Origin of the sequence: Providencia alcalifaciens DSM 30120 (assembly GCF_000173415.1) — a bacterium.
GTDB classification, from domain to species: domain Bacteria; phylum Pseudomonadota; class Gammaproteobacteria; order Enterobacterales; family Enterobacteriaceae; genus Providencia; species Providencia alcalifaciens.
The window spans coordinates 115,344-171,132 of sequence record NZ_ABXW01000046.1 but is presented as its reverse complement, the minus strand read 5'-3'; the positions used below and the strand labels follow the sequence as shown (position 1 = coordinate 171,132).

At 42.6% G+C, this 55,789-nt stretch carries 67 protein-coding genes (2 of these 67 only partly in view); 41 read left to right on the top strand and 26 right to left on the bottom strand.

Going from position 1 to position 55,789, the window contains the following annotated elements; all coding sequences use genetic code 11:
* On the bottom strand, positions 1-243 hold the 5' portion of the coding sequence (gene bepA, locus PROVALCAL_RS08995) for a beta-barrel assembly-enhancing protease (RefSeq protein WP_006661604.1). 1,224 nt of this gene lie to the left of the window's left edge; 243 of the gene's 1,467 nt are visible here — the first part of the coding sequence; it begins with the start codon at positions 241-243; its stop codon lies beyond the left edge, outside the window.
* Between the two features lie 143 nt (positions 244-386).
* Here bepA and PROVALCAL_RS08990 point away from each other — a divergent pair, with 143 nt between their 5' ends.
* Entirely contained in the window at positions 387-1,472 is a 1,086-nt protein-coding gene (locus PROVALCAL_RS08990) for an AI-2E family transporter (RefSeq protein ID WP_006658894.1), read from the top strand.
* 40 nt (positions 1,473-1,512) lie between these two features.
* Here the strand turns inward: PROVALCAL_RS08990 and bcp are convergent, their stop codons facing one another.
* Together bcp and PROVALCAL_RS08980 are read right to left on the bottom strand one after the other, a co-directional pair.
* Positions 1,513-1,983, bottom strand: coding sequence for a thioredoxin-dependent thiol peroxidase (gene bcp, locus PROVALCAL_RS08985; protein WP_006658893.1), 471 nt, complete (start codon positions 1,981-1,983; stop codon positions 1,513-1,515).
* Positions 1,984-1,997: 14 nt separating this feature from the next.
* Entirely contained in the window at positions 1,998-2,555 is a 558-nt protein-coding gene (locus PROVALCAL_RS08980; RefSeq protein WP_006658892.1) for a glycine cleavage system transcriptional repressor, read from the bottom strand.
* A 249-nt stretch (positions 2,556-2,804) separates the two neighbouring features.
* Between PROVALCAL_RS08980 and dapA the strand changes: the two genes are divergently transcribed.
* The 4 genes from dapA to purC all read left to right on the top strand — a co-directional run bounded on the left by dapA (position 2,805) and on the right by purC (position 6,643).
* On the top strand, positions 2,805-3,713 hold the full coding sequence (dapA, locus tag PROVALCAL_RS08975; protein ID WP_006661605.1) for a 4-hydroxy-tetrahydrodipicolinate synthase: 909 nt from the start codon (positions 2,805-2,807) through the stop codon (positions 3,711-3,713).
* A 16-nt stretch (positions 3,714-3,729) separates the two neighbouring features.
* Positions 3,730-4,782 (top strand): outer membrane protein assembly factor BamC, encoded by a 1,053-nt coding sequence (gene bamC, locus PROVALCAL_RS08970; protein WP_006658890.1) that lies wholly within the window; start codon positions 3,730-3,732, stop codon positions 4,780-4,782.
* A 160-nt stretch (positions 4,783-4,942) separates the two neighbouring features.
* Positions 4,943-5,620: a hypothetical protein gene (locus PROVALCAL_RS08965; protein ID WP_006658889.1), complete on the top strand. Its 678-nt coding sequence runs from the start codon at positions 4,943-4,945 to the stop codon at positions 5,618-5,620.
* A gap of 309 nt (positions 5,621-5,929) precedes the next feature.
* A complete protein-coding gene (gene purC / locus PROVALCAL_RS08960) occupies positions 5,930-6,643 on the top strand; it encodes a phosphoribosylaminoimidazolesuccinocarboxamide synthase (protein WP_006658888.1) in 714 nt (237 codons plus the stop codon).
* 68 nt (positions 6,644-6,711) lie between these two features.
* On the opposite strand, the gene PROVALCAL_RS08955 is transcribed toward purC, so the two are convergent.
* The 5 genes from PROVALCAL_RS08955 to PROVALCAL_RS08935 all read right to left on the bottom strand — a co-directional run bounded on the left by PROVALCAL_RS08955 (position 6,712) and on the right by PROVALCAL_RS08935 (position 10,121).
* Positions 6,712-7,518 carry an energy-coupling factor ABC transporter ATP-binding protein gene (locus tag PROVALCAL_RS08955; RefSeq protein ID WP_006658887.1) on the bottom strand — a complete coding sequence of 269 codons (807 nt, stop codon included), beginning with the start codon at positions 7,516-7,518 and terminating at the stop codon, positions 6,712-6,714.
* Positions 7,502-8,347 carry an energy-coupling factor ABC transporter ATP-binding protein gene (locus PROVALCAL_RS08950; protein ID WP_006658886.1) on the bottom strand — a complete coding sequence of 282 codons (846 nt, stop codon included), beginning with the start codon at positions 8,345-8,347 and terminating at the stop codon, positions 7,502-7,504. Before PROVALCAL_RS08950 ends, PROVALCAL_RS08955 begins: the two co-directional genes overlap by 17 nt.
* Positions 8,338-9,042 carry an energy-coupling factor transporter transmembrane component T gene (locus PROVALCAL_RS08945; RefSeq protein WP_039861813.1) on the bottom strand — a complete coding sequence of 235 codons (705 nt, stop codon included), beginning with the start codon at positions 9,040-9,042 and terminating at the stop codon, positions 8,338-8,340. The genes PROVALCAL_RS08950 and PROVALCAL_RS08945 overlap by 10 nt, the downstream gene beginning before the upstream one ends.
* An 8-nt stretch (positions 9,043-9,050) precedes the next feature.
* The gene (locus PROVALCAL_RS08940) at positions 9,051-9,632 is read right to left on the bottom strand and encodes a membrane protein (RefSeq protein WP_036961425.1); all 582 of its coding nucleotides are present in this window, start codon (positions 9,630-9,632) and stop codon (positions 9,051-9,053) included.
* Positions 9,633-9,695: 63 nt separating this feature from the next.
* Positions 9,696-10,121: a PPC domain-containing DNA-binding protein gene (locus PROVALCAL_RS08935; RefSeq protein WP_006658883.1), complete on the bottom strand. Its 426-nt coding sequence runs from the start codon at positions 10,119-10,121 to the stop codon at positions 9,696-9,698.
* Positions 10,122-10,516: 395 nt separating this feature from the next.
* Between PROVALCAL_RS08935 and PROVALCAL_RS08930 the strand changes: the two genes are divergently transcribed.
* Both PROVALCAL_RS08930 and PROVALCAL_RS08925 read left to right on the top strand, forming a co-directional pair.
* On the top strand, positions 10,517-10,969 hold the full coding sequence (locus tag PROVALCAL_RS08930; protein ID WP_006658881.1) for a DUF441 domain-containing protein: 453 nt from the start codon (positions 10,517-10,519) through the stop codon (positions 10,967-10,969).
* Positions 10,970-10,977: 8 nt separating this feature from the next.
* Positions 10,978-13,011: a tRNA(Met) cytidine acetyltransferase TmcA gene (locus PROVALCAL_RS08925; protein WP_006658880.1), complete on the top strand. Its 2,034-nt coding sequence runs from the start codon at positions 10,978-10,980 to the stop codon at positions 13,009-13,011.
* Here PROVALCAL_RS08925 and PROVALCAL_RS08920 read toward each other — a convergent pair.
* Positions 12,992-13,186: a YpfN family protein gene (locus tag PROVALCAL_RS08920; protein WP_006658879.1), complete on the bottom strand. Its 195-nt coding sequence runs from the start codon at positions 13,184-13,186 to the stop codon at positions 12,992-12,994. The two genes, PROVALCAL_RS08925 and PROVALCAL_RS08920, sit on opposite strands and share 20 nt — an antisense overlap.
* A gap of 111 nt (positions 13,187-13,297) precedes the next feature.
* Here PROVALCAL_RS08920 and PROVALCAL_RS08915 point away from each other — a divergent pair, with 111 nt between their 5' ends.
* A complete protein-coding gene (locus PROVALCAL_RS08915; protein WP_006658878.1) occupies positions 13,298-13,696 on the top strand; it encodes a DUF454 family protein in 399 nt (132 codons plus the stop codon).
* Between the two features lie 44 nt (positions 13,697-13,740).
* Here PROVALCAL_RS08915 and PROVALCAL_RS08910 read toward each other — a convergent pair whose 3' ends face one another.
* The 4 genes from PROVALCAL_RS08910 to PROVALCAL_RS08895 form a co-directional block, all read right to left on the bottom strand.
* Entirely contained in the window at positions 13,741-14,409 is a 669-nt protein-coding gene (locus tag PROVALCAL_RS08910; RefSeq protein ID WP_006658877.1) for a M15 family metallopeptidase, read from the bottom strand.
* Positions 14,406-15,536: a succinyl-diaminopimelate desuccinylase gene (dapE, locus tag PROVALCAL_RS08905; RefSeq protein WP_006658876.1), complete on the bottom strand. Its 1,131-nt coding sequence runs from the start codon at positions 15,534-15,536 to the stop codon at positions 14,406-14,408. The genes PROVALCAL_RS08910 and dapE overlap by 4 nt, the downstream gene beginning before the upstream one ends.
* Before the next feature lie 11 nt (positions 15,537-15,547).
* On the bottom strand, positions 15,548-15,889 hold the full coding sequence (locus tag PROVALCAL_RS08900) for an ArsC family reductase (protein WP_006658875.1): 342 nt from the start codon (positions 15,887-15,889) through the stop codon (positions 15,548-15,550).
* A gap of 238 nt (positions 15,890-16,127) precedes the next feature.
* Entirely contained in the window at positions 16,128-16,748 is a 621-nt protein-coding gene (locus tag PROVALCAL_RS08895; protein WP_006658874.1) for a LuxR C-terminal-related transcriptional regulator, read from the bottom strand.
* 449 nt (positions 16,749-17,197) lie between these two features.
* Between PROVALCAL_RS08895 and maeB the strand changes: the two genes are divergently transcribed.
* From maeB to aes, 6 genes are all read left to right on the top strand, one after another.
* The gene (gene maeB / locus PROVALCAL_RS08890) at positions 17,198-19,477 is read left to right on the top strand and encodes an NADP-dependent oxaloacetate-decarboxylating malate dehydrogenase (RefSeq protein WP_006661616.1); all 2,280 of its coding nucleotides are present in this window, start codon (positions 17,198-17,200) and stop codon (positions 19,475-19,477) included.
* Positions 19,478-19,630: 153 nt separating this feature from the next.
* On the top strand, positions 19,631-20,524 hold the full coding sequence (locus tag PROVALCAL_RS08885) for a ChaN family lipoprotein (protein ID WP_006661617.1): 894 nt from the start codon (positions 19,631-19,633) through the stop codon (positions 20,522-20,524).
* 136 nt (positions 20,525-20,660) lie between these two features.
* Complete coding sequence (locus PROVALCAL_RS08880; RefSeq protein ID WP_039861831.1) at positions 20,661-21,464, top strand: energy transducer TonB family protein; 804 nt, start codon at positions 20,661-20,663, stop codon at positions 21,462-21,464.
* 12 nt (positions 21,465-21,476) lie between these two features.
* Entirely contained in the window at positions 21,477-23,609 is a 2,133-nt protein-coding gene (locus PROVALCAL_RS08875) for a S9 family peptidase (protein WP_006658870.1), read from the top strand.
* A 140-nt stretch (positions 23,610-23,749) separates the two neighbouring features.
* On the top strand, positions 23,750-26,011 hold the full coding sequence (locus tag PROVALCAL_RS08870) for a TonB-dependent receptor domain-containing protein (protein WP_006658869.1): 2,262 nt from the start codon (positions 23,750-23,752) through the stop codon (positions 26,009-26,011).
* A gap of 161 nt (positions 26,012-26,172) precedes the next feature.
* Complete coding sequence (gene aes, locus PROVALCAL_RS08865; protein ID WP_006658868.1) at positions 26,173-27,141, top strand: acetyl esterase; 969 nt, start codon at positions 26,173-26,175, stop codon at positions 27,139-27,141.
* Here aes and xseA read toward each other — a convergent pair.
* Positions 27,130-28,497 carry an exodeoxyribonuclease VII large subunit gene (xseA, locus tag PROVALCAL_RS08860; protein WP_006658867.1) on the bottom strand — a complete coding sequence of 456 codons (1,368 nt, stop codon included), beginning with the start codon at positions 28,495-28,497 and terminating at the stop codon, positions 27,130-27,132. The two genes, aes and xseA, sit on opposite strands and share 12 nt — an antisense overlap.
* 170 nt (positions 28,498-28,667) lie before the next feature.
* Between xseA and guaB the strand changes: the two genes are divergently transcribed.
* From guaB to PROVALCAL_RS08845, 3 genes are all read left to right on the top strand, one after another.
* Positions 28,668-30,134 carry an IMP dehydrogenase gene (gene guaB, locus PROVALCAL_RS08855; RefSeq protein WP_006658865.1) on the top strand — a complete coding sequence of 489 codons (1,467 nt, stop codon included), beginning with the start codon at positions 28,668-28,670 and terminating at the stop codon, positions 30,132-30,134.
* 100 nt (positions 30,135-30,234) lie between these two features.
* A complete protein-coding gene (gene guaA, locus PROVALCAL_RS08850; protein ID WP_006658864.1) occupies positions 30,235-31,812 on the top strand; it encodes a glutamine-hydrolyzing GMP synthase in 1,578 nt (525 codons plus the stop codon).
* A 218-nt stretch (positions 31,813-32,030) separates the two neighbouring features.
* A complete protein-coding gene (locus PROVALCAL_RS08845; RefSeq protein WP_039861811.1) occupies positions 32,031-33,236 on the top strand; it encodes a tyrosine-type recombinase/integrase in 1,206 nt (401 codons plus the stop codon).
* Between the two features lie 5 nt (positions 33,237-33,241).
* Here the strand turns inward: PROVALCAL_RS08845 and PROVALCAL_RS08840 are convergent, their stop codons facing one another.
* The 12 genes from PROVALCAL_RS08840 to PROVALCAL_RS08785 all read right to left on the bottom strand — a co-directional run bounded on the left by PROVALCAL_RS08840 (position 33,242) and on the right by PROVALCAL_RS08785 (position 39,798).
* Positions 33,242-33,427 (bottom strand): hypothetical protein, encoded by a 186-nt coding sequence (locus PROVALCAL_RS08840; RefSeq protein WP_006658862.1) that lies wholly within the window; start codon positions 33,425-33,427, stop codon positions 33,242-33,244.
* Positions 33,420-34,073, bottom strand: a complete 654-nt coding sequence (locus PROVALCAL_RS08835) for an MT-A70 family methyltransferase (RefSeq protein WP_006658861.1) — start codon at positions 34,071-34,073, stop codon at positions 33,420-33,422. Before PROVALCAL_RS08835 ends, PROVALCAL_RS08840 begins: the two co-directional genes overlap by 8 nt.
* Positions 34,074-34,255: 182 nt before the next feature.
* Positions 34,256-34,495 carry a hypothetical protein gene (locus tag PROVALCAL_RS08825; protein WP_006658859.1) on the bottom strand — a complete coding sequence of 80 codons (240 nt, stop codon included), beginning with the start codon at positions 34,493-34,495 and terminating at the stop codon, positions 34,256-34,258.
* A gap of 153 nt (positions 34,496-34,648) precedes the next feature.
* Positions 34,649-34,933 carry a hypothetical protein gene (locus PROVALCAL_RS08820; RefSeq protein WP_006658857.1) on the bottom strand — a complete coding sequence of 95 codons (285 nt, stop codon included), beginning with the start codon at positions 34,931-34,933 and terminating at the stop codon, positions 34,649-34,651.
* Complete coding sequence (locus tag PROVALCAL_RS08815; protein ID WP_039861810.1) at positions 34,933-35,220, bottom strand: cyclic-phosphate processing receiver domain-containing protein; 288 nt, start codon at positions 35,218-35,220, stop codon at positions 34,933-34,935. The genes PROVALCAL_RS08820 and PROVALCAL_RS08815 overlap by 1 nt, the downstream gene beginning before the upstream one ends.
* Before the next feature lie 2 nt (positions 35,221-35,222).
* A complete protein-coding gene (locus tag PROVALCAL_RS08810; protein WP_039861809.1) occupies positions 35,223-35,447 on the bottom strand; it encodes a hypothetical protein in 225 nt (74 codons plus the stop codon).
* Positions 35,448-35,487: 40 nt separating this feature from the next.
* Positions 35,488-35,826 carry a hypothetical protein gene (locus PROVALCAL_RS08805; RefSeq protein WP_006658854.1) on the bottom strand — a complete coding sequence of 113 codons (339 nt, stop codon included), beginning with the start codon at positions 35,824-35,826 and terminating at the stop codon, positions 35,488-35,490.
* A 38-nt stretch (positions 35,827-35,864) separates the two neighbouring features.
* Complete coding sequence (locus PROVALCAL_RS08800) at positions 35,865-36,149, bottom strand: hypothetical protein (protein ID WP_006658853.1); 285 nt, start codon at positions 36,147-36,149, stop codon at positions 35,865-35,867.
* A 37-nt stretch (positions 36,150-36,186) separates the two neighbouring features.
* A complete protein-coding gene (locus PROVALCAL_RS08795; RefSeq protein ID WP_039861808.1) occupies positions 36,187-37,248 on the bottom strand; it encodes a RecT family recombinase in 1,062 nt (353 codons plus the stop codon).
* Positions 37,249-37,303: 55 nt separating this feature from the next.
* On the bottom strand, positions 37,304-38,731 hold the full coding sequence (locus PROVALCAL_RS08790; RefSeq protein WP_006658851.1) for a PD-(D/E)XK nuclease-like domain-containing protein: 1,428 nt from the start codon (positions 38,729-38,731) through the stop codon (positions 37,304-37,306).
* Positions 38,709-38,867 carry a hypothetical protein gene (locus PROVALCAL_RS19750; RefSeq protein ID WP_006658850.1) on the bottom strand — a complete coding sequence of 53 codons (159 nt, stop codon included), beginning with the start codon at positions 38,865-38,867 and terminating at the stop codon, positions 38,709-38,711. The genes PROVALCAL_RS08790 and PROVALCAL_RS19750 overlap by 23 nt, the downstream gene beginning before the upstream one ends.
* Before the next feature lie 331 nt (positions 38,868-39,198).
* The gene (locus PROVALCAL_RS08785; RefSeq protein WP_006658849.1) at positions 39,199-39,798 is read right to left on the bottom strand and encodes a helix-turn-helix domain-containing protein; all 600 of its coding nucleotides are present in this window, start codon (positions 39,796-39,798) and stop codon (positions 39,199-39,201) included.
* A gap of 504 nt (positions 39,799-40,302) precedes the next feature.
* Here PROVALCAL_RS08785 and PROVALCAL_RS08775 point away from each other — a divergent pair.
* From PROVALCAL_RS08775 to PROVALCAL_RS08655, 24 genes are all read left to right on the top strand, one after another.
* On the top strand, positions 40,303-40,506 hold the full coding sequence (locus PROVALCAL_RS08775; RefSeq protein WP_006658847.1) for a hypothetical protein: 204 nt from the start codon (positions 40,303-40,305) through the stop codon (positions 40,504-40,506).
* A 21-nt stretch (positions 40,507-40,527) separates the two neighbouring features.
* Positions 40,528-41,481 (top strand): DnaT-like ssDNA-binding domain-containing protein, encoded by a 954-nt coding sequence (locus PROVALCAL_RS08770; RefSeq protein ID WP_006658846.1) that lies wholly within the window; start codon positions 40,528-40,530, stop codon positions 41,479-41,481.
* The gene (locus PROVALCAL_RS08765; protein WP_006658845.1) at positions 41,450-41,923 is read left to right on the top strand and encodes a replication protein P; all 474 of its coding nucleotides are present in this window, start codon (positions 41,450-41,452) and stop codon (positions 41,921-41,923) included. The genes PROVALCAL_RS08770 and PROVALCAL_RS08765 overlap by 32 nt, the downstream gene beginning before the upstream one ends.
* Positions 41,924-42,145: 222 nt before the next feature.
* Positions 42,146-42,565, top strand: a complete 420-nt coding sequence (locus tag PROVALCAL_RS08760) for a hypothetical protein (RefSeq protein ID WP_226890315.1) — start codon at positions 42,146-42,148, stop codon at positions 42,563-42,565.
* Positions 42,562-42,924, top strand: coding sequence for a RusA family crossover junction endodeoxyribonuclease (locus tag PROVALCAL_RS08755; protein WP_006658843.1), 363 nt, complete (start codon positions 42,562-42,564; stop codon positions 42,922-42,924). The genes PROVALCAL_RS08760 and PROVALCAL_RS08755 overlap by 4 nt, the downstream gene beginning before the upstream one ends.
* 132 nt (positions 42,925-43,056) lie before the next feature.
* Positions 43,057-43,263, top strand: a complete 207-nt coding sequence (locus PROVALCAL_RS08750; RefSeq protein WP_006658842.1) for a hypothetical protein — start codon at positions 43,057-43,059, stop codon at positions 43,261-43,263.
* Positions 43,264-43,273: 10 nt separating this feature from the next.
* The gene (locus PROVALCAL_RS08745) at positions 43,274-43,681 is read left to right on the top strand and encodes a DUF7446 family protein (protein ID WP_006658841.1); all 408 of its coding nucleotides are present in this window, start codon (positions 43,274-43,276) and stop codon (positions 43,679-43,681) included.
* Between the two features lie 3 nt (positions 43,682-43,684).
* A complete protein-coding gene (locus PROVALCAL_RS08740; RefSeq protein ID WP_006658840.1) occupies positions 43,685-43,918 on the top strand; it encodes a hypothetical protein in 234 nt (77 codons plus the stop codon).
* A 178-nt stretch (positions 43,919-44,096) separates the two neighbouring features.
* On the top strand, positions 44,097-44,369 hold the full coding sequence (locus tag PROVALCAL_RS08730; protein ID WP_006658838.1) for a hypothetical protein: 273 nt from the start codon (positions 44,097-44,099) through the stop codon (positions 44,367-44,369).
* A 19-nt stretch (positions 44,370-44,388) separates the two neighbouring features.
* Complete coding sequence (locus PROVALCAL_RS08725) at positions 44,389-45,048, top strand: hypothetical protein (RefSeq protein WP_039861807.1); 660 nt, start codon at positions 44,389-44,391, stop codon at positions 45,046-45,048.
* A gap of 72 nt (positions 45,049-45,120) precedes the next feature.
* On the top strand, positions 45,121-45,462 hold the full coding sequence (locus PROVALCAL_RS08720) for a hypothetical protein (protein ID WP_006658836.1): 342 nt from the start codon (positions 45,121-45,123) through the stop codon (positions 45,460-45,462).
* Positions 45,463-45,491: 29 nt separating this feature from the next.
* Complete coding sequence (locus tag PROVALCAL_RS08715) at positions 45,492-46,091, top strand: hypothetical protein (protein ID WP_039861806.1); 600 nt, start codon at positions 45,492-45,494, stop codon at positions 46,089-46,091.
* A gap of 44 nt (positions 46,092-46,135) precedes the next feature.
* Complete coding sequence (locus PROVALCAL_RS08710; RefSeq protein ID WP_226890316.1) at positions 46,136-46,696, top strand: terminase small subunit; 561 nt, start codon at positions 46,136-46,138, stop codon at positions 46,694-46,696.
* Positions 46,693-48,174 (top strand): hypothetical protein, encoded by a 1,482-nt coding sequence (locus tag PROVALCAL_RS08705; RefSeq protein WP_006658833.1) that lies wholly within the window; start codon positions 46,693-46,695, stop codon positions 48,172-48,174. Before PROVALCAL_RS08710 ends, PROVALCAL_RS08705 begins: the two co-directional genes overlap by 4 nt.
* 185 nt (positions 48,175-48,359) lie before the next feature.
* Positions 48,360-48,575 carry a hypothetical protein gene (locus tag PROVALCAL_RS08700; RefSeq protein ID WP_006658832.1) on the top strand — a complete coding sequence of 72 codons (216 nt, stop codon included), beginning with the start codon at positions 48,360-48,362 and terminating at the stop codon, positions 48,573-48,575.
* A 15-nt stretch (positions 48,576-48,590) separates the two neighbouring features.
* On the top strand, positions 48,591-50,243 hold the full coding sequence (locus PROVALCAL_RS08695; protein WP_006658831.1) for a portal protein: 1,653 nt from the start codon (positions 48,591-48,593) through the stop codon (positions 50,241-50,243).
* Complete coding sequence (locus PROVALCAL_RS08690; RefSeq protein WP_006658830.1) at positions 50,240-50,563, top strand: Bbp19 family protein; 324 nt, start codon at positions 50,240-50,242, stop codon at positions 50,561-50,563. The genes PROVALCAL_RS08695 and PROVALCAL_RS08690 overlap by 4 nt, the downstream gene beginning before the upstream one ends.
* Complete coding sequence (locus PROVALCAL_RS08685) at positions 50,560-51,231, top strand: hypothetical protein (RefSeq protein ID WP_006658829.1); 672 nt, start codon at positions 50,560-50,562, stop codon at positions 51,229-51,231. Before PROVALCAL_RS08690 ends, PROVALCAL_RS08685 begins: the two co-directional genes overlap by 4 nt.
* Before the next feature lie 17 nt (positions 51,232-51,248).
* A complete protein-coding gene (locus tag PROVALCAL_RS08680; protein WP_006658828.1) occupies positions 51,249-52,232 on the top strand; it encodes a major capsid protein in 984 nt (327 codons plus the stop codon).
* Positions 52,233-52,289: 57 nt separating this feature from the next.
* On the top strand, positions 52,290-52,721 hold the full coding sequence (locus tag PROVALCAL_RS08675; protein ID WP_006658827.1) for a Bbp16 family capsid cement protein: 432 nt from the start codon (positions 52,290-52,292) through the stop codon (positions 52,719-52,721).
* Positions 52,722-52,729: 8 nt separating this feature from the next.
* Positions 52,730-53,071 (top strand): hypothetical protein, encoded by a 342-nt coding sequence (locus PROVALCAL_RS08670; RefSeq protein WP_006658826.1) that lies wholly within the window; start codon positions 52,730-52,732, stop codon positions 53,069-53,071.
* A gap of 51 nt (positions 53,072-53,122) precedes the next feature.
* Positions 53,123-53,434 carry a capsid staple protein gene (gene gp10 / locus PROVALCAL_RS08665; RefSeq protein WP_039861804.1) on the top strand — a complete coding sequence of 104 codons (312 nt, stop codon included), beginning with the start codon at positions 53,123-53,125 and terminating at the stop codon, positions 53,432-53,434.
* A complete protein-coding gene (locus tag PROVALCAL_RS08660; protein ID WP_006658824.1) occupies positions 53,434-54,039 on the top strand; it encodes a phage connector family protein in 606 nt (201 codons plus the stop codon). The genes gp10 and PROVALCAL_RS08660 overlap by 1 nt, the downstream gene beginning before the upstream one ends.
* Positions 54,039-55,789: the 5' portion of a phage tail protein gene (locus PROVALCAL_RS08655; protein ID WP_006658823.1), read on the top strand. It continues 706 nt past the right edge of the window; 1,751 of the gene's 2,457 nt are visible here — the first part of the coding sequence; it begins with the start codon at positions 54,039-54,041; the stop codon falls past the right edge of the window. Before PROVALCAL_RS08660 ends, PROVALCAL_RS08655 begins: the two co-directional genes overlap by 1 nt.

The window sequence follows — 55,789 nt, the reverse complement described above, 5'->3', positions numbered from 1 at the left end:
CTGTCCTAACTTATTAACATACTGAGTTAATAATGGGTCATAAATCAGAGGGGTACTGGCGCGTATCTGTCGAGTGATAGCATCACCCATAATAATTTCTTGGTTAATGCTGAGTGTTCCACCGGCGGTTGTGCCGATATCTGGCAAGCTGTCCTCGACAGCACTATAAGCAGGTAATACAGCACCGTGGATCAGTGCGGACATCAGTATAGCGAGCAGTGGATATTTCAATTTTTTAGTCATCATGCATATCTTCACTTATTACCTACGGAAAACGCGAATTAATTGGGTGATATGATATCAAAAGCTATCGTAAAATCTGTTATTCGGTATAATTTTCTTTAATTTAGGAACTGTCTTTGTTTTACATTCCCAGGAGCCAATGAATGTTAGAAATGTTTTTACAATGGTACCGTCGGCGCTTTGCTGACCCGCAAGCTGTTGCTTTGTTTAGTTTGCTGGTTATCGGCTTTCTGGTCATCTTTTTCTTCAGCAGTATACTGGCTCCATTGTTAGTCGCAATTGTCTTGGCGTATTTACTTGAATGGCCAACGCATTTACTTCAACGATTAGGGCTTTCCCGCGTATTAGCGGTTAGCATCATTTTGACCTTATTTGCTGGAATAAGTGCCATGGTGATCTTAATTATTGCACCGACGGCATGGCAGCAAGGCATCAACTTAGTGGCGGACTTACCCAACATGGTCAATCGCTTTAGTGAATTCGCCCGTCGATTACCTGAACAATATCCTGCGTTGGTTGATGCTGGCATTATCGATATGATGGCAGATAACGTGCGTAGCCGATTATCCGTTGTTGCGGATTCCGTGGTTAAAGCCTCGGTCGCTTCACTGATTGGTATTTTCACGCTGGCGGTGTATTTGGTTCTAGTGCCATTAATGATGTTTTTCTTATTAAAAGATAAAGAAAAAATCACAAAAAGCTTTTTAAAATTATTGCCTAAAAATCGTTTATTAGTCAGTAAAGTTTGGTTGGAAATGAACCAACAAATTACCAACTATTTGCGCGGAAAAGTCACTGAAATGGTGATTGTTGGCGTGTTTACCTATATTGGATTTGCGTATTTTGATTTGCGCTATTCCGTTCTATTATCTGTATTGGTCGGGGTTTCCGTACTGATCCCTTATATTGGCGCGGTAGTCGCTACGATTCCTGTGGTACTGGTGGCATTATTCCAGTGGGGCATTGGAACCGAATTTTGGTCTCTGTTTATTGTCTATTTGGTGATCCAAGGGTTAGACAGCAATATTGTCGTGCCACTTCTGTACTCTGAAGCGGTGAACTTGCACCCACTCGTCATCATTTTATCGGTGGTTATTTTTGGTGGACTATGGGGATTCTGGGGCGTATTTTTTGCTATCCCACTCGCAACCTTAATTAAAGCGGTAATTAATGCGTGGCCGCAAGATCTGAATGATGCTGAGATGCAAGACAAACGGGAAGAGCAGTAACGAAAAAGGGTTGCTTAATAATAAGCAACCCTTTTAGTAATTAGGTATTAGCGTTGATGTACGCTAATACAATTTCGTGGTGATTACTGGTTTTAAAATTGTCAAAAACATGTTCGATGGTGCCATTTGCATCCACAAGGAAACTAATGCGGTGGATACCATCATAGGTTTTCCCCATAAATTGCTTTTCGCCCCACACACCAAATTGTTCACAAACTTGATGATCTTCATCGGATAACAGTGTGAAGTTTAATAACTCTTTTTCAGCGAAACGAGCCAATTTTTCTGGTTTGTCTGTACTAATACCTAAAACTTCGACACCTTTTGCTTTTAGTGTATCCATCTCATCACGCAGTCCACATGCTTGAACTGTACAGCCTGGTGTCATCGCTTTAGGATAAAAGTAAACTAATACGCGTTGACCCTGGAAATCAGAAAGATTGATGATTTCACCATCTTGGTCAGGAAGGCTAAATTGAGGAGCCTTATCACCGGCTTTCAATGGGTTCATTACATATATCTCCGTTAACTCTGCATTTTGGGATTGTTAACAATACTGATGTTGCCTTTGGCATTTAGCATTGTACATAGTTGTTGAAATTTATTCTTTATAATTATGCCATTATCATTCAATGGGTCATGAGCTGTAATTTGAATTTCCAATTGAGCCGGTTGTGTTTCAGTCGCAGGCTGAGTTTTGGACGTTAATTCCGCAATATTACACTGTTGAGTGGTAAATAAATTGGTAAATTGCTCAATAATCCTCGGGGCATCATCCACGGTGACATTCACTGTGACAGTAGAAGGATAGTACGTTGTTTGTACACTGTGTGTGCGCTTCATGACGATCAGTAAATCCAGCTCAGCCCCTTTAGCGGGTAAAATCGCTTCTAGGAGCGTGATAGCGTTCCAACTGCCGGATAACATCATGATAAACGTAAATTCCTCGCCAAACATGGCGAGTCGACTATCCTCAATATTACAATCACATTCACTGACAAGACGCGTAATTGTATTCACAATGCCCGGACGATCTGTTCCCAGCGCAGTAATAACAAGAAATTGCGGTTCAGTCTTAGGCAAAGTATCTTCCTTATTTTGACTAAATTTAGGTCAATAATATTGACTCATGATGGTGGTAAGGAAACCATAAAATTGTGAATCTGCCAAGTGGGGCGATTCACTCTTGCGACAAATATGGCTGAATTATTACTTCTATTTAAGTTAATGTCGTCGGCATTAACAAAATTCATTAAAATCTTGCGTTTGGGTGGTTTTCTTCTGTGAAATGAAAAAGTAACATGGAAACTCATCTATTTAGGGGGTATGGCGATGGCTAATCAAAACGTAAACTACAAAGACTTTTTACAAGGCAGTATTGTTGCGGTGATCACACCGATGGACTCAGCGGGTAACGTTGATAGAAAAAGCTTAAAACAGCTGGTGGATTACCATGTTGCCAATAAAACCTCTGCGATTGTGTCTGTCGGAACAACTGGGGAATCAGCAACATTAAGCCATAAAGAGCACGTTGATGTAGTGAAAGCGACACTTGAGTTAGCTGATGGTCGAATTCCTATTATTGCGGGAACGGGCGCAAATGCGACCGCAGAAGCGATTTCGCTAACAAATGAGTTTGAAAACAGTGGTGTAGTTGCGTGCCTGACGGTAACACCTTATTATAATAGACCGTCACAAGAAGGGTTATATCAACACTTTAAAGCAATTTCAGAAAACACCAGCTTGCCACAAGTGCTCTATAATGTACCATCACGCACTGGGTGTGATTTATTACCTGAAACTGTGGGGCGCTTAGCGAAATTGGCGAATATTGTGGCAATTAAAGAGGCCACAGGGAACTTAGCACGGGTTCACCAAATCAAAGAGCTGGTTGATGATCACTTTGTTCTGCTTTCCGGCGATGATGCTACCGCGCTTGATTTTATGCAACTCGGTGGAAAGGGCGTTATTTCGGTCACGTCCAACGTCGCGGCTGCGCAGATGGTAAAAATGTGTGACTTAGCGCTTGCGGGCAAATATACTGAGGCCCGTGAATTGAATAAACAGCTGATGGGTCTTCATCATCAGTTATTTGTTGAGCCGAATCCAATCCCTGCGAAATGGGCTTGTCATCGTCTAGGTCTTATTGCGGATGATACTTTACGGTTACCAATGACACCGTTAACAGTATCTGGACAGCAAAAGGTTGAGGATGCCTTGAAACTCGCGGGTTTACTGTAAAATTTAGGGAATTTTAATGGCAACATTATTGCAAAAATCGAAGGTTATGAAGGTTGCTGGCCTGTCACTTGTCGTGTTACTGGCAGCCTGCTCCAGCGATCAGCGCTATAAACGTCAGGTTAGTGGTGATGAGGAATATCTTAATGCTGCGCCATTGAAAGTATTAAATGCGCCACAAGGGATCACATTACCAGCGACTAACGGTGAATATAATATTCCTAAAACGACCTCAACAGGTGCAGTTGGGAAAGCGCTAGATATTCGCCCACCAGTACTGACGATTTCACAATTAGCGGGCTCACGTACTGAAAACAGTGCAAATGCCAGCCGTTTGTTGCTAGATAATACTCCTGAAAATAATGCGTTATGGTCACAAGTGACCATGATTTTAGAACAACGTGGTATTCCTGTTACCACGAAAAATGATGGTTCTCGTTCTATCGAAACGGATTGGGTTAAGTGGGATCGTGCGGATGAGAACGTCCCATTAGAAAGCCGTCATAAAGTCACTGTTCAGCCTGAAAATGGCATGATTGCGTTAACCGTGACTAACTTAGGCTTACGCCAAGGAAATGAAACCGTTACGGATGCTGCTGAAATTCAGCGTTATAACAAGCTGTTATTAAACGATTTAACGGATGCGCTGTACACCTTGCGTGATACATCAAGCAAAAATAGTCTGCAAAGCGCATACGGTATCATTGACGTTCAGTCGGGCAGCGATGATACAGGCTTACCAGTTGTTATCGTTCGTGCACCATATGATGCTGTCTGGGAGCGTTTACCGCACGCGTTAGAAAGCGTGGGCATGAAAGTGGGTGACCGTAGCCGTTCAGCCGGATCTGTCATGGTGACGTACAAAGGTCTAAGCAGTTCTGAATGGCAAGCGCTGGGTATTGACGATCCATCTGTGCCAGAAAATGACTATAAAGTCCAAGTGGGTGACTTGAATAACCGTAGTAGCTTACAGTTTATCAACACTAAAGGCGTACCATTAACTCAGAAACAAAATGATGAAATGGTTGCTGCACTAAAAGCTGCTTTCAGTAAAACACAGATGAAAAAATAAGTTTACATAGATAACTTATTTGTTTTATCAAGTGAAAACGCCGTCCTTTGGGATGGCGTTTTTTTTCAGGTAAAAACGTGATTTCAACGTAATAAAACCGCTTAATAGTCACTCTAACGGTGAATGTATTAGAGGTTATTTTTCGGATATACTTCAGTCAATGAAGGCTAATAATGAGGGAAAAGTCGTGGATAATAACGCATCTAAACCAACGACCAAGAGTGATAGTACTTCGATGCCAAGACAAATATCAGGGGCTGAATTTAATTATAAATTACGCAGTACCGAAAATAACCAGAGCCATACGGAAAGCTTTATTCGAGATGGCGTTGTGGACTTTGATTTACCCGGCTATGTTATTCCTAAGGGATATCGGTTAGTTAAGTCACTCAAAAAAGAACAATATCGATTATTATCGATGGAGGGAATACCAGAAACAGTTTACTTGCTCGAGCTGAGATTCCGCACGGATATTGTCTTTGGTGAAACCACATGCACTCAAATTAAAGTTTGGCGCACTATATCTCATCTACATCGGAATAATATTGGAGATTTATCTCGAATATTTTTCATTCATTTACTCGACAATCATAGCATCATGGTAACAGATGAAGAACATACTCGTGATGGACAGCGCTTCTGGGAAATCATGATTTCTTGGGCATTTTATCAAGGCTATTATATTTATGCTTCCGATGACACGCTTGAAGACCGACCACTAACACAAATCCATACTGAGGCTAAGTTCTTTAGTCAGTGGATTAATCAACTTTGGGGTAGAGATATCGACGTATATACCCACAAACTGATAATTATCAGTAAACATTCATTACTTTAACTACCCACCTACGCATTTATCCACCCTAAAATTCTCGTTGAAACAAATGGACAAAAAATCAGTATTTACGGCTAAGTAATCGTTTGCGTATGCGTGAGAATTTTATTATCATAATTAGCAGTTAATCATAAAATATTGAATATCAGTTAGTTAGCAATATCATGATTATTTTTTGATAACTGACTGAATCAGAGCAGAAAATTAACAATGAACCCGCCATTTTTAGCGGTTTATTCTTCTGTTACTTATCTGAATCTGCTGTGCAGGTTGATTTCTATTGAGTGTATTCACATCCCTGGAGTGTTTAAGATGCAAAAGAAAGCTGAGTTGTATCGTGGCAAGGCAAAAACGGTCTATACCACAGAGGATCCAGATTTACTAATTCTGGAGTTCCGCAATGATACATCAGCACTCGATGGCGAGCGTATCGAACAGTTTGACCGCAAAGGCATGGTCAATAATAAATTTAACCATTTTATTATGACTAAATTGCAAGAAGCCGGTATTCCTACCCAGATGGAAGCCCTGTTATCTGACACCGAAGCGTTGGTTAAAAAACTGGATATGGTGCCGGTTGAATGCGTTATTCGTAACCGTGCGGCAGGATCGCTGGTCAAGCGCCTTGGGGTAGAAGAAGGGATGATTTTAAACCCGCCTCTGTTTGACTTATTCCTGAAAGATGATGCCAAACACGACCCAATGGTGAATGAATCTTACTGCGAAACGTTTGGTTGGGTGAGCAAAGAAAACTTAGCGAAAATGCGCGAACTGAGCTACAAAGCGAACGATGTTTTAAGCCAGATTTTTGCTGATGCAGGTCTTATCTTAGTTGACTTCAAACTGGAATTTGGACTGTTCAACGGTGAAGTGGTTCTGGGTGATGAGTTTTCTCCAGACGGTAGCCGTTTATGGGATAAAGAAACCTTGAACAAAATGGATAAAGACCGTTTCCGTCAAAGTCTTGGTGGTTTGATTGAAGCTTACGAAGAAGTGGCTCGCCGTATTGGAGTTAAGCTTGACTAAGTATTCAACCGTGTATTAAGCGAATAGAGGATAGCCTGCAAATTGCAGGCTATTTTTTTACGTGTACATTATGACTGAATTTGTGCCATAAATTGCTGAACCCAAGAGATGGGATGGTTTTGGGGCGGTATATTTAATTGCTGGCTCAGGGCGTGTAAGGAGGGGGAAGGTAACGCTGAATTAGGTTGTAACTCGTGATGGCGTAATACGGTATCAATCTTGCCATCCGCGACTAAGTGACCCTGAGACAAATGCAAGGCACGTTCAAAGTAGCGCGCAGCAAAATCTAAATCATGGCTGATAGTGACAACGGTGGTGCCAAGCTGCTTTTGAAAATCTAGCCACTGTTCAAAATAGCCGAGCCACTGGGCGTCGAAATCTCGGCTAGGTTCATCTAACAACAATAGTTTAGGTGCGACAGCGGTTAAACACGCAACAGCGACCATTCGTCGTTGGGCTGAATGCAAGTCTAGAGGGTGTTTATCAGCGACATCGGTTAAATGACATAAATCTAAAGCGTGTTCTAACTTTTCCGTGATGTCAGATTGATTGAGTTTTTTACGGCGTAACCCAAACAAAATTTCATCTTTTACGGTGCTGTGAAAAATCTGTTTTTCCGCCTCTTGGAATAAAATTCCAATGTGCTGTGCCCGCTCGATCGCACGTAATGAAGATATGGGGTGTTGATTGAAATTGACCTCCCCATGAAAAGGCGATAACAGTCCTGCCATTAAGCGTAATAACGTGGATTTTCCTGCACCATTGTCACCGACGAGAGCGACCCATTCACCAGCATGGATTGCGAATGACAGCTCGGCAATAGCTGGCGCGGTTTTAGGTGCCCATTGAAAGCTTAAATTATTGATTTGCAGCATAGCAAGCCTCGATGCCTTGAATGAGTTGCTGTTCTTTGCATGGAACTTCCGATTGCCAAATACCATTTTCTATTAATTTACCCAACACTCGCCATGCATCTGGCATATTGATGGTATTTTGCGCGGGTAGAAATACGGAGTTAATATCCCCTTGAGCGGTGATTTTACCTTGCTCAAGTAGTGAGAAATCATCACAAAAATGCAAGGCAGGCAGTAAGTGGCGCTCCAATAGAATGACACTACAACCAGTTTGTTCACTGTAGTTTTTGAGTTGTGTTAATAGTCGATAGGTAGCTGCGGGCGTGAGACGACTAAATGCTTCATCTAATAGCAACAGCTGGGGAGACATAGCGAGGGCACTGGCTAGAACGACGCGTTGAGCTTCGCCTCCAGACAGTGTCGCAGGATGACGATCACGCAAATGCTGGCTGAATGTCAAATCCAAAGCTTGTTCAACGCGGCGAACAATTTCCTCAGGAGACAACCCCAAATTTTCAGGACCAAATGCCACTTCTTGTGCAACAGTAAAAGAGCATCCTGATAGCTGTAATTGAGGTGATTGCTGAACTAACTGGCGATCGACTGATAACTCAACTAATGATTGTTTTCCTAATCGCTGAGAAAGCACTTGCCCATCGCCGATTAATTTGCCAATCAATTGATCAGGAAACCAGCCCGCTAACAGTTGCGCAAATGTGGTTTTTCCGCTGCCATTACCGCCCAGAATACAATGCCAATGTCCTTGAGGTAAGGCTAAGTGAATAGCATCAAGAATAGGCTCTTCACTACCTTGTGGGATAAAGGACAGTTGCTGTAAATCTACCACCATAATGCAAAGGCTCCTTCAATGACGATTAATAGCAACAAAACGAGGCGCCAGATATATTGGCTTCGACTATCCATAGGTTTATGTAAAGTAGTGCGATGACGAGTATAACGAAAACCACGCATATCGAGTGCAGCACTGCGCACAGTCAGTTCGCTGAGTGTCTGGCTAACCAGTGGAAATAAGAGGGTGGGCAATGATGTCATACGTTGCCAAAAGTGACCATCTAATGGGACACCCCGAGCAAGCTGCGCTTCTCGAATGCTCGCAAGTTGTTGGCGAAACTGTTCAGCCAGTAAGAGTGGACCGGCGAGCACATAGGCAAAACTCGCAGGAAGACGGCTTGCAAACAACGCACGAATAAATTGTTCTGTGGAGACATATTGCAACCATAATTGGGATGCACTAATGATGGCTAGCAGGCGTAGCCATAAAGCCATGGCACTTTGTTGCTGAGAGATAAGTGGTGGTGAACCCGTTAATAATTGGCTTAACCAGCCTCCATGAATTAACCAAAGTCCTGCTGCCATCGGCAGCATAACCCATGCGATAAATTTCCAACGGTGATACGACGCGGACCGTAGAATGACGGCGGCAAATGGAGCGAAAGCAACAAAGACCAAGCCCCAGCCGAGTGGTAGCATCAATGTGCTAGCGCTAAACCAGAGCCATAAGGTTAATGAGGTAAAAGGATGCATCCTGACCCCTAGCGTACTTTAGCCATATTTGGGAAAGTGCGCTGAACGCGCTCTGGTAAACGACGAACAAGCATCCAAGCGACAATGGCAGAGATTATCTTATCGGCAATATTGGCACCTAAGACGGTAATGGCGACCGATTCTAATAAGTTTTCACCAACGGCGTGGAAATAGGCGACAAAAAAGTCTGCACCACTACCAGTCGTACCCGCAAATAAGTAAGTGCGGATAGGCACGGCAACAATCATTAGTGCAAAAGTGATGACTACACCCGATAAAATCACACGTGGTAGGGTACGAAAACCACCGGCTCGGGCGAGTAAGCCTGCGCTTAAGCCAATCATCATTGCCACAGGGGCAAATGCCGCGGCGATAGGACCACTTAATAATCCCCACAGTAAGTTCGTTGCTAAACCGCTAAATAAGGCAGCCCAAGGACCCGCGAGAAGTGCGCAGATAATCGTTCCAATAGAATCTAAAAAGATAGGCAGCTTTAACATAGAACTTAGCTGTCCAACGACCATATTGATTGCAATGGAGAAAACAATTAGCGCCAGTGTGCGGCTTGAAATCATTGACGAGTTTGCCATGAAATAAATATCCCTTAGAAGTTGAAAATTAACGCCATAATAAAAATCAAGACAGAATGATAGTTAACGCGAAGTGATGACCAATTCTTCATACCCGGAAAGCGTGCAATGCTCACGGGTAAATGTATTATTTTCTAATTCGCCAATAATTAATTCGAGGGTGGTTCTGACGGTGCAGCCGGGCATCATATGCCCACCACGCATATGTCCATTTTCATCGGAGACTGCAAGATGGAGATGCTCACCTTGTGCATCTAGTGTCCCGATAAGCGATACAATTTCAAATTTACCGGATGTCAGATGAGTATCTTCTTGCCCAGCAAAGCGCAGTGCAACATCGGTTAAACTACCGACACAGCCTGCAATAAATGCAGCTTGTAGCTGGTGGTGCTTTACCTGTTGTTGCAATGTGAGAATAACATCATCCCCTGGGCGTAAGCGTAGAGCGATAAAACGCGCATTTGAGTAAGTTGCTAAAGAATGAGACATAGCAAAGATCCTTGCGAATCATGTTGATAGATTTTGGTAATCTATTATACGAATTGATAAATGGCTGTCTGGGAAAGGCGATTTTTTCTGGGTTTTTTAGTGAAACACACTGTATCTTGAAAAAGATTGATAGAGAAGGTCGGGAAAAACAGAAAAAAATGGAAGTAGAGTCCCAAATATTCTAATTATTTGGCTTAAGCTTTCATCTGGTTTGCAAGGCTAAGCAAAAAACAGTGTTGTTTTTAAGGTAAACTGTTTTTCAGATAAACGATAGAAAATAGTGCTGAGCGATGAAGGAATGTTTGCCTCTTCAGCGCGAGATCAATAACATACATACTTTATGGATGCAGTAAAAGTGGAATACTGCAACGTATTTATTTTACAGGGGAAAATCTATGAGCCAAGTTGATCCAACGCTGATCATTTTGCTGGTACTGGCAGGGCTAGGTATTATCAGTCATAACATGACGGTGACGTTAGCCATGCTGTTTCTGTTGGTTGTACGGATCACGCCACTGAATAATTTCTTTCCTTGGGTAGAAAAATACGGATTAACTATTGGGATTTTAATATTGACTATAGGGGTAATGGCGCCGATTGCCAGTGGGAAGATCTCCGCAAATGATGTATTAGGCTCATTTTTGAATTGGAAATCACTCTTAGCAATAGTGATTGGCGTGTTGGTTTCTTGGTTAGGGAGCCGTGGGGTGGCACTCATGGGAAGCCAACCTTCAACTGTTGCAGGATTATTAGTCGGTACGGTGATTGGTGTGGCACTATTCCGCGGGGTTCCTGTCGGACCGTTGATTGCGGCTGGAATTCTCTCATTATTGGTTGGTAAATCGTAGCGCGACTTATGCAAAAATCATTACAGGCAATTGTTGAACAGCTACAAACTATGGGTTATCGCCGTTTGCTGGTGATATCAGGTGAGAGTGAATGGATCTCGAATGAACTTCAGCAAATTCAAAGTTATTTAGCGGGAGATTGGCTGTGTATTTCATCAGAGTTACCCAATAATATCCTACCGGAAAAAGCGCAATTATTGCTGGGACGTGAATTCACCCATGGCATCTTTGATGCACGTAAAGGACTGCACAGCGAAGCCCTTGCTATCTTAGCGGGAACATTAAAAGCGGGTAGTTTATTGGTGCTCTGTACTCCGCCACAGTCAACGTGGGCAAGTCAAAATGATGCGGATAGTGAGCGTTGGAATGAGCACTTTGGTGAAATCCCTACTCCCAATTTTGTCCGTCATTTACAGCGAACATTTTTGAATTGTCCCGAAGTGTTAGTTGTGGAGCAAAACCAGCCACGTTTCTTGAATTTGCTACCCGATCACCCCAAATGGTTTCCACCTTTAGGTCAACCGACTCAACAGCAACTCAATGCCCTGAAACAATTAATGTCCGCTAATTGCGGTGTTTGGGGATTGATCGCACCTCGAGGAAGAGGAAAATCGACAGTTGCAGGGATGCTGATAAAACAGTGGCAGGGAAAGTGCTGGTGTTGTGCACCGGCGAAAGTTTCCACCCGTGTGGTGGCTGAGTATGCGGAACATGAACTTGAATTTTGGGCACCAGATGCGCTTTTACACTATTGCGAATTTGGTCAAACGATTGATGCAGATTGGTTGATTATTGATGAAGCCGCCGCAATTCCAACGCACATGCTACGAAAAATTATCGCCTACTTTCCGCGGGTTTTAATGACGACGACAGTCGAAGGGTATGAAGGTACTGGGCGTGGATTTGTGATGAAATTTTGCGATAGCCTTGAGAATTTTACTGAGTTATCGCTAACTCAGTCGATTCGATTTGCGCAGGATGATCCGCTCGAAAAAGTGATTAATCAGAGTCTTTTGTTAGGTGAGGTGGAATCCCCTCATGCTATCGATGCACCAGCGATTACACAGTTGTTGAACCAACAACAACTTGCGGATGATCCTAAGTTGCTGAAGGGGTTTTATGGTTTATTAACGGCGGCACATTATCGAACGTCACCACTGGATCTACGACGATTATTGGATGCTCAGCATCAACATTTTGCGATGATAAGCCACGATAATCAGGATGTTATGGGGGCTGTTTGGCTGGTGGATGAAGGAGGGTTAGAGACGCATTTAAGCTGGCAAATTTGGGCTGGATTACGGCGTCCTCGGGGAAATTTAGTGGCGCAATCTCTTGCTGCGCATAGTTATTTTCCTGAGGCATCGAGGTTGCGTTCTCGGCGTGTGATGAGGATTGCAGTGCAGACCCGATATCGCCGCCAAAAAATCGGGCAACGCTTATTAGCATTACAAGTGGAACGCGGTGTTCAGGATGGTTTGGATTTTCTTTCGGTGAGTTTTGGTTTGACGCCTGACTTATTGGCATTTTGGCAATCAGCGGGATTCCATCTTTTACGTATAGGGCGCCATATTGAGGCAAGTAGTGGCTGTTATACTGCAATGGCGATATTGCCGCTATCTACGCAAGCTCGGGCAATCTGCCATCTGGGGCAACATCGCTTACAGCGAGATCTGTTTTGGCGTGATGATCTCGATGAATTTAATCTGAAAAGCACATCTGAGCAGCTACTTGATGCTGGGGATTGGCTAGAATTAGTCGGCTTTAGCCATTATAGCCGCTCGCTTGCGGCGAGTGAGGCGTCACTACAGCGCTTTTTAGCTGTTTTTCAGCAACAACATTCGCATGAAATGGTGAATACTGCTCTTGGATATTACTTCCTGCAAGGGCTATCCATCGAGCAGGCAGCAAAGCGGCTAGGTTTAGCAGGGCGAAAACAGTGGCTAAAACGTGCAAGAATGGAAATTGCCCAATGGTTGAATGATTATTACGCTGAACAGACGCGCGGATTAAAACAGCAAATTAGCGTTTTTTGTCCTTAGGCCAATCGTCGTCTTCATCGTCCCACAGGTGATTATTATCTTGGTGAGGTGGAATTTTAGGTTTGTCGTCTAAATATTTTTTGGGGTCGAGTCGCATCATTTCTTTAACTGAATTCCAAATGACGCCAACCAATAAAAGTAGAATGATCCACCAATAATCGGCTAACCAATGCATATTTGCCTTCTTATATTAATCATAATAATGTGTAGCGCAGCCAACGTTGCTAATTAGCTAGCTTAAGTGGGGTTATTTAACCATGTTTTTTGTTTTAACGGGAGAGCCGGAATGAATATAAAGAAGATCATATTCATTACAGTAGGGTGGATTGCCGTTGGCTTAGCCTTTTTAGGCGCAATTTTACCTGTGATGCCAACAACGTGTTTTTTATTACTGGCAGCATGGTGTTTTTCTCGTTCATCCCCACGTTTTCATAATTGGCTATTGTATCGCTCATGGTTTGGCGGTTATTTACGTCACTGGCAGACTTATCGGGCATTACCTAAAGGTGTAAAACCGAAAGCGATGACGCTCATCGTCCTGACATTTGCATTTTCGATTTGGGTGGTCAGTTATGGGTGGTTAAAAATCGGGCTATTCGTGGGAATGTGTTGGTTGCTGATTTTTATGTACCGTTTACCTGTGGTGGATGCTACGGAAACTCAGCAGAGTAAGACTGAGTTATAAAGTGGAAAAATGTCACTCAGTAAGGCACCGAGTGACAATAAACATTAATCCGGCACTTTAATATAGCGGTTAAACACATATTCAAGGTTAGCGAGTAACCAGTTTTTCCCACTAATATCTTCCTCAGTGAGTACCTGTTTGATAATGTCTGGCGTTAATAGTTGCTCTGCTTCATGGGACAATGGCCAGTAACTAATGTGCCAAGGTTCTTCTGCTACACCGGCATCTGTAGCAGTAAAAGGGCGATAGAAATCAAACGTTGCCATATTATCGGTGAGCCAATCATTTAACTCAGCGAAATACCCACCTTCTTGGTATTCCCACGGTTCCAATTGCAATGTTTGTCCAGCGGGGATCCGTAGCGGATCGTAAACATCAATTTCAGTTCCCCAATGATGGCGGCTAGCACCGGGCAACGCAGACCAATGCAAAATCGCTTCACACAGCTGCCCTTCAGTTAAGGTCGAAATGTCTAGCGGTTGGCTGTGTGTATCGAGAACAGGACGTTGACCTGCAAATTTTTCATTCCAAATCACCTGTTGACGAGCAAAGTCGCGAAATGCGCTGGCAGATTGTAACTTGAATCCTGCGCGTGCCGCAGCTTGTTGCATAGCAAGAAAGGCTTTAGTGGTATTAAATTGCAGTCGATGATGACCGCCTAATGTGACTAAATGGTCGGTGGAACGCCCTGTAAGCATCTCGATGGTGATCATAGTAGTAGTAACTCCATGATGCGCTCATAAATGACAGCAAGCTGTTGTAAATCCTCGATGCTAACGCACTCATCCACTTTATGGATGGTGGCATTCAGTGGACCCAATTCAATCACATGGGTACCCATTTGCGCAATAAAACGCCCGTCAGATGTACCGCCGCTGGTGGATAGTGTGGTTTCACGCCCTGTAACTTCATGGATAGCTTGGACGGTTGCACTCACTAATTCACTGTCACCTGTTAAGAAAGGCTGACCGGATAAGAACCATTCTAAGCGATAAGCCAGACCATGGCGCTCAAGCATGTCAGTGACGCGTTCACGGATTATGGTGTCAGTCAATTCCGTACTAAAGCGGAAGTTGAATTGTACCTTTAGCTCTCCAGGGATCACGTTATCTGCACCCGTACCCGCATTAATATTGGCAATTTGCATACTGGTGGCAGGGAAGTATTGGTTACCGTCATCCCATTTTGTTGTGACTAATTCTTGAAGAAAGTTTGTTGCGCGATGCACGGGGTTGTCTGCAAGGTGTGGGTAAGCGACGTGCCCTTGTGTGCCTAAAATGGTTAAGTGGGCGGTGATAGAGCCTCGACGACCATTTTTAATGATATCGCCAAGCGCAGATTGGCTCGACGGTTCCCCTACTAAGCAGTAATCGACGGATTCATGGCGAGCTTGTAATGTTTCAACGACTTTAACAGTCCCGTGGGTCGCTTTAGCCTCTTCATCAGAGGTAATCAAAAATGCGAGACGTCCCGTATGAGTCGGATATTTTTCGACAAAGCGCTCAGCGGCGACGACCATCGCGGCAATAGAGCCTTTCATATCAGCGGCGCCACGCCCATATAAATGTTGATTGATAATGGTTGGCGAGAATGGCGGCGTCTGCCACTTGCTATGATCGCCAGCAGGGACAACATCTGTGTGTCCAGCAAACGCAAGTGTTTTACCTGCGTTGCCGCGATGAGCCCAAAAATTAAGCGTATCGCCAAACGGCATTTTTTCAACGGTAAAACCGATGTTATTCAAACGTTCAATCAGTAAATCTTGGCAACCTTGGTCATCAGGGCTGATTGATGGGCGTGCAATAAGTTGTTGTGCAAGTTCGATGACAGGGCAGTTCATTGAGTCACCTTTTATCGTGTGAATGATTGGTATTCGTCAGCATTGAATCCGACAAGGTAACGGTGGTCAGCGGAGATAAGGATAGGGCGCTTGATCATTGCTGGTTCAGCGAGTAGTGCTTTCTTGGCGCTGTCTGCATCAATAACGGCATTTTTTTCTTCATCGCTCAGTTTACGCCAAGTGGTACCTCGTTTGTTCACAAGCGTTTCCCAATCGATATGCTGTAAAAATGTGGAGAGAAGCTCATCTGTGATGCCATCAACGCGATAGTCATGGAATTGGTAGCCGATTGCATTATCGTCTAAGTAACGGCGTGCTTTTTTAATGGTATCGCAGTTTTTAATCCCATACATGGTATAAGGGGGCACAGGGGTATTGGACATATGATTTTCCTCTGATGGCGAACAATGTTATGCCATACATAATGAGGGAAAATACAATTGTGGTCTACCCCTTTGAATCGAAAAGATTTATTAATATAAAAAACGATTTAATAGTAACTAAGGCAGAGTTAATATTCATAATTTTATAAATAGATAATAAAATAATTAATTCAGATAACTTACGTTAATTAAATTAAATCAGATTAAATTATTTTGAACGCATGTATATTAAACTGGCTTCTAAGCGAGAGCGAACCCGTAATTTCTTTAAAACATTTCGAATGTGAACTTTAACGGTTTCCTCTGAAATAAATAATAATTGAGATATTTCTTTATTTTTTAATCCAGCAGCCATTTCATGTAGTATTTCGCATTCACGACGAGTTAATGTGGATAGAGGATCTTTAGTTTGATGGCGTGTAATAAGATGCTGATAAACTTTTTCGCTGAATACATGATGTCCTTCCATCGCTTTTTTCAGGCTATTGAGTAGCATGTCTAGCTCACTATTCTTTAGAAGGTAACCCTGAGCACCGGCATCAATGGCGGCATATATATCCGTTTTCATTGTTGAGAAGGAAAGCACAAGGAGGTAGCTATTAATGCAATGTTTGCGCAGTAATCGGATAGTCTCGAATGTTTTATTACCCTGCAAGATAGTGTCGATCAGTATCATATTGGGTTGTTTAGTGGTGGCAATGTTTAAGGCTTCTTTGCTATTAGAAACTTCAGCTGTGATTTTAAATTCAGCTTTTGATTCTAATAAATGAGATAACCCAAAGCGAAAAATAGGATGTTCATCGATAATCATAACCGTGTGATTAGACATAGTGGGTTCCTTTTTTATGTCTTACAACTTATTCGATTAACTAGGTTTAATATAGTTAAAATACAATATATTCAAGATTACATGAAATCATTATTCTTAATTGATGAATTAATTAGCTTTGTGAAAGCATGAATAATGGAAGCGAAATTTATGGAGCTGGATATATTTAAGGTCAAATAGAAACAAGCTTTGGAATAATACATTAATTTCAAAAAAATAATAACTAAGATTGAAAAAAATTAAAGGTATTTAAAAAATGATATGAATAAAAATAATAACAATATTGTGTATGCCTAAAAATACTCCATTGTCATTTTGTGGTAAATCCGTGTAGATTTCTTGTAACTGAAAGATTTTTCTGGAAATCATAGGCACGATCATGATTTGCTAACAAGATGTGTTTATACTGTGAAGGCTCTTACCTTACCAAATTTTGAAAGGACTTGATGATGGATGATAAATTAAAACAAAGTGCTCTCGATTTTCATGAGTTTCCTCATCCTGGGAAAATTACTGTCACACCAACCAAACCATTAGTAACCCAACGCGACCTCGCATTAGCCTACTCTCCAGGGGTAGCCGTGCCATGCTTGGAAATTGCGGATGATCCACTGAAAGCGTACCGCTATACAGCAAAAGGTAACCTTGTAGGGGTTATCTCTAACGGTACAGCAGTACTGGGTTTAGGGAATATCGGTGCATTGGCCGGTAAGCCTGTTATGGAAGGGAAAGGCGTTTTATTTAAGAAATTCTCGGGCGTTGATGTTTTCGATATTGAAGTGGATGAAACCGATCCAGACAAACTCATCGATATTATTGCGTCGTTAGAACCGACCTTTGGCGGTATCAACCTCGAAGATATTAAAGCACCAGAGTGTTTTTATATTGAGCAAAAATTACGTGAACGCATGAATATTCCTGTGTTCCATGATGACCAACACGGTACCGCGATTATCTGTACGGCAGCGGTGATCAATGGTCTGCGTATTGTGAAAAAAGAAATTGGCGATGTTCGTTTAGTGGTATCCGGTGCGGGTGCGGCCTCGATTGCCTGCATGAACTTATTAGTTGCATTAGGATTAAAACGTGAAAACATCACCGTTTGTGACTCAAAAGGGGTCATTTATAAAGGTCGTGATGAGCGAATGGATGCGACTAAAGCTGCTTATGCCATTGAAGATAATGGACAGCGTACATTAGCGGATGCGATTCCTGACGCGGATATTTTCCTCGGTTGTTCTGGTCCTCGACTATTAACACCAGAAATGGTTAAAACCATGGCAAAAGACCCGCTGATTTTAGCCTTGGCAAACCCTGAACCTGAGATTTTGCCACCACTGGCGAAAGAAGTTCGCCCTGATGCGATTATCTGCACGGGACGTTCAGACTACCCGAACCAAGTTAACAACGTGCTGTGTTTCCCATTCATCTTCCGTGGTGCTTTGGATGTGGGTGCGACCACCATTAACGAAGAGATGAAACTGGCGTGTGTATATGCTATTGCGGACTTAGCGCTGGCGGAGCAAAGCGAAGAAGTGGCTTCAGCATATGGCAACCAAGATCTGTTTTTCGGCCCAGAATACATTATTCCTAAGCCGTTTGACCCACGTCTGATTGTCAAAATTGCGCCAGCCGTTGCGAAAGCGGCGATGGAATCGGGTGTCGCAACGCGTCCAATTACGGATATGGATGCATATGTTGAAAAATTGAATCAGTTTGTGCATAAAACAAACTTATTTATGAAGCCTATTTTCTCTCAAGCGAAAAAAGAGTTAAAACGCATTGTTTTAGCGGAAGGGGAAGAAGAGCGTGTTTTACATGCAACTCAAGAGTTAGTTTCTCTTGGTTTAGCTTTCCCAATTCTGGTTGGGCGTCCAAGCGTGATTGAGATGCGTATCCAAAAACTAGGATTACATATCGAGCTGGGCAAAGACTTTGAAGTGGTCAACAACGAAAATGACCCACGCTTTAAAGAATACTGGCAAGAATATTATCAGATCATGAAGCGTCGTGGTATCTCCCAAGAAATGGCGCGTCGTGCCTTGATTGCGAACCCAACCATTATCGGCGGTATCATGGTACTGCGAGGTGAAGCAGATGGCATGATCTGTGGTTCAATCGGTAGCTACAGTGAACATTACCAAGTGGTTAAAGACCTGTTTGGTTTCCGTGAGGGGGCTCACGCTGCGGGCGCAATGAACGCTTTGTTATTACCAACGGGTAATACGTTCATTGCCGACACCTATGTGAACGAAGATCCAACCCCTGAAGAGTTAGCGGAAATCACGTTAATGGCGGCGGATACTGTTCGTCGATTTGGTATTGAGCCAAAAGTTGCGTTGTTATCCCGTTCAAGTTTTGGGTCTTCAGATTGCTCATCGGCACAGAAAATGCGTGATACGCTAGCGTTAGTGAGAGCCCGTGAACCAAACTTAGAAATTGATGGTGAAATGCATGCAGATGCGGCATTAATTGAATCAATTCGTAAAGATGTGATGCCAGATAGCCCATTGAAAGGTTCTGCAAACTTATTAATTATGCCAAACATGGAAGCTGCACGTATTAGTTATAACTTACTGCGCGTGACCAGCTCTGATGGTGTGACGGTAGGTCCAGTATTAATGGGTGTTGCTAAACCCGTCCATGTTTTAACACCAATTGCCTCAGTTCGCCGCATAGTGAACATGGTGGCATTAGCAGCAGTGGAAGCTCAAACAAACCCACTGTAATTATTGCATTGATAATAATTTATCGAATGATTGATTAATTATCGAGTTCCCCAGAAAGACTTCCATTCTTGTTAATGGGAGTCTTTTTTATTTGAAAATGATTATCATTATCTGTATTTTGAATGACTTCAAAGTCACTATATGGAAAAGATAATGATATCAGCACGTTCTTTGAATTATTTAACGAAAAAGTCATCACTCCTGAGCTTAGGAATGCTTTTCGTTTTGAGTTTCACACAGCTAGGATGTACCTCTCAAACGCCAAAACCTGCCACACAGTTGGACCCTCAATTAACTCAAGTTGGTAAAATCATTGATTTGGATTCCGGTAAATCCATCACACCACAGCAATTAATCCAACAACTTGCGGCATCCCCACGGGTCATTGTTGGGGAAAAACACGATAATATTTATCATCATCAAATTGAGCAGTGGGTGGCACAAGAAATGCAACAGATACGCCCGCAAGGGGCGGTATTGCTAGAGATGCTTACTCCCAATCAACAAAGTAAGGTCGCCAATGTCCAGAAACAAATGCAAGGCAATCCTTATATTCGAGACGAAAAATTACAAGAAGTGTTGCATTGGAATACAGGTTGGCCATGGGCACAATATGGGAATTTAGTGAAGTATTTGTTAGCTCAGCCATACCCAGTGTTAGCGGCAAATATTAATCGAGATGCCGTTATGGAAGCTTACAATAACCCGCCTAAGCTGACAGGAAAGCACTCAACACAACCTGTTATTCAAGCATTAATCAATGAAACCATTAAACGCTCACACAATGGTGAATTGGATGATATTCAATCTAACAAAATGATGAATATCCAACAGCTAAGAGATAGGGCAATGGCTCAAGGGTTATTGGATGCACCTGCTCCAGCGGTTCTTTTTGCTGGGGGATATCATGCAACACGAGCAATTGGTGTTCCATTACATGTACTCGACCTTGCACCTAATGAACCATTGAAAGTATTGATTATTTCTGAGGTAGGTGAAGAAATCGACAACCTACATGCGGATTATGTGTGGTATACGCCGAAATAATCACCAATAGTCACTAATATGATGATTTAAAATCGTTAATTTTGTGAAGTAATCATCATATTTATTTGCAAATAATTTCCATTTGCATTCGTTATTAATTATCATTTGCAACTCTATAAAAGCACGTAAGATGAATATGAGCACAATAACGTTTGAAAGTGGGTATGTCAGTAGAACCACCAAAATGGGCGGATGGCTGGCTTTAGCAGTCGTTTTACACGTTGCTATTGTGGGGATTTTTATTTGGACAACGCATAATGAACGATGGGAAGACTCACTGCCGCCACCGTCTGTGGTGATGGAGTTGTCTATCGAAGCTCAAGCTAAACAGTTAACGGAAGTGAATATTGGAAAAACGCAAGAGCTTGCCGTCGCGAGTGAATCTCACAAGGCACCATCGGAAGATATCGCGATCCCTGCTTTGCCCGTTAATGAACAAGCTGAAGTGCAACTCATTAAGGCTGAAGCCAAAAAAACGAAGCCTGAGCCGAAAAAACAGAAACAGGAACAGAAGCAAGTTAAAAAAGTGCAAACCACCGATTCGAAAGCCAGCGATGCACCTGCGACCAGTGATGCCGCCGCACCGATACTAAGTCAAAAAATTGCAGCGGAACTGAATAGCCAATCAGATGCAAATGATAGCCTTCAGAAGCAATGGGAAGCCATCGTGCTGGGAAAATTGAATAAATATAAGCGCTACCCAGAAGATGCGAGCAAACGCAATCGTATCGGCAAACCTGTGGTGATGTTTACGGTGGATAGCCAAGGCTTTTTACTTGATAGCAGTTTAGTGGGCTCATCAGGTACGCGCTCTTTAGACAAAGAAGCCCTGCAAGTTTTATCGCGTGCCGCGCCGTTACCCGAGCCTCCGACGAAGATATTAAACAATGGGCGGATAACTGTCAGGTTACCTATTGATTTTACACTTAATGATAAATAGATTGGATTCACTATGCATAATAGAATCACCACATTTTGCGTGGTCACACTACTTGGGTTATATGCAGCCAGCAGCGCTGCGGAGGATAAAATGCTAGCACCAATAGCGAAAAAACAGCCCCATGTTATGACAATTCATGGTGACGAACGTGTCGATAACTATTATTGGTTAAGAGATGATAACCGTGAAGCTCCAGAAATTATTGAATATTTGAATCAAGAAAATGCCTATACCGCGCAACAACTTGAGCGGGGTGAGCCATTAAAACAACAAATTTACGATGAATTATTATCCCGAGTGAAGCAGGATGATGAATCTGTACCCTACAACTACAATGGTTATACGTACCGCTCTCGTGTCGTGGCAGGGAAAAATTACTCAATCTATGAAAGACGCCCAATTAATAGTAATGATGAATGGACGGTATTAGTTGATGGTAACCAACGCGCAGAAGGCGTTGAATATTACCGGATGGGGGCATTAGCGATATCACCGGATAATACAACGATTGCGATTGCGGAAGACCGCCAAGGTCGTAACGATTATGCTGTCTCATTTCGTAAAATTGATGACTCCACGTGGCAAGAAAATGTGCTGACAAATACGTCAGGCAATATCGTTTGGGCGAATGATAATCACACGTTGTTTTACGTCAACAAAGACAAAAAAACATTGCTTCCTTATCAAGTAGTTAAGCATCAATATGGGACTTTGCAATCGGCTGATAAGCTCGTGTATGAAGAGAAAGATGATACTTACTACGTTAGCTTAGCGAAATCGACTTCCAAAGATTATATTTTAATTGGGATTACCAGTACTGAAACGTCTGAATACCGTCTTCTTGATGCAAATCAGCCGCAACATGATGCAATAGTTCTACAACCACGTAAAACGGGTGTGGAATATTATCCTGACCATTTTAATGGAAAATTTTATATTCGCTCAAATCATCAGCATCCATTATTTGGTTTGTACATTGCAGATAATGCAGCAGCTCCGTGGGTCAGTTATATTGCGCCACGCGACAATGTTGATCTTGAGGATTTTGCCTTATTCAATAATTGGCTAGTCATTGAAGAACGTCAAAATGGTCTCGTTAATATTCGCCAAATTAGCTGGTTAACTCAAAAAGAGCATGCTGTCAGTTTTGAGGATCCCGCTTATATGGCGTGGATTGGCAATAACCCTGAGCCAGATACCGATAAATTACGCTACGGCTACTCCTCGATGACGACACCTTCTTCTGTGTATGAAATTAATATGCTAACGCAAGAGAAACAGCTATTAAAACAAGAAGAAGTAAAAGACTTCAACAAAGAAAATTACCAAAGTGAACGAATTTGGATTACGGCGCGAGATGGTGTGAAAGTGCCTGTTTCATTGGTTTATCGCAAAGATAGCTTCAAACAGGGTAAAAACCCGCTGTTAGTCTATGGCTACGGAGCGTATGGATACGGCATCGACCCATCATTTAGTTCTTCTCGATTGTCCTTGCTTGATCGCGGATTTGTGTATGCTATCGCCCATATTCGTGGCGGCGGCGATCTGGGTAAAAATTGGTACATTCAAGGTAAAACCGTCCATAAAATGAATACCTTTACGGACTTTATTGATGTTACCCACGCATTATTGGCGCAAGGTTATGGGAAAAAAGGTCATGTCTATGCCATGGGAGGCAGTGCCGGTGGTCTATTAATGGGGGCTGTTGTTAATATGGCACCTGACCTATATGAAGGCGTAGTATCTGCCGTACCATTTGTTGATGTGGTCACCACCATGCTTGACCCTTCAATTCCACTGACAACAGGGGAATATGACGAGTGGGGTAATCCTGAAAATGAAGAGGATTACTGGCGAATTAAAGCCTATAGCCCGTATGACAATATTAAAGCGCAGCATTACCCTCATATTCTAGTCACTACAGGGTTGCATGACTCACAAGTGCAGTACTGGGAACCTGCTAAATGGGTTGCGAAATTACGCGATCTTAAACAGGGCAATTCACTATTGTTATTAGAAACCAATATGAATGCAGGGCATGGCGGAAAATCAGGTCGTTTTAATGCATTAGATGATATTGCAAGGGAATACAGTTTTATTCTGATGTTAGAAAACAAAGAAACATATTTTCCAGAGTATAAATAATAAGTAGCCAATATAAGGTTATCTAGGATTAGTTGTATGGTTATTAAAACCGACAACTAATCCTATTCGCAGAAATGACATTTATTCTGCGTTTGCAATGTGAGCGACTGTTTTATTAGTACGTTTACAGGAATGGTTTAATGAATAATAAAATAATAATCATGGTAGCTGGGACTATTTCCACTGGCTTCCAAGGGTTCGCTTTGGCTGAAAATACACAGCAGACAAATCAGCAGCAGGATGATGTGGTTAATTTTAGCCAATTAAAAGTCTCTGGCGCACAAAAACAAACGCCGCTGGTGAAAGCATTAGAAAAACCAGGGGCATATAGCGCGGTAGGTACTGAAAATAAACTTCAGTCTATGGATAAAATTATCCGCTCTATGCCGGGAACTTACACTCAAATGGACGCAAGCCAAGGCACCATCAATGTGAATATCCGTGGTCTCAGTGGCTTTGGCCGCGTGAATATGATGGTGGATGGCGTCACGCAAAGCTACTACGGAATATCACCCAGTAAATATACTCACGGGATGCAGCCAAGTAATGATTTTGGCTCACTGATTGACCCTAACTTTATTGTGTCTGTTGAGGTAGAGAAAGGGCAACTCAACGGCAGTAATAGTGTCAACGCCTTAGCGGGTAGTGCCAATTTCCGAACCTTATCCATTGATGACGTTATTTTTAAGGATAATTTATGGGGAGTGCGCAGTAAGGGGAGTTGGGGTGATAATGGGCTCGGATATAATGGGATGGTTTCTGTTGCAGGAAAATCCTTATTAAACGATGGCGAAGGGTATTTCGGTGGTTTAATTGCAGTGAGTGGACATAATATTCCTGGAAGTTATAAAAACGGGGATGGTTTTGATACAGATGAATTTGCAACAGACCCGACATTTAAACAAAAACCGCAATCTCAATTAACCAAATTAAAGTATAAACCGAATGATAGCCATGAAGTCGAATTCAGTGGTCGATTTTTACAAAATAAGCTAACCAGCCGTAAGATTAATAGCGAAGATTATTATCTGAAATATAAATACACGCCAATCAATGAATTGATAGATGTTGAGGTGCTCGCCAGTCATGGGTTTAACACGCAAAAATTCCAAGGCGAACCTATTGGTGGTGCATTAAAGGATGCGGAGTCAGAGAATAAATCAGACAGTATTAATATTTCCAATACTAGCCGTTTTTCTTATGGTGAGATGGATTTCAAATGGCAGCTTGGTTCGAAGCTAATGAAAACTAAGTACCAAAAAATCACGCAACCAGTGGAAGATCCAAATACGGTTATTTATAACCCATTTTCTCCGAGCGGTACGCAAGATATTGCGAGTTTGTATACCCAATTTGAAGCGCAGTATGATATTTATACGGCTACCTTTGACCTCAATTACCTTAATTATCGAGTTAAGGGGTATAAACCCGCTTGCGATGAAACGGAAAAATGCTTCCCTCAAGAAGCGAGTACATTAAATCTACGGGAAAGTGGCATTAACCCCGGAGTGTTAGTTTCCGCTCAAATTATTCCTGAATTTCAACCTTTTGTGAGTTATGCGCACTCAATGAGAGCACCAAACTCTCAGGAAGCTTTTTTCTCTCAAAATGGTGGTCAGAGTATGAATCCATTCCTAAAAGGAGAAAAGTCGCAAACTTGGCAGGTAGGTTTTAATAGTTTTAAGCCAGACTTAATTGTAGAAGGTGATCAGTTCAACCTGAAAGCGCTGTGGTTCCATACACATATCAAAGACTACATCACGAGTAAGTCTTTCCTGCTATGTCGTGCAAACTCTCAAGAAGAGTTTGATTGGTGTTTAATTAATGATGATGTGTGGGATAAAGAAAATCCGGATATTTTCCAACGCGCAGATATGTATGTGAACGATCCCCGTGATGTTAATTTACGCGGTTATGAGCTACAAGCAAACTACGATGCAGGGGTATTTTACTCCATGGTTTCTTACACCCAAGAGTCTGGCAAACAACCAGTGTCAATCAACAGTACATCGGTATTTAGTGCAGGGGACTTTACCCAATTACCTGAATATTATGTGACTTTAGATTCTGGCGTGCGTTTATTTGATGAAAAACTGACGCTCGGCTCAGCCATTACATGGACGGGACCTTCTAAGCGCATTAGCCCAATTCCGGATGGAGATATAAATGGGGATGCGATGACTGAAAAATATGAGAAGCAACCTACTATTGTTGATCTATATGCAGATTATGAAATCAATAAAAACTTCAAGTTAATGATGGCGATTAATAACCTCACAAACGAAAATTACACAGATGTATTAAACCGTGCTAATTCAGGTGCTGTAATGGAGGAACGAGGTCGCAATAATGAAACGGGAAGGGGGCGTAGTTATATGATTGGTGGGCAAGTGCGTTTTTAACTAAGCAGTAAAATAATTAAGGCGTTTAGTCTTTTTAGTCTTACACACTAACGACGATTGATAGACACACGCTTTAAACGCCATTCAATATAGGATACCCTTCTCGCAGTTTATCTCCTTGGATTTATTACAATAAGGTAATAAATCCAAGGAGAACCATAATGAAAATAACCAATAAAATTAATGTGCTCGAATTGATCTCTCTTGAGATGCAAAAAGTGATTGCATATTATGCGCAGAAAGATCCTGTTGGGCCCAATGATGGAAGTTATGAGGCTCAGCGGCTTGCTTATATTGAGGATCGGCGTTATTGGAATGCGAATTCACCAGAATTATTTAGCATAAAAAATAATCTTGTCCCAACAGATAAAGGTGACGTTGTCACGCGAATTTATCACCCTATAGAAAAGACGTCTGCCACACTGTTTTACTTGCACGGTGGTGGATTTATTCTCGGTAATCTCGATACGCATGATCGTATTATGCGCTTACTGGCACTGTACACAGGTTGTACGGTGATTGGCATCGATTATACACTTTCTCCAGAGGCGCATTATCCCCAAGCCATAGAAGAGGCGGTCGCGGTGTGTCAATTCTATTATCAGCACGCTGAGAAATTCACGCTCAATATGAACCATATTGGATTCGCAGGAGACTCAGCAGGCGCAATGCTAGCGCTTGCCACGGTATTATGGTTACGGGATAAACACATTTACTGTGGTGATATTTGTGCAGTGTTGCTGTGGTATGGATTATATGGGTTACACGACTCGCGTAGTCGTCGCCTGTTTGGAGGAGAATGGGACGGGTTAAGGCGAGAAGATCTCCAAGAATATGATAATGCTTATTTAACCGCTTTAGGTAGCCGTGAAGAGCCTTACTATTGTTTATTTAATAATGACCTAACACAAGGTATACCGCCTTGTTTCATTGCAAGTGCTCAATATGACCCATTAATTGATGATAGCGAAACATTATTTCAAACGTTTCAAGCACATAAAGTCCCATGTGAATATAAAATGTATTCAGGGACATTACATGCTTTTTTACATTACTCTCGTATCATGCCAACCGCGGATAATGCGATTCGGGATGGTGCCATATATTTTATAAAACAGCTATTTGGTTGATTTTTTCGTGCGAACCTTTTGAATGTTGGTGACTTGGCTTTCCACCCACCCATCATTCAAGCGTGTTTTGAGTTGTTGACCTAATTTTACTTGGCTGGTCTTTTTCAACACGGTACCTTCGGGAGTTTCACTGATACTAAAACCGCGGGCGAGTGTGGCGAGAGGACTAACCGCCTCCATTTTTGAGCATGCGACAGCGAAACGTTGGCGGTAGCGGGTAACTAAGTGGGTCAACATATTTTGCAAATGATACTGGGTTTGCTGCAATTGGCGCTGTTGACGCTGCAATTGAGGACGTAAGTCATTTTGCATAAGTCGACGCTGGTTTTTATCAAACTTGAAGGTTGATGATTGTAGTTGGCGATTGATGGCATTTGTTAGTTTTTGGCGTAGAGCAGAAATTTGATTTTGTTGCCGAGCAAGACGTAGTTGAGGGTGTTGTTGTTGCAAGCGATGCTGCAAGCGTGCAAAACGTTGTTGCTGAGCCGCTAAGTAATAATCCATCGCCATTTCGAGATGTTGCTGCCCTGATTTTAGCTGGCGCAGCATTTCAGTTTGATTACGACTGACAAGCTCTGCTGCTGCGGAGGGTGTAGGCGCTCGAACATCAGCAACATAATCCGCAATAGTGACGTCAGTTTCATGACCAACGGCGCTAATAATTGGTAATCGGCTATTAAAAATGGCTCTCGCAACGATCTCTTCGTTAAATGCCCATAAATCTTCCAGAGAACCACCACCACGACCGACAATTAACACATCGCACTCATGACGTAAGTTCGCCAGTTCGATAGCTCTGGCGATTTGTGCTGGCGCTAAATCCCCTTGAACCGCGGTTGGGTAAATCACCACTGGGAGGGACGGATCGCGACGATGAAGAATATTCAAAATATCATGTAAAGCCGCACCGGTTGCAGAGGTGATGATACCTACCCGTTTTGCCGGGGACGGTAAGGCTTGTTTGTGAATAACATCAAACAAGCCTTGAGCATTGAGTGTTTGTTTGAGTAGCTCAAAGCGCTGTTGCAGAAGACCTTCACCCGCAGGTTGCATGCTTTCGATAATCAGTTGGTAATCACCGCGTGGTTCATACAGTGTAACGGTCGCACGAACCAAAACTTGTTGCCCATTTTGCGGGCGAAAGGTGACGCGGGTATTTTGTCCACGAAACATTGCCGCGCGAACTTGTGCACGATCATCTTTGAGAGTCAGGTACCAATGTCCTGAACTGGGCTGCGAAAAATTGGAAATTTCGGCAGTTAACCAAATTCGGCCCATTTGAGTATCAAGAAGTTCTCTTACCGTTTGGTTGAGCTTGCTGACGGAATAAATTGCGCTATTTTGTTGAGTCGACATGTGAGCTAGATCAAATTTTAAAACAATGACTTAATTGACTGATACTAACGCAGCCGCCGGACTTATCAAGTTTTTTTTGAAAAAAGTGCTGGAAGCAACCGATTACGGTGTGTATAATGCCGCGGCAATATTTTATACCTTTCATAACGCTGCCTGGTGGGATATTGCCTATGTTACGCATTAAAAAAGAAGCACTAACTTTCGACGATGTTTTACTCGTTCCTGCACACTCAACTGTACTGCCAAACACGGCAGATCTGTCCACTCAACTGACTGCAAAAATCCGCCTGAATATTCCTATGCTCTCCGCAGCGATGGATACTGTCACCGAATCTGATCTGGCTATCGCACTGGCTCAAGAAGGTGGTATTGGTTTTATCCATAAAAACATGTCCATTGAGCGCCAAGCTGAAGAAGTTCGTCGCGTGAAGAAACACGAAAGCGGCGTGGTTACCGATCCTGTCACTGTTACCCCTGAAACCACGATCCGTGAAGTGCAAGAATTGGCCGAACGTAATGGTTTTGCGGGTTATCCTGTTGTCTCTAAAGATAATTCTTTAGTCGGTATTATTACAGGTCGTGACGTGCGTTTCGTGACAGATTTGGACCAACCAGTTACCGCAGTGATGACACCAAAAGAGCGCTTAGTGACGGTAAAAGAAGGCGAAGCACGCGAAGTTGTATTACAAAAAATGCATGAGCAACGTGTTGAAAAAGCCTTAGTGATCGACGATAGCTTCCATCTGTTAGGTATGATCACCGTTAAAGATTTCCAAAAAGCAGAACGTAAACCAAATGCATGTAAAGACGAACAAGGTCGCTTACGTGTCGGTGCGGCTGTAGGTGCAGGTCCAGGCAACGAAGAGCGCGTTGATGCCTTGGTTGCTGCGGGTGTGGATGTCCTGCTGATTGACTCTTCACACGGTCATTCTGAAGGCGTTTTACAACGCATTCGTGAAACACGTCAAAAATACCCTGATTTACAAATTATCGGTGGTAACGTTGCAACGGCTGAAGGTGCGAAAGCGTTGGCTGATGCTGGCGTTAGCGCAGTAAAAGTGGGTATTGGTCCAGGTTCAATCTGTACGACTCGTATCGTAACCGGTGTTGGTGTGCCTCAAATCACTGCGATCGCTGAAGCGGCGGGCGCATTAGAAGGTACTGGTATTCCGGTTATTGCAGATGGCGGTATCCGTTTCTCTGGTGATATTTCTAAGGCTATCGCAGCGGGCGCAGCATGTGTCATGGTGGGTTCCATGTTCGCAGGTACCGAAGAATCTCCGGGCGAAACAATTTTGTTCCAAGGTCGTACCTATAAAGCATACCGTGGAATGGGCTCTCTGGGCGCGATGTCTAAAGGTTCTTCTGACCGTTATTTCCAATCAGATAACGCAGCCGACAAACTGGTACCAGAAGGCATCGAAGGTCGTGTGGCATACAAAGGTCGCCTAAAAGAGATCATTCACCAACAAATGGGCGGTTTACGTTCATGTATGGGTCTGACAGGCTGCGGTACTATCGATATGCTGAGAACAAAAGCTGAATTCGTTCGTATCAGTGGTGCGGGTATTCAAGAAAGTCACGTTCATGATGTGACTATCACGAAAGAGTCTCCTAACTATCGTTTAGGGCAGTAATTACCCTTTAAAACGGTAAGTAAAAAGTTTCAGGGTGGCGCGATATCGTGGTAGCGCCACCGCCTTTTATTTTGACTTGAATTGTTGGAATTCTCCTCAAATGACTACAAATATCCATAAGCATCGCATTCTTATCCTTGACTTTGGCTCTCAGTACACTCAGCTGATTGCTCGTCGTATCCGTGAAATTGGCGTCTACTGTGAACTGTGGGCATGGGACGTCACGGAAGAACAAATTAGAGAGTTCAACCCTAACGGCATTATCTTGTCTGGTGGTCCAGAAAGTACCACTGAAGCAGACAGCCCACGTGCACCAGAGTATGTTTTTAATGCAGGCGTTCCTGTATTAGGTATCTGCTATGGCATGCAAACCATGTCTATGCAATTAGGTGGTGCCGTTGAGGTGTCTGGTGAGCGCGAATTTGGTTACGCAAATGTTGAAATTCTTGAAGATTGCGACCTGTTCCGTGATATCCAAGATGCAATTAACGAAGATGGTAAGCCAGTTTTAGATGTATGGATGAGCCACGGCGACAAAGTGACTGCAATCCCATCAAGCTTTAAAACGATTGCCAGCACGCCTAGCTGCCCATATGCCATCATGGCAGATGTTGAAAAGCGTTTCTATGGTGTTCAGTTCCATCCTGAAGTAACCCATACACACCAAGGTTTGAATATTTTAAAACGTTTCGTGTTGGATCTGTGCCAATGTGAAGCGCTGTGGACTTCAGCGGCAATTATCGAAGATACCGTTGCTCGCTTAAAAGAACAAATCGGTGATGACCACGTTCTGTTAGCGCTGTCTGGTGGTGTGGACTCTTCTGTCACTGCGCTGCTATTACACCGCGCTATCGGTAAGCGCCTAACTTGCGTATTCGTGGATAACGGTTTATTACGTTTAAACGAAGCTGAGCAAGTCATGGAAATGTTCCAAGGTAAATTTGACCTGAACATTATTCATGCAAAAGCAGAAGACCGCTTTATGAATGCTCTAGCAGGTATTTCTGATCCTGAGGAAAAGCGTAAGAAGATTGGTCACGTATTTATTGAAGTGTTCGATGAAGAGTCTTCTAAGCTTCAAAATATCAAATGGTTGGCTCAAGGTACTATCTACCCAGATATTATCGAATCTGCGGCTTCAGCAACAGGTAAAGCGCACGTTATTAAATCTCACCATAACGTAGGTGGCTTACCGGAAGATATGAAGCTGGGTCTGGTTGAGCCGCTAAAAGAGCTGTTCAAAGACGAAGTACGTAAAATTGGTCTGGAATTAGGTCTGCCATACGACATGCTGTATCGTCACCCATTCCCAGGTCCAGGTTTAGGTGTTCGTGTTCTGGGCGAAGTGAAGAAAGAGTACTGTGACTTACTGCGTCGTGCAGATGCTATCTTTATTGAAGAGCTGCATAAAGCAGATCTGTACAATAAAGTGAGCCAAGCGTTCACGGTATTCTTACCTGTTCGTTCTGTTGGTGTCATGGGTGATGGTCGTAAATATGACTGGGTTGTTTCTCTGCGTGCAGTAGAAACCATCGACTTTATGACCGCACATTGGGCACACCTGCCATATGATTTCTTAGGTCGTGTTTCTAACCGTATTATCAATGAAGTGAATGGCATTTCCCGCGTAGTGTATGATATCAGCGGCAAGCCACCAGCAACCATTGAGTGGGAATGATTTAACGATAATCGATAGCGATTTTTAGAAATCATTAATACTAAAGGCATCAGTTACTTACTGGTGCCTTTTTGTTTTTAGCGATCGATAGCGATTGACAATTGCAGGTAATTTTGACGGTATATATGACGGTATCAGAAATTAAAACGACTAAATCTATAACTTAATACCGTCACAAAAAATACAGAATAGACGGTATCGTGCAAAGGAATACCGACGTGTTAACCGACAAAAAATTAAAGAGCTTAAAGCCCGAAAATAAGCTGTATAAGGTGACCGATCGTGATGGTCTATATGTCGCCGTATCAAAAACAGGAACAATTTCATTTAGATATGATTACCGCTTTAACGGGCGTAGAGAAACGATAACGTTTGGACGCTACAGTGATGACGGTATTACTCTTGCTGAGGCAAGGGAAATGCTGATTGAAGCCAAAAAGATGCTAAATGCTGGTGTATCACCGGCTTCACAAAAGCGAGACGGTATTGATAGCCGAAGATCAGGAACGGTATTGCAAGACTATACCGTCAAATATTTAGAAGATACCCGATTTGCTAACAGCACCAGGGCGATGAAAGAAGCCATCGTACGCAAGGAAATATACCCAACGCTGGGAAAATTACAGCTAGAAGAAATAACCACTCAAAAGGTTAGGGCGCTGTGTGAAAAGATAAAGGATCGCGGTGCAAGGGCGACTGCTTTACAGGTCCGCGAAATTATTGGTTCTGTTTTTAATTATGTTATTGATCGTGGGTATGAAATAAAAAACCCGGTCGATAGTATTAAAGCCTCATCCATCGCCACGTTTGAAGCTCGTGAACGTTCGTTATCACCAAAAGAAATCGGCATCTTTTTTAATGAACTAGAAAATTACAGTTGTTACCCGACTCTAAAATTAGGGGTTAAGTTTGTTCTCTTTACTCTTGTAAGAAAGAGTGAGTTCATTAAAGCAAAATGGGATGAGATTAACTTTGAAACAAAAGAATGGACAATTCCCAAAGAGAGGATGAAAAAAAGGAGGGCGCACGTCATTTATTTATCCGATCAGGCAATGGATATTTTAATAGGGTTAAAAACATGTGCGATGGGTAGTGAATATTTAATACCTGGTAGGCATGACATTAATAAGCATTTATCTAATGCTGCATTGAATAATGTCATTACAGGCGTAGTAAAAAAAATAAACAAAAAAGGTATTGAATTTGAGCACGTCACAGTACATGACATGCGAAGAACAGCCAGCACACTGTTACATGAAGCAGGCTTTAATTCTGATTGGATAGAGAAGTGTTTAGCCCATGAGCAAAAGGGCGTCCGTGCTGTTTATAACAAAGCGGAATACGCAGAACAGAGGCGTGATTTATTGCAGCAATGGGCTAATATGATTGATGAATGGACAGGAAAAGAGAAGGGTAAAATTTAAGAGGTTTATTTTTCTGGTCCTAAAACTTTTGTGGCCAGTAAAGTTGATAGCATTGATGCACCAACCACCAGCCAAAATACGGAATAAAAAAGCCGCTCAATAATTACTGGGCGGCTATCGTTTTCGGTACCAATTGCAGAAAATACATAACCTGCAATCCATGCGTACGCTATCAAAATAAATTCAATCAATGATGGTCTCCTTAGGTTTAAATTGTGGCCCAGTAAGTTCGATGCTGTTATTCGGGCATTCATTGCCCCAAGCATCCCAACCTTGTGATATATCACGCGCAAATAACTCTATGCGGTTAACATCACCGTATAATTGTTCTAGCCTATTTTTAACCTCCCACGGCTTTTGGCTATGCTCACCTAAACAGCTAAATACGATTTGCTTAACGCTGGCGCTCATACGCTCTAAACCATTGCCACGAGTTGCGATTAACACATCCTCGCTATTTGCTCTGGTGTAGTTTCCACCGTTCATTTTTGTTTCGGCATTGAGTAAATCAAGCATGTCATGCCAATCAAACAGAGTGCCATTTTGTAGGGCTTTATCGAAGCGCTCATGAGCTAGTGAATTAAACTTAACCCATGTGAATGCTTTTGATGTGCGTACGGTGAAGCCCCATGCTTTAGCAAGCTCAAATGCTTCTTGCACAAAGTTTCCTGTATACCACATGGCAAGGACTGCATTGTCTGCGGCAATGGTATGAACTGGGAGGTGTTTTAAATCAAATAGGCTAGTGGTTTGGTAGTGGTTATTTGCGGCACCGTTGGAAACTTTATTGCTGTATTGCCAAGGTGGATCGCAATAAATAAGGCTGTATTTTTTCATTGTTACCTACATTATATTAATTACCTTTCTAAAATAGAATGCAATTCTCAAAGCAAAAATATCAAACTTATTTTTGTTGTTTAATGCAACTCTATAATATTCGCATTTCTCACAAGAGCATTCATAATAAAATAACTCTTCTTTGTTGAGTTTCTTATTACACCATACACAACGAGTTTTATTCATTTGTATAATCCAGTTTCTTTAGCTGCTTTTTCAACATCACTGTGAAATACAGTTAATCGGTTAATTAAATCCTCAGTTGGCTCAGTAGCGTTAATTACCTCTTTCCATAATTCGGTACATCTTGTTTGAAGCCTTCCGCCTATTTCAGCATTACGCAATCGAATCATCCCAGTATCTTGAGCATCCCAATTTAATCGCGTGAATAATGCATTAAGCATCTTTCTTTTATCTTCCACGAATCACCTCGCCACAAACTATCTCAACATTCCGCACCTGCATTATCTGCCACGCACGACTCTCGCATTCTTGCTGTGTGTATATTTGCTCAGATACAGGCACAGCAGAACCCTGTATTAGCATGAGTAATACATATCCGATTATTTGCATGGTTATTTATCTAAGCGGTAGAGTGGGATATTAGTTTCTTCTGTAGGGTATTCATTTAAAAATAGCTGACCGTATATTTCAATTTCACTAATATCAATTTCTGCTGCATAACCGACAGGCTCCAAGTTATTAATTAAACTCTCGCGTGATACTTGCCACCAATGCCACGCTACACTTACAGTAAGAGATTGGTATTTATCTCCTTCTCTATGACGGATGATTTCATTTATATCTAAACCCATGGTTTCAGCCATTTCTTTTTCAAATTGCTGCCTTGATTTATCCATCACTCCACCTTTTTAATATTTGCAATTGCCAATTCCATTTTATGACGTGCTGATGAATTAGATGAATGAACAATGATTTCAGGCGCTTTAAATCCGTTTAAATAAACCTGTTCTTCTATCCATAATAAAACGTCATAGCCTGTGCCGCGCTCATCATCACCTAAATCATGGTCTAGGCTAATTAACTCAACCTTGCCAGTTTCCAGCAATTTAATTGCTTCATCATGCCAGTAAACACGAACAAATCCCTCTGGCGTTTGGCGCTCGTCGTCGAGATAGACTTTCATATTCATTCCTCTTCATTGCATCCCTGCGAGTCGTCAACCTCATCCCATACGCACCAAGCGCACTCGCCATCTGCTTCAATAACGCCAGTGTGACCGCAGTTTTCGCAAGTGACTTTGTCACCATCGTAAAACCAGTCTTCATTGCCTTTTTCTGTCTGTACCGTTGCCTGTTCTGCATCACACTTAGTGCAACAGCCAACCCATGGAACATTTTTGAAAGTTTTCATATCTATCTCCTGTTTGCATCCTTGCAAATATATCCTTTGGTTAATTCCAGTTTGAAATCTCTTCTTCGATTAAGTCATCTATTTCGTCGTTGGTAGCTTCTTCATTGAGAAATAAACGAGCTTCGGTCATATATTTTTCTCGGTTCTCGTCAAAGAACTTTGAGCATTCAGGCGACCAACCGCACTTACCTCCCTGAAAATCAGCAGCGGCATTATCTTCAGCCATATTTAAAATCATCATATCGGCAGTAATGACGCCAGATTCACGACAAAATCCTTTTAAGTCTCGCTTTCTGAAATAAGATGAAACCTTTGAATCGCAAATATCTTTAAATCGTAGTTTCCAACGACGAATACAGCGTCCATGTAGAGTTTTCATGGTTATATCCTTTGGTTAAATCACATAGGGAAGGGTAGTTAGTTAGAGATGTGATCAGATGCTTTAGAGTGATTTGGGTTGTTCTTGTTAACAAAAGCCATATCAATATCTTCTTTCGCTGCTTCCGGGTTATTCCAGCAGCTAGTGATATAGGCGTTAACTTCATCACGACGATAAACATAGGAGCGCTCAGATAGATAAACTTTCTCAAGAATTTTTTCTTTGTGCAGTTTATTCAAGATTGAGTTACCGACGCCTGTTTTGGCTTTAACTTCTTCCGGGGTGCAAATATCGTCTAATGTTTTTAATGCTTCTAAATTCATAGTAACTCCAATGGCGGGATAAACCCGCCGTCAGCCATTATTGATATTCGTCTTTCATGTCATTCAGCGTGATACTGAACGCATTGAATAACTCATCGCCAAGCTTGCGTTTATTGGCATTGAGGAATTGAACAACCTTATCGAAATCTGCTTTAGCTTCCGGTGAACCGCCAGCAGGTAGGCTATTAATTTGCGCTTCAAGGTTGTTATTTGCATCGATGCGGTGATAAGCCTGAACCGCTTTGTTTTTCAACTCTGTGAAAAGTGCGGTACCAAGTGATGATTTAAGCTCATCAATTTGTAATCGAATTTCTTTAACTTCATCCAGAGTTGAAGCGTCGGTGATCGATTGGCGTAGTAATTCAGGGTTAAAACCATCATCAACAATTTCACCTGTGATTACATCATTTCCGTCGCTGGTGGCTTCGTGATGCTGTTCAGGCTCATTTTGCTGAGTGATTTCATTGAGGCTTACTCGCTCTTTTTGTGGCGTAACATCTTTGATGGTTCGCTCTTCAAGTTCATCTGGCGTATAAACCCCCATGATCACCTCAGGGCAATACAGGCGGGACCAGTATTTAACCGCTAAGTAAGCAATTTGTTGCTTAGGCATGGTTTTCCATAGCGGTGAGTTACGTGTTTGCACATCGGCTAAGTAAACCGGTTCACCGTATGTAATTTCTGTTTCACCCCGGAGAACTGCACCAACACGAATGAATAAGCCAGACTCGTCACGATTTTCTTTTACGCCTACAATCTTTTCCCAATCACCGCCGTATTCGTAATGGAAACGACCTGTAACAACGTTTGAGCTGGTGATCACCGCGTTGACCAGCTGAGCTTCATAACCTAGCGTTCCGTTAATTAAATGCGTTTTTTGGCCTACTACAAATGGATCCATTCCCCAGCGAGACGCTTGCATTGTGATAGCCAAGCAATCAGCTGGCTTACCCTGTAAATGTTTAGGCACTGTCGCGGTACCAGATGCCATTAAATCAGCAATACGGATAACACAATTCATTGCTTCCGCATTAAAAAGAAGTGACATGTTATTCATGACACCAGTTTGTTGTTGGTTGCTTAAAGCGACTTCTGACATGATGATTACCTCTAAATTGATAAGCGCCACGCAGTAAGCAGGGCGCTAGAATTGATTAAGCTTCTAATTGAAGTTCTTCTAACTTGCGTGTTTCAAAGTCAGTAAGATTAATGGTGAGCGTTTCGGTGACTGGGGCAGGCCATACGCCAGTATTCATTGAGTTATTGATATCGCGCAGCGTCTTTTTGTACTCCAAGCGACCAAGTTCAAGCAGTTCAGGCGAGGCTTCGACGATTGCAACCCAGTGGTAATTTTCGTCTTTGTTGACGAATATCCAGAAAAACTGGTCTAGCATGGCGATATCACAATACATTGCGGCACTGACATGATAATCACGGTTAATGATTTCTTTGCGGATCATCGCGGTGATCGCATCCTGTTTGTATCGACCTAATGAAGCTGATTTAAGGTCAAAACCAACTCTTAGGTTTTCGTCATACTGGATCTCTAAGTCAGGACGTACGCGAACTTCTAAGCCTGTATCATCGTCAATACCGTAATAACTAACTTCAACCGCACGGTTAGGATGAGTTACCAGTTTCCCAGCCTCTGGATGGTCAAATACAGCTTGCTGCATTGCTTTACCCAAACGGTACTGATCACCTGTAATGCGAATGCGCGATTCATCGGCTTGCCATGCACTGATTAAATCATCTTCAAACACTGCGTCAGGCTTAACGGCTTTAACGGAAGCTGCTAACTCTTCTTTCTTGCCTGTTAACTTAAGTTGCTCTGCCTTTGGCTTGTCAGCGTTATATTCACGGATGAAGGCTTTAATTGAGTCCGTATTAGTAAACGCACCAGCGGGAATAGTAGGAGCTAGGCTAAATTCATCTTCAACTTTCTCAGGTTCTAAAACTAAGGTATGGAACAAGCTACCGAAGTCTAAGGCTTCTGAACGTTCACGCTGAATTACCTTGCTGATGTGACGACGTTCGAAGTACATCAAGCTGATGCGACCATCTTTCAACATCGTACTGCTAATGCCGTTTGATGAATGGTAATCATCATTTGAAATATCGGTATAACGACCAGGTTCAAAGTATGGAGGTACTAAGTGTAAGGAACATTCGTCATTAACCTTAGTTTCATCATAACCGATTTGTTTATCTTCATTGGCATGAGTAATCACATCAGGTTCTACCTGTTCGCTTATATCTACAGGTTCAGATGATAACAGTGACTTAAAATACTGTTTGCGGTCTGCGTTTGAGCGAAACTGGTCAGGATTTTTAATGACATGGATAAAAGCACTGATAATGTCATTATCATGTAAATGCATGAAGTTTGGTGTTGCTAGTGAGCTTAGTGATAAGTCAAAAGCAATCTTTTCAAATTGCTGCATTTCTTCGCTGATGCGCTCTTTGCTTAAGTGGTCGGTAAGCGCGTGCAGGTTATCTGCGGTGTTAATATCGTTAGCCATTAGGATCGCGCTAACAATATTTGCGAGGTTACGTTTTTCAAATTGTTCTTGATTGCTCATTAGAAAATTCCTTGTCGGTTTGAATTGCTAGGCTGGTGGTAAAAGCCCAATTAATGCCGTCTTTAAAACTACTAAATACTTTCTTGTTTCCACGCACGATAAACACATGAAAACCATTTTCGATAAAAAATACCATTTCAATCACCTTTAGATAAACAAAATGTTTATGTTTGTGGCGTGAAAAAAAATCCAGCTAAAACAGCTAGATTGAGTAATATTGTCACTGTCCAAATCTTGCATTCCGAATCTACGGGTTAGCTAAGACATTCTGCGGCTCACAGAATTTAGGAGTGTGATAGCCATTCTGTATTGTTAAAGAGCGTTAACCTTATGGGTTAATCTTAGATAAATAATAACCCGTTAATGATGGTTGTCAATCGCTAAAATGAAATAAAATAAACAAAATGTTTATATTTATGCGAAAAAAAAAGCCAGCTCGAGGCTGGCTATAATCATAATGCTTTGTTTTAATTTTCATTTTTACTAATGATGAACTCAATAAAGTCTTGGATTTTTTCTTTCTCGTTATCGGGTAGGGCTGCAAATTTTTTGTGATCGTAGTGAAGAATATCCTCATCGTCTTTAGACATGAGTAATTCGTATGGCTTACGGCCTAAAGCTTCCGCAATGGCTGCAACACTATCAACAGTAGCGCTGGACTCATTCTTGATAATGCGGTTAACAGTAGCTTGCCCTAAACCTGATTTAACTGATAGTTGGGCTTGTGATTTAAATCCATCAATTAACATGAATGTTGTAATGTTATCGCCAAGTATGCGACCAATATCAGTATGTTGTCTGGCTAGTTCATCCGCAATTTGTTCAGCTGGGGAATTTAAGTGATCCTTATCCATATAATATTTAGGAAGTTTTGTAATGAATTCAATCTTTCTAGCGACAGGATCGCTTAGCGAGCGATGACTCTTCATATTAGGGGACATTAAATAACGAGAAATAACGTTAGGAACACAACCTAAAGCATTAGCTAAGTTCTTTTGTTTCCCTTCATAATATTTTTCTAAAACGAATATCAGGTTATCTCTTCTGATATCTTGGATGCTTTTCACTGTAGGCTCTTCCTTTTTGTATATGATTCGCTCATTTTTGTTTATTTTTGTTTATTTTTGTTTATCTATTTAATATCAAATTAACCTTTGAGGTAAATTACAAATTTGTTTATCATGATTTTGACTTTTAAATTTCTTGTTTATTTTTGGTGGTTATATGGCATTTACAGACTTTAAAACATTCTGGAATAGTCTATCTAAACGTGAACGTCAGCAATTTGCAGATAGCGCAAATTTGACCGTTCAATATATTTCTATTCACCTGCGCTATTGCAGTCGTAGTGTGTCATTGCAGACAGCGAAGCGGTTGCAGAAGGCTCTTAATACATTCGGGATAGAGCTAACACTTGACCAAATAGCAGACAAATTTATGAAGTAAATCACATGAGGCCGCGAAAGCGGTCTTTTTATTATTGATTGGATAAACAATAACGTTTAAATGGTTGAGTATTTTTTCTGTAGCGTGTAATCTTACTGCACACATAACTGTAATGGAGGTTTTCAATGAAAGTTATTAGTAGAAAAGAAGCCGCAACTAATGGGTTATCTCGCTTTTATACGGGTAAAGCCTGTGTTCATGGGCATATTGCAGAGCGATTTGTAAGTAATGGTGTCTGTGTCGAGTGTGCTGCTAAGCACGCTGCAAATTACCGTGAAAGCGTTAATAGCATTCTCAAGCAGGCAAGAGAAATGGGAGTTCAAGCATGATGATTGCATGGAATCTTATTTATGAAAATAGTTCAGGGGGTTGATATGGCTCGCATAAGAACCATTAAGCCGACTTTTTGGACTGATGAGGACATGGCTGATATTTCAGAGGCGGCATGTTTACTGGCGATTGGTTTATTAAATTATGCAGATGATGAGGGATATTTCAATGCTAATCCAAAACTCATTAAAGCCGCTGTTTTTCCTATACGTGAGACCTACGGTAGTATTCCGGTACTACTACAGGAGCTTTCCAGCTGTGGTTATATTAGCTTATTTTCTGCTCAAGATGGCAAGCGTTATGGGCTGATAAATAATTTCACAAAACATCAGGTCGTTAATAAGAAAACTCCAAGTAAAATCAAAGAACTAAACCTACTACCGGAAAACTACGGTAGTGATACCGGAGGACTACCTTTAGGAAAGGAAGGGAAAGGAAATATAAAACCTCTCTCTAATACGCGCGAGGATAATTTTCAATCTGATCCGAATGCTAATAATTCTATCTTGAACGGTCGTGTTCCAGCTGGTGGTTTTGGTGTGAACGATAAATTTGTGATGTATCACGGTTGGGAACCTGGTCAGGACTTCACCCAAAAGGCTGCATACTGGGGAACGATACTCAAAGAACCGTTACAGCCTCATGAGTTAGCCGAGTTTATAACCTACTGGGGGGCAGAGGGAAAAGCCAAAACACATGAGCAATGGGAGCTAGCCCTTGCTAAGGGATTGAAACATAGTCGATTGAAAAACGAAAAGGTGGTGAAAAATGGCACAGGCGAATTCAAATTTGATCCAGCTGCGGGGAAGTCGAGAGCAGTTCAGAAAGTCGAACACGCAATCAGGACAAAGCACGGACAGGAATATCTCGACTCTTTGGCTAAAACTGACGGAGCTGTATGGGGACAAATGGACCAACAAGAACGGGGCGGAACCGTCATTGATGTGGAAGCAAGCGCTAAGTACATTGAGTGACCAACAACTGGACGGACTGTTTAAATTCTGTATCGACCGCTGTATGAATGGAAATCCATGGCCACCAGAGTTATCAGACGTGATTGTCGCGTTATCTGGTGAAGCTGCTAAGCAGAATCCCTTTGGTCTTGATCCTGACGAACAGCTTAGAGACTTTTTAACCTACTGTGCTAAGCGTAATAACTACCGGAGCGCAGAAATGTACCCATTCAAGCACCCGGTTCAGTACTGGATGTTTACAGACCTTAGAGCTCAAATGCTTGAACATCGATTGACTGATATCGAATGTGAGAGACGACTGGCTAAAATGCTTGCCAAATGGACTGAGCGAGTTCACAAGGGAGAAGTTATACCAAAGCCAACACTAAAAGTTGAAGACAAAACTAGACCACCGCCAGCATGGATGGAATTACTAGAAAAAAGTAAACAACGGAGACAATAAGATTCAAAGTTTATCAAAATCGTTAGCAGGATTAACATACAGGCGTTTTTGATATACAGGATGATAAATCCCATAGGTTGAATTTGAAAATCAAATGTAGAGCGTTACAGAGCGTTTTAAAGGGTGGTAAGAAAATCAATTCTTACTGATTTTTTATGGTTGAAAAGATAAACAAATTGTTTATATTAACCGTATGGGTTAATCGAATTCGAGGTAATGGTTATGTTATTTCAGGATAGAGTCATAGAAGCACTTAAATGCGGTCAAAGCATGACGATTAAAGGGCTGCGTAATCACATTGAAAGTACTGGCGTTAAAGCAGCGTATGGCGCTGTAAAGCACGCTGTTATACAACTTGAAAAGTTTAATGTTATTTCCCCTGCAGTTGTCGAGGGTTCGCCTTGGTTGGGTTACAAGCTGAATGACAACTACAAAGACGGTTTGAAGCTTCAAGCAAGCAGCAGCAAAAGATACATGGTGAGAAAACAGGTTCATAAGCCTGTAGAGAAGCCAGTCAAGGTTATTGAGCCTACGTATGGCCCATGGCGCCAAACAGGTGAACCAGCACGCTTACAAATCATGTTTAACGAGCTACTGGCGAAACCAAGGGCGAAGCGTATCAAGCGAGGACTGGCGCAATGAGAACCCTTGATTATCCAGTTGTGCCAGTACCTAAACCGCGCATGACTCAGCGTGATAAGTGGCAGAAGCGACCTGCTGTAATGCGTTACCGGGCGTTTTGTGACGAGGTGAGATCAAGAGGCATTAACCTGCCTGAGAGTGATTACCACGTGATTTTTGTTATGCCTATGCCGAAGTCATGGAGCAAGAAAAAACAGGCTGAAATGGACGGTAAGCCACACCAGCAAAAGCCAGACAAGGACAACTTAGAGAAAGCCTTGCTGGACGCCATCTTTGACGATGATTCACGTATATGGGATGGGCGAGTTTCTAAGGTGTGGGGAACCATAGGAATGATAACGGTAAGGTTACCGGAATAATCGACAAATCATGAACTTGTTACCAATGGGTAAGTTTGTGAGCGGATTAACGAATCGTTGAATGAATGAGGTAAGTCCTTATGAGTCCAGAAGATTTTATTAGAAAGAACATCATCAAGAAGCTTAAAGAGCTTGATTATCAGGGGGGGGGCATTACAGCTTGCCGCTGATGAAGGCATCGCACATTACCGTAGATGCTCACAGGCAAGTAAGCGTGGCGCCATGTTTGATGATTGCTTTCACGTAGCAAAGGTTTGGATGGATAAGTACGGCGGTAACACAAAGGCTAAGCCTAAGCGCCGTGGGAAAACAGTAGTTAAACAAGTTTCGTTATTTTGAGGGTAATACGATGAGCAACAGAGCAGCAACTAGAAGAGTGTGGTGTGCACTAATTAGCAATAAGATTTTTTACGGAAGTGTCTGTAATGAAACTGGCAAGGTGGTAGGTGTTAAGAAAGACATTACAGGTGATGCGCTGCGAGCTGTAGCGGAACACTTATTTAATCAACCTCGTGTGCTTTCGTTCGTTTTGAATAGCGGTCGGATCTTGTCGGTTAAGGTATGCGTTACTGATAGCGAAGCGCCTGATAATTCCGTAGAGAATGCGGCTCATGACTTGCTTCATGCGATGCAGCGTATGGTAAATCAATTCTATGCGGCTGGTATTGAATCAAAAGAAGAGTCGCTAAACCCTATGGAAGAAGCGCTGTATCAGGCTGAGCAGGCAATCGCCAAAGCAACTGGAACAAAGGGGTAAGTCATGAGTGATGATTCAAGAAAGCGGATATATGGGCCTGTAGGCGGCATCATTACCACACCACCGAAAAATGAAGGGTTAACCTTGCGTGACCAGTTCGCCATGTCTGCTATGCAGGGCATTTTATCAAACGAAGCCATGATTGCGGTTGTGATTGAAGAGTCAGCAGCGTGGGTATCGCGTGAGGCTTACATAATGGCTGATGCAATGCTGGCGGCTAGGGGTAAAAAACCATGAAAAAAATAGCATTATCAGCACTAGCCTTGAGCATGGCTGCGCAATTGTCACAGGGTGCTCTATGGGCTATCGACCATAGCCGCAACTGGTGCAGCTACCCAATATCAAATAAGCGTATTACAGGCCACGCAAAGATAAATAGGGCGGCTAAAAAACGGAAGGGAAGAAAGGGGTAACAATGGCAGGCATCGACGCAATCAGGCTGTGCTACGACATTCTTGACGGCTCTGTATCACCTGAAAATATCTCATCTCAAGAAGTGTATGCGATTTGTACGTATCTTGATGATGTTGTTCGTGAAAATCTCGCATTAGTCCAACAAAAGCCTGTAGCGTTCATGGATGCTGATGGTGAGGTAATTAGTGCAGTTAAAAAAGAATTTGAGCAGTTAACGGGCGGTAATCACGTTGGTTTCGATATTCCGTTAATTCAACTAAACAAACAATCGTGACATGTCACGCGAGGTAAATATGGAAAATAGATTTTATATGATGTGTACACGCGACACGGTTGGTTCAAATGCATCGTTCCACTGCAAGGACGGCAACGGTTATGCCACTGATATCGACAAGGATCACGTATACACGCTAGAGGAGGCACAAAGTGCGTGGGAACACGGAAGAAGCATTGACCAGCCTGTATGCACTGAAAGTGTTCTATCACTTGCTGAATATCACGTTGATTGCCAGTACATACCAAACGAAACCGTAATTGAAAGTAAATGCAATTACTACGTTGGATATGTGAAAGGTGATTGGGACGGTAACGATGTTTATTGGCTAAATGACCGTGGCTATCCATCAACTAACTTTTCGATAGCTAAGCGATTCACTATTCCTAATTTAACGATGGATAACATTGTCTGGTTGCCGTTCGATACTGCCAACTCGAAAAAAAGAAGAACATTTCCGATTAAAAAATTCAATGCTCGTTCAATGGTACAAAGTAAAGGCTTGCGCGTTCCTGAATGGCTTAAAAAGCAACGTAGACGCAAAGGGGATAGCGGTAAAACACGCTGGAACTGCCCGTGCTGCGGGAGAATCAGTTGGCAACACAACCCATATGATTATGACGGATGCTTAGATATATATTGCAGTGAATACAGACCTATTTACGAGTTGGAGTGCTAACAATGCTAAAAACTTACTTAATATTCGTTGTGTTCTGGTGCGTGTTCGCTGTAGTTGTGGGAGTGTTATTCAATGGCTAAATCACCAGCAGAGCGTAAAGCAGCACAACGTAAACGCCAGCGGGATGCTGGCCTTGTCACTCCGCAGTGGCAGGTGGAAGCAGAAGAACACGAAATGATTAAGCGTAATTGTGCATTGCGTAGACCAGGGCGCGAACCGTACGACGAATCGGAATATATTCAAATGCTCATTCGTAACGACGATGCACGGCTCAAGCGTGAGGTTGCGGAGTTATCAAAGCGGTACTGTGGTAAGTGCGGTGAGCGGTTGCCGGTTTCCGGTTGCTGCCTTGACGGTGATTCAGAATGCTGGGTAACCAGAGGGTGGCATGAGATTAAATTAGAAGTAGAATAGTGAAAAATTACTTAGCTAAGGAATTAGTTATGACTGTGGTTGAAGGTTTCTCTATTTTTGGAAGTTTGGCATCGGCCGTAGCTATAATCGTGAGTTTAATTGTGTTTTGGGTTCAAAGAACAAATGAGAAATCAGTAATTGAAAAGCATACTCAAAACGAATTAAAGGCATTGAAAATACTTATCTATGATGAGGTTAGGAATAATTGTATTTATTTCAAGCAGATAATGCAGTTTTTTGATGATGTGAAAAATAATAAAGTCGCATCTTGCAGAAGAGCTGATGGGCTTGATGAATTTTACTTTAATTACACCAAGGAAGATGGTAGCAATGTTTTTATTTTAGCTAGGGATCATTCATCTGTGGTTATTGATAGGTATTTGTTGGATATATCTAGAATAGATGACAATCTTATAGGATTGCTCATTGACTTAAAGTTTTTATTAGATGGTTTTAATAAAGTTACATTGAAAGGGCTTCGCTTATATTTTGATACAAAACCTACCAAATCAGAGCTAATTGATTTTGTTTCGGATGTTGGTAACTTGCCATATAGATATAGAAGTTTGTGTAATCAAATTTTAAGTATTTGCAATGTTAAGGATGGATTTAAACCATATCAGATTTGAAGTTTAACTTTTCAGTGGTCATAATAACCGAAGAGGTGATGATTATGACCACAAAGAAACCACGTAAGCCACCAGCAAGAAAACCCACACCGCTTAATGCTCAAATGGAGCGCTTCTGTCAGGAGTATATCAAAGCCCCTGATAATCAAACCAATGCAGCGTTAGCAGCAGGCTATGCCGAAGTTAGCGCCTGTAAGCGTGCATCTCAACTCATGAAAGACCAGCGCGTCATTGACCGTATCGCACAGCTCATGCAACAGCGTAATAAGCGCAAGAAGCTAGACGCTGACAGCGTGTTAGAGCGATTGGTTAATATGCTTGATGCCGATATCGCGGATATTCTCACTAATACTGGTGATATCAAGCCAATTAAAGACTGGCCTGCAGTATGGCGCAAAAGCATTTCTGCGTTTGAAATAGCCGTCATTGATGAGAAGGTTACCGTTAAGAAAGTGAAGCTGTTAGATAAGCTGCGCGTACTTGAAATGGTCGGTAAGCACGTTGACGTTAACGCATTCCGTGAGCGCTATCAGGTCGATGTAACCATTTCCCTTGCTGATAAGTTGGCAGCGGCCCGTAAGCGTGCCGCTGGTGGTGAGTCATGATTGAAACCATGTCGCCAGAGGAACAACTAATTAACGATATCGGCATGTTTACGCATGACCCGTTAAGCTATGCGCTATACGCATTTCCATGGGGTGAAGCTGGTACCGAACTTGAAAATGCTAGTGGGCCTCGCCAATGGCAAGCAGAAGCGCTGAACGAAATAGGTGAGCACCTACGCAACCCTGAAACACGCCACCAGCCGCTACAACTTGCTAGGGCATCAGGTCACGGTATTGGTAAATCTGCTTTCATATCGATGATCATCAAGTGGGGCATGGACACCTGCGAAGATTGCAAAGTTGTTGTTACTGCCAACACCGAAAACCAGCTACGAACTAAAACATGGCCAGAAATTGCGAAGTGGCAGCGCTTATCTATCACTAAGGATTGGTTTACCTGTACCAAAACCGCTATCTATTCCAATGACCCTAATCACGCTAATGCTTGGCGTGCTGATGCTGTGCCATGGTCAGAGAACAATACGGAAGCATTTGCAGGGCTACATAATCAGGGTAAGCGCATCATTCTTGTTTTTGATGAGGCCTCTAACATTGCGGATCTGGTGTGGGAAGTAGCAGAGGGTGCCTTGACGGATGAGAATACAGAAATCATCTGGATAGCATTTGGTAACCCGACACGCAATACAGGGCGTTTCCGTGAGTGTTTCCGTAAGTTTAAGCACCGCTGGAAAACCAAGCAAATTGATAGCCGTACGGTTGAAGGTACCAACAAAGAACAGATTGAAAAGTGGATTCAAGACTACGGTGTTGATGATGACTTTGTTAAGGTGCGTGTTCGCGGTATTTTCCCATCTACATCTGAAAAACAATTCATACCAACTGGTCTAACTGATGCAGCCATGAAGCGTACAGTAACACAGGCAGAAGTATCACACGCACCAATTATCTTGGGCGTTGACCCTGCATATTCAGGTGATGATGATGCCGTAATCTATTTACGCCAAGGGTTACACAGTAAATGCCTATGGACCGGTAGTAAAACTATTGATGATGTGATTATGGCTAAGCGCATTGCTGACTATGAGGATCAGTACGGTGCTGACGCTGTTCATATCGACTTTGGTTACGGTACTGGAATTCAATCTGTTGGTATGAATTGGGGACGAAATTGGCAGCTTGTATCATTCAATGGTGCATCAACTGACCCGCAAATGCAGAACAAGCGCGGTGAAATGTACAACAATGTTAAGTCATGGCTCAAGATAGGTGGGGCTATTGACGATCAGGAGGTGGCTGATGATTTATCAACGCCAGAGTACAAAGTGCAGCTTAGCGGTAAAATATTGCTTGAAAAGAAAGAGGATATAAAAAAACGTATTGGACGATCACCAAATAAAGGCGATGCGCTAGCCTTAACATTTGCTTACCCAGTCACCAAAAAAGAACGACACAACATATCAACATCTAGTCAGGGTAGTCACGTTGTTAGTGATGCTGATTACGATCCATATGCTTAACTAACAGGCAAAAAAATGCCCTCGCGAAGAGGGCAAATGTAAGCAAGGGAACGGTACTTGATAACGAGCAAAGGAACATCCGACTAACGACCTGTGACCAAAATGTATCTCGTGGTTTTATATTTGTCAAATAAGATATACAATAAATACTAAATGATATTATTGTTTATCTTATGAGGTGATATATGTGTGGAGGTCTTTTTGGTGGTACGCCTAAGATTAAAACCCCGCCACCAGTGCAAGCAGCACCGCAAGAGCAGGACGAAGCTGTAGTAGGTTCGCGTGATGAAGAGTTGCGTCGCCGCCGTGCTGCCGCTGGCCGTAAGTCAACATTACTAACCGGTGCGCAGGGCGCTACTAGCTCAGCATCAACCAGCGGTAAAACGCTACTTGGTCAGTAACCTAACGGGGGCGGTATGAGTTTAAAGCAGGATTTATTAAAACAACTCTCGCAGCTTAAGAATGAGCGACAATCATTTGAGCCGCACTGGAAAGAGCTTGCAGAGTATACACGCCCTCGTAGCACTCGCTTTAGCACATCAGAAGTTAATCGCGGTGATAGACGTAATACGAAAATCATCGATCAAGAAGCGGCTAAATCTGAACGTACGCTTTCTAGTGGCATGATGTCAGGGATAACTAGCCCGGCAAGAAAATGGTTCCGTTTGGCTACGCCAGACCCTGACATGATGAATTATAGCCCTGTAAAGATGTGGCTTGAAGTTGTTGAGCAGCGTATGAATGAAGTGTTCAACCGTTCCAATATCTATCAGTCACTACCGCAAACCTATTCCGATATCGGCACCTTTGCCACCAGCGCACTAGCTGTACTGGAAGATAACGAACGCGTTATTCGTACGGTACCGTTTCCTATTGGTAGCTATTACATTGCGAATGGACCAGATCTGACAGTTGATACTTGTTTCCGTGAATTCAGCATGACAGTGCGCCAGTTGGTTATGGAGTTCGGCTTAGACAATGTGAGTGAGCAGGTTAAAAGCATGTGGGACTCTGGCAACTATAGTCAGTGGATCACCGTCATTCATTCAGTCTACCCGAATTTAAACCGCATCAGCGGCAAGCTGGACGCTAAGAACAAACTGTTTAAGTCAGTTTACTTTGAAATTGGCGGTGATAGTGACCGTGTTCTGCGCGAGTCTGGCTTTGATGAATTCCCTATTATGGCGCCACGCTGGGAAGTGAATGGCGAGGACGTCTACGGTTCATCGTGCCCCGGCATGATTGCATTAGGTAGCGTGAAAGCATTGCAGCTATTACAGCGCCGCAAAGCACAGCAGATTGATAAAGTGACCAACCCGCCAATGCAAGCGCCTGCCTCAATTAAGAATCAGCGAATTTCTCTTGTACCGGGTGGAATAACTTACTTACCAATGGCTGGCGCTGACCAAATGATTAAGCCGATATTCCAAGTGCAAGCCGACATTAACGGCTTGATTGCTGATATTGGTGACACTCGTAATCAAATCAAAGAAGCCTATTTCTCTGACCTTTTCATGATGCTACAGAACATCAACACTCGCTCAATGCCAGTGGAAGCAGTTATCGAAATGAAGGAAGAAAAGCTTCTCATGTTAGGGCCTGTCTTACAGCGTTTAGATTCTGAACTACTAGATAAGTTAATTAATCGTACGTTCGCAATCATGGCGCGTAAAAACCTATTACCAGTGCCGCCAGAAGAAATGCAGGGTATGCAGCTTAAAGTTGAATACATTTCCGTCATGGCGCAGGCGCAGAAATCGGTTGGTGTTAACAGCGTTGAGCGTTTTGTCGGCTTTGTTGGTGGTCTAGCAAAACTGAAACCAGAAGCGCTAGACAAGCTAAACACTGACGAAATTATTGATAACTACGCTGAATCAATAGGTATTTCCCCAACTATCGTTTCATCCAATGATCAAGTAGCAGCAATTCGCCAGCAGCGTGCAGAGCAACAACAGCAGATGCAACAAATGCAAATGGCTCAGGAGGCAGTTGCTGGCGCGCAGGCTCTTGGCAATACACCTATGGATGATAATAGCGCCTTAGCTGCGCTTGCTGGTGGTGGTCAATGACGCAGTTTGATGATTACTCTGAAGAGGAAAAGGCAGCGATTAAGGCTGGCTTAGAGCTTAAGGCCAAGCTTAGAAAAGAACGTGAAGACGATGATTTAAAACAGGTTATGAGTACTGAGTGTGGTCGTCGTTTTATCTGGAAAACCCTATCTGCTAGTGGTGTTTTTGAAGTTTCATTTACGTCTGATCCCTATGTCACTTCATTCAATGAAGGTAGACGTAATAAGGGATTAGAGCTGTTTAACGATGTAATGAGTGTTTGCCCTGATCTCTATTTGGTCATGGCAGAAGAAGCCAAAGAACAGGAGAACAATCAATGAATTTATTTCAACGCTTGGTGTTTCGTCGCCTTTGTAATGAGGTTTCAGTTGATGGTGGTGAAGGTGCAGCTGCGACAACCACAGAAACTACAGCGGTTAAAACTGAAACATCAACAACGGGTGATCAGACTACGACTACTAGTACAGAAACTGACAAGACTAATGATACGTCCAGTACTAAGCAGGAAGGTGATAACAAGAAGCCTGTAAGCGCTGCGCCTGAAAAGTATGAGTTTACGGCCGGCAAAGACCAGGAGCTTGATAAAGAAGCCGTAGCAGCGTTTGAGCCTGTCGCACGTGAACTTGGATTAAGCAACGAGCAGGCGCAAAAGATTGTTGATGTGTACGGATCTACGATCATGCCGCAACTGGTTAAGCAGCAAGCCGATGCATGGCAAAAACAAGTTACTGATTGGGCTGAAACAGTCAGCGCAGATAAGGAAGGGCTTGGCTCTACAGAATCGATTGGTAATGCACAAAAGGCGTTGGACCAATTCGGTTCACCTGAACTTAAAAGTTATCTGGTTGAAACAGGCTTAGGCAATCATCCAGAGCTTGTTCGTGTTTTTTCAAAGATTGGCAAAGCTATGTCTGAGGACGGCTTTGTTAGTGGCAGCAGTGAAAACGCTCGCAGTGCTGCGGATGTTCTTTTTGGTGATAGCAAATAAGGTATAGGAGATAAATTATGCCTCAAGCTTTAACTCTAACTGATTGGGCTAAGCGTCAAGACCCAAACAGCAAGCAAGCGAAAATCGTTGAACTGCTCAACCAGTCAAACGAAATTCTTGAAGATATGACCTTTGTTGAGGGTAACTTACCGACAGGTCACCGTACCACTGTTCGCACTGGTTTACCGTCTGCAACGTGGCGTTTATTGAACTATGGTGTTCAACCAAGTAAATCAACAACTGCGCAAGTTACAGATGCCACAGGTATGCTGGAAACTTATTCAGAAGTAGATAAAGAACTAGCTGATATGAACGGTAGCACATCTGAATTTCTATTATCAGAAGCACAAGCGTTCATTGAATCTATGAACCAACAAATGGCTGAAACTCTGTTCTATGGCGATACATCAGTTCACCCTCAGCGATTCACTGGTTTAGCTGCTCGTTTCAATGATTTGAGTGCTAAAAATGGCGTAAACATCATTGATGCTGGTGGTACTGGTAGCAATTTAACCTCAATCTGGCTAGTGGTATGGGGACAAAATACTGTTCATGGTATTTACCCTAAAGGTTCTAAAGCTGGGCTTGAACAAAAACACTTGGGTGAAGTCACTCTTGAAGATGAAAACGGTGGTAAATATCAAGGTTACCGTACCCATTTTCAATGGAAGAATGGTTTAACTGTTCGTGACTGGCGTTATGTAGTACGTATTGCTAACGTTGACCTTTCTAAGTTAACCAAAGATCCAGAGGCAACCGGCGCTATCGACTTGCCTGATTTGCTGATTCAGGCGATTGAAAAAATCCCTAATCTGTCTATGGGTAAACCTGTTTTCTACTGTAACCAGCAAATCCGTAGCTGGATGCGCCGCCAGATTAAAAACTCTAAGAACGTCAATATTTCCATGCAAGAAGTTGCAGGGAAAAAAGTCGTTTCTTTTGATGAGATTCCGGTGCGTCGTACTGATGTGATCCTCACCACAGAAGACCAAGTGAAGTAATTCCGTACGGGGCTGATATCTAGCCTCGTTAACTTAATTTTGTTGGGAGTTCGCAACATGATTTTAGATAAAGAAAACCTATTTTCCCTCGACCAAGCAGTGACCGCATCAGCGACTGCGACCAGTATCATTGACCTAACACCAGTAAAAGGTGATTTCCGCGATATCGGTATTGGTGAGCCGCTGCAACTGTTTGCACAGGTTACTGAACAGGCTACAGCAGCAGGTGAGGCTAAAGTACAAATCGTACTGGAAACATCAGCAGATAAAGCATTTACAACGCCTGTTGCTTTGTTTAAATCCGTTGAAATGCCAATCGCAGACTTGAATGCGGGCAAGCGCATTGTCGGTACCGTTCCTTATGGTGTTATTAAGTATCTGCGTCTGCGTTACGTTGTCACAGATGGCCCATTAACTGCTGGTAAGTTTACGGCTGGCATCGCACTTAACGTTGATGCTCATCCTATCTACAGCGCTGTAACTAATTAAGGTGTGACATGTCACGATATAAAGTTTTGAAAAAATCATTTATCGCTGGTCGTCTGCTTGAAGTTGGTGAAGAGGTTGAATACAGCGGTATTGCTGGCAGCAACTTAGAGCTGATTGGTGGTGGCGATGCTAAATCTGATACTGGCGCTTTGGGTGATGGGGCTGGTGGTGATGCTGGTGAGGTTGTAACCAATAACGCTATTAGTGGTTCAGGCGATACAGTTGAATCCAGCCTTGAATATTTACGTGAACAGTACACGCAATTATTCGGCAAAGCACCTCATCACAACATGGGCGCAGATAAAATGCGCACCGCGATAGATGAAAGACGTAAAGAATTAGCGATTTAACTTTCGCGTTAAAGGGGGCGAAAGCCCCTTTTTCTTTTGGAGATGCAGACAATGAAAATGGTCAACCTGAAAACCAGCACAGAAACGTTTGAGAATGCGAGTGGCGTTAAGGAAACACGCGATGAATACCCGTATGGGTTAACGCTATACCTTGATAATGAGACATTAGAAAAGCTTGGTGTGAGCATTCCTGATGTGGGTGAGTCTATAGAGTTGTCTGGCATCGCCAAGGTTAAATCAAAATCCACTAATGAGCATGAAGGTAAAAAATCAATGTCTGTGGATTTGCAGATTACGGATCTTGCGTTGGGTTCAGGTGATGATAAATCAGCCGCAGACGTTTTATTTGATGGGGGTGAATAATGGCCTCAGAAATTGAAATCTGCAATATGGCGCTTAGCCGGATTGGTAACAGCCGGTTCATTAACAGCCTTAGCGAAAAGAGCAAAGAAGCCGAGCAATGCAATCTACATTACGGTCATTGCCGTGACACTGTTCTGTCTGATTTTCCATGGAACTTTGCAAGTAAGCGCGTTGCGTTAGCTGATACCAATAACCCGCCACCGGACTGGAAGTTTGCGTATAGCTATCCAACTGATTGCTTGAAAGCCATTGCGATTATTCAATCTGGCCAGAAATACCCCCAGCCAAATAATGCAATTCAATTCATTGTTGGATCTGATGTGAGTGGTACCGGGAAGCTTATTTATTGTGACCAGCCGCAAGCATGGCTTCAATACGTTGCATCAGTAACTGACGTGAATATGTTTGATTCTCTATTCATTGATGCGCTTGCATGGCGCTTAGCTGGCGAGCTTGCACGCCCATTGGCCTCTAACGCTGGCATTGGTAGTGAAGCATTTCAGATGTACACCATGGCGATAGCTAGCGCCGGTGCTCATTCTCTTGATGAATCTTCTGAGCCTAATGACTACATGGATCCTTTCACTGAAGCGAGGATATCGTAATGGCCTATAGCATTATTCAACCTAGTTTTTCTGGTGGCGAAATCGCACCTAGCCTTTATGGTCGCATCGACTTAGCGAAGTACTCAACCGCTTTGCGTAAGTGTGAAAACTTTCTCGTGCGGCAATATGGCGGCATTGAAAATAGACCGGGTACCAAGTTTATTGCAGCGGCAAAATACCCTAACAAGAAATGCCGCCTGATCCCTTTCCAATTCAGCACAGTGCAAACGTACGCCCTTGAAATGGGTGATAAGTACATGCGCGTCATTAAAGACGGTGGACAGGTACTTTATGCAGATGGTGAGCATAAAGGTGAAATATTCGAACTAACAACGCCATACAAAGAAGCCGACCTATTCAATTTAAAATTCACGCAGTCAGCAGACGTAATGACCATCGTACATGCTGATTATCCACCAATGGAACTACAGCGCTATGATCATGACGATTGGAAGCTGGTACCCGTTGAAACGCGTAATGGTCCATTCGAAGATATCAATGTTGATAAAGAGCGAAAGGTTTACGTTAGCGCTAGCACTGGCGAGGTGACACTAACTGCAACTCATAATATTTTTGGCGCCGAGTTGGTCGGTAAGCAAATCTATATAGAGCAGCAGGCGGTTGATGCTGTTCCTGTGTGGGAAACGGATAAAACAACCATTAAGAATGATCAGCGCCGTGCCGGTTCTAATTACTACAGAGCAAACACATCAGGTAAAAGCGGAACATTGAGGCCGTCACATACAGAAGGTATGAGCTGGGATGGATGGGGCGGTGATACAGGGATCCAGTGGGAATACCTTCATAGTGGATTTGGTATTGTTAAAATCAATTCAGTGAGTACGGATGGTTTAACAGCAACAGGTAAAGTTATTTCCTATATACCATCAAACGCAGTTGGTGAAAGCAATGCCACATACAAATGGGCGCGTTCGGTTTGGAATGACGTAGACGGCTACCCAAGCACCGTTATGTATTATCAGCAGCGCTTATTTTTTGCTGGCTCTCGTGCTTATCCACAAACCATTTGGGCTAGTCGTAGTGGGGACTATAAAGACTTTGGCAAGAATAACCCTATTCAAGATGATGACCGCATTATCTATACCTATGCAGGGCGCCAAGTTAATGAAATTCGTCACTTAATAGATGTTGGTTCGCTGGTGGCTTTAACCTCTGGTGGTGAGTATCAAATCACTGGGGATCAGAACAAAGTATTAACGCCTAGTAGTTTCTCTTTTTCCTCTCAAGGCGCCAATGGTTGTAGTGATGTTCCGCCTATTGCCGTTGCCAATATTGCCTTGTACATCCAAGAAAAAGGTAGCGCAGTGCGTGACCTTGCGTATTCATTCGACGTTGATGGGTACCAAGGCACTGACCTTACCATCATGGCTAATCACCTGTTTCAGCGCCACCAGATTATTGATTGGGCATTCACTATCGTTCCTTACTCAATCGCCTGGTGTATTCGTGACGACGGTAAATTACTTTCATTGACGTATCTCAGAGAGCAGCAAGTATTTGCTTGGGCGCCACAAGATACCGACGGGCAATTTGAATCAACCTGCAGTATCAGCGAGGGCAATGAAGATGCGGTTTACTTCATTGTATGCCGTAAAGTTGGTGACGGCACCGTGCGTTACATAGAGCGTTTAAGTAGCCGTCTATTCACTAATACAGAGGATGCTTTCTTTGTTGATTCAGGCCTTAGCTATGATGGAAGAAACAAAGATGAATCAAGCACTGTACACCT

Bases quoted from the DNA above. Each gene is read 5' to 3' on its own strand.
- PROVALCAL_RS08990 (WP_006658894.1), top strand. From the start codon at position 387: ATGTTAGAAATGTTTTTACAATGGTACCGTCGGCGCTTTGCTGACCCG.
- bcp (WP_006658893.1), bottom strand. From the start codon at position 1,983: ATGAACCCATTGAAAGCCGGTGATAAGGCTCCTCAATTTAGCCTTCCT.
- dapA (WP_006661605.1), top strand. From the start codon at position 2,805: ATGGCTAATCAAAACGTAAACTACAAAGACTTTTTACAAGGCAGTATT.
- bamC (WP_006658890.1), top strand. From the start codon at position 3,730: ATGGCAACATTATTGCAAAAATCGAAGGTTATGAAGGTTGCTGGCCTG.
- PROVALCAL_RS08965 (WP_006658889.1), top strand. From the start codon at position 4,943: ATGAAGGCTAATAATGAGGGAAAAGTCGTGGATAATAACGCATCTAAA.
- purC (WP_006658888.1), top strand. From the start codon at position 5,930: ATGCAAAAGAAAGCTGAGTTGTATCGTGGCAAGGCAAAAACGGTCTAT.
- PROVALCAL_RS08955 (WP_006658887.1), bottom strand. From the start codon at position 7,518: ATGCTGCAAATCAATAATTTAAGCTTTCAATGGGCACCTAAAACCGCG.
- PROVALCAL_RS08950 (WP_006658886.1), bottom strand. From the start codon at position 8,347: ATGGTGGTAGATTTACAGCAACTGTCCTTTATCCCACAAGGTAGTGAA.
- PROVALCAL_RS08945 (WP_039861813.1), bottom strand. From the start codon at position 9,042: ATGCATCCTTTTACCTCATTAACCTTATGGCTCTGGTTTAGCGCTAGC.
- PROVALCAL_RS08940 (WP_036961425.1), bottom strand. From the start codon at position 9,632: ATGGCAAACTCGTCAATGATTTCAAGCCGCACACTGGCGCTAATTGTT.
- PROVALCAL_RS08935 (WP_006658883.1), bottom strand. From the start codon at position 10,121: ATGTCTCATTCTTTAGCAACTTACTCAAATGCGCGTTTTATCGCTCTA.
- PROVALCAL_RS08930 (WP_006658881.1), top strand. From the start codon at position 10,517: ATGAGCCAAGTTGATCCAACGCTGATCATTTTGCTGGTACTGGCAGGG.
- PROVALCAL_RS08925 (WP_006658880.1), top strand. From the start codon at position 10,978: ATGCAAAAATCATTACAGGCAATTGTTGAACAGCTACAAACTATGGGT.
- PROVALCAL_RS08920 (WP_006658879.1), bottom strand. From the start codon at position 13,186: ATGCATTGGTTAGCCGATTATTGGTGGATCATTCTACTTTTATTGGTT.
- PROVALCAL_RS08915 (WP_006658878.1), top strand. From the start codon at position 13,298: ATGAATATAAAGAAGATCATATTCATTACAGTAGGGTGGATTGCCGTT.
- PROVALCAL_RS08910 (WP_006658877.1), bottom strand. From the start codon at position 14,409: ATGATCACCATCGAGATGCTTACAGGGCGTTCCACCGACCATTTAGTC.
- dapE (WP_006658876.1), bottom strand. From the start codon at position 15,536: ATGAACTGCCCTGTCATCGAACTTGCACAACAACTTATTGCACGCCCA.
- PROVALCAL_RS08900 (WP_006658875.1), bottom strand. From the start codon at position 15,889: ATGTATGGGATTAAAAACTGCGATACCATTAAAAAAGCACGCCGTTAC.
- PROVALCAL_RS08895 (WP_006658874.1), bottom strand. From the start codon at position 16,748: ATGTCTAATCACACGGTTATGATTATCGATGAACATCCTATTTTTCGC.
- maeB (WP_006661616.1), top strand. From the start codon at position 17,198: ATGGATGATAAATTAAAACAAAGTGCTCTCGATTTTCATGAGTTTCCT.
- PROVALCAL_RS08885 (WP_006661617.1), top strand. From the start codon at position 19,631: ATGATATCAGCACGTTCTTTGAATTATTTAACGAAAAAGTCATCACTC.
- PROVALCAL_RS08880 (WP_039861831.1), top strand. From the start codon at position 20,661: ATGAGCACAATAACGTTTGAAAGTGGGTATGTCAGTAGAACCACCAAA.
- PROVALCAL_RS08875 (WP_006658870.1), top strand. From the start codon at position 21,477: ATGCATAATAGAATCACCACATTTTGCGTGGTCACACTACTTGGGTTA.
- PROVALCAL_RS08870 (WP_006658869.1), top strand. From the start codon at position 23,750: ATGAATAATAAAATAATAATCATGGTAGCTGGGACTATTTCCACTGGC.
- aes (WP_006658868.1), top strand. From the start codon at position 26,173: ATGAAAATAACCAATAAAATTAATGTGCTCGAATTGATCTCTCTTGAG.
- xseA (WP_006658867.1), bottom strand. From the start codon at position 28,497: ATGTCGACTCAACAAAATAGCGCAATTTATTCCGTCAGCAAGCTCAAC.
- guaB (WP_006658865.1), top strand. From the start codon at position 28,668: ATGTTACGCATTAAAAAAGAAGCACTAACTTTCGACGATGTTTTACTC.
- guaA (WP_006658864.1), top strand. From the start codon at position 30,235: ATGACTACAAATATCCATAAGCATCGCATTCTTATCCTTGACTTTGGC.
- PROVALCAL_RS08835 (WP_006658861.1), bottom strand. From the start codon at position 34,073: ATGAAAAAATACAGCCTTATTTATTGCGATCCACCTTGGCAATACAGC.
- PROVALCAL_RS08820 (WP_006658857.1), bottom strand. From the start codon at position 34,933: ATGGATAAATCAAGGCAGCAATTTGAAAAAGAAATGGCTGAAACCATG.
- PROVALCAL_RS08815 (WP_039861810.1), bottom strand. From the start codon at position 35,220: ATGAAAGTCTATCTCGACGACGAGCGCCAAACGCCAGAGGGATTTGTT.
- PROVALCAL_RS08810 (WP_039861809.1), bottom strand. From the start codon at position 35,447: ATGAAAACTTTCAAAAATGTTCCATGGGTTGGCTGTTGCACTAAGTGT.
- PROVALCAL_RS08805 (WP_006658854.1), bottom strand. From the start codon at position 35,826: ATGAAAACTCTACATGGACGCTGTATTCGTCGTTGGAAACTACGATTT.
- PROVALCAL_RS08800 (WP_006658853.1), bottom strand. From the start codon at position 36,149: ATGAATTTAGAAGCATTAAAAACATTAGACGATATTTGCACCCCGGAA.
- PROVALCAL_RS08795 (WP_039861808.1), bottom strand. From the start codon at position 37,248: ATGTCAGAAGTCGCTTTAAGCAACCAACAACAAACTGGTGTCATGAAT.
- PROVALCAL_RS08790 (WP_006658851.1), bottom strand. From the start codon at position 38,731: ATGAGCAATCAAGAACAATTTGAAAAACGTAACCTCGCAAATATTGTT.
- PROVALCAL_RS19750 (WP_006658850.1), bottom strand. From the start codon at position 38,867: ATGGTATTTTTTATCGAAAATGGTTTTCATGTGTTTATCGTGCGTGGA.
- PROVALCAL_RS08775 (WP_006658847.1), top strand. From the start codon at position 40,303: ATGAAAGTTATTAGTAGAAAAGAAGCCGCAACTAATGGGTTATCTCGC.
- PROVALCAL_RS08770 (WP_006658846.1), top strand. From the start codon at position 40,528: ATGAAAATAGTTCAGGGGGTTGATATGGCTCGCATAAGAACCATTAAG.
- PROVALCAL_RS08765 (WP_006658845.1), top strand. From the start codon at position 41,450: ATGTGGAAGCAAGCGCTAAGTACATTGAGTGACCAACAACTGGACGGA.
- PROVALCAL_RS08760 (WP_226890315.1), top strand. From the start codon at position 42,146: ATGTTATTTCAGGATAGAGTCATAGAAGCACTTAAATGCGGTCAAAGC.
- PROVALCAL_RS08755 (WP_006658843.1), top strand. From the start codon at position 42,562: ATGAGAACCCTTGATTATCCAGTTGTGCCAGTACCTAAACCGCGCATG.
- PROVALCAL_RS08745 (WP_006658841.1), top strand. From the start codon at position 43,274: ATGAGCAACAGAGCAGCAACTAGAAGAGTGTGGTGTGCACTAATTAGC.
- PROVALCAL_RS08740 (WP_006658840.1), top strand. From the start codon at position 43,685: ATGAGTGATGATTCAAGAAAGCGGATATATGGGCCTGTAGGCGGCATC.
- PROVALCAL_RS08730 (WP_006658838.1), top strand. From the start codon at position 44,097: ATGGCAGGCATCGACGCAATCAGGCTGTGCTACGACATTCTTGACGGC.
- PROVALCAL_RS08725 (WP_039861807.1), top strand. From the start codon at position 44,389: ATGGAAAATAGATTTTATATGATGTGTACACGCGACACGGTTGGTTCA.
- PROVALCAL_RS08720 (WP_006658836.1), top strand. From the start codon at position 45,121: ATGGCTAAATCACCAGCAGAGCGTAAAGCAGCACAACGTAAACGCCAG.
- PROVALCAL_RS08715 (WP_039861806.1), top strand. From the start codon at position 45,492: ATGACTGTGGTTGAAGGTTTCTCTATTTTTGGAAGTTTGGCATCGGCC.
- PROVALCAL_RS08710 (WP_226890316.1), top strand. From the start codon at position 46,136: ATGACCACAAAGAAACCACGTAAGCCACCAGCAAGAAAACCCACACCG.
- PROVALCAL_RS08705 (WP_006658833.1), top strand. From the start codon at position 46,693: ATGATTGAAACCATGTCGCCAGAGGAACAACTAATTAACGATATCGGC.
- PROVALCAL_RS08700 (WP_006658832.1), top strand. From the start codon at position 48,360: ATGTGTGGAGGTCTTTTTGGTGGTACGCCTAAGATTAAAACCCCGCCA.
- PROVALCAL_RS08695 (WP_006658831.1), top strand. From the start codon at position 48,591: ATGAGTTTAAAGCAGGATTTATTAAAACAACTCTCGCAGCTTAAGAAT.
- PROVALCAL_RS08690 (WP_006658830.1), top strand. From the start codon at position 50,240: ATGACGCAGTTTGATGATTACTCTGAAGAGGAAAAGGCAGCGATTAAG.
- PROVALCAL_RS08685 (WP_006658829.1), top strand. From the start codon at position 50,560: ATGAATTTATTTCAACGCTTGGTGTTTCGTCGCCTTTGTAATGAGGTT.
- PROVALCAL_RS08680 (WP_006658828.1), top strand. From the start codon at position 51,249: ATGCCTCAAGCTTTAACTCTAACTGATTGGGCTAAGCGTCAAGACCCA.
- PROVALCAL_RS08675 (WP_006658827.1), top strand. From the start codon at position 52,290: ATGATTTTAGATAAAGAAAACCTATTTTCCCTCGACCAAGCAGTGACC.
- PROVALCAL_RS08670 (WP_006658826.1), top strand. From the start codon at position 52,730: ATGTCACGATATAAAGTTTTGAAAAAATCATTTATCGCTGGTCGTCTG.
- gp10 (WP_039861804.1), top strand. From the start codon at position 53,123: ATGAAAATGGTCAACCTGAAAACCAGCACAGAAACGTTTGAGAATGCG.
- PROVALCAL_RS08660 (WP_006658824.1), top strand. From the start codon at position 53,434: ATGGCCTCAGAAATTGAAATCTGCAATATGGCGCTTAGCCGGATTGGT.